This is a genomic window from Marinomonas sp. KMM3893, assembly GCF_004352855.1.
GTDB lineage: Bacteria > Pseudomonadota > Gammaproteobacteria > Pseudomonadales > Marinomonadaceae > Marinomonas > Marinomonas arenicola.
In genome coordinates this window covers 173,015-230,685 of record NZ_SJSC01000003.1, presented here as the reverse complement: position 1 = coordinate 230,685, position 57,671 = coordinate 173,015, and the positions used below count along the sequence as shown (strand labels likewise).

The 57,671-nt window shown below is 46.4% G+C and carries 50 protein-coding genes (2 of these 50 running past the window's edge); 24 read left to right on the top strand and 26 right to left on the bottom strand.

Annotated features, from left to right (window positions below):
* The 4 genes in view from E0D71_RS08980 to pdxH are tightly spaced (at most 43 nt apart) and all read left to right on the top strand, a layout consistent with a single transcriptional unit that may run on beyond the window.
* A protein-coding gene (locus E0D71_RS08980) for a 7TM diverse intracellular signaling domain-containing protein (RefSeq protein ID WP_133002971.1) crosses the window boundary here: on the top strand, nucleotides 1-1,326 show its 3' portion. The gene continues 981 nt to the left of window position 1, outside the view; only the last 1,326 of its 2,307 coding nucleotides appear in the window; its start codon lies beyond the left edge, outside the window; it ends in the stop codon at nucleotides 1,324-1,326.
* Between the two features lie 43 nt (nucleotides 1,327-1,369).
* Nucleotides 1,370-1,711 carry a histidine triad nucleotide-binding protein gene (locus tag E0D71_RS08975; RefSeq protein ID WP_133002970.1) on the top strand — a complete coding sequence of 114 codons (342 nt, stop codon included), beginning with the start codon at nucleotides 1,370-1,372 and terminating at the stop codon, nucleotides 1,709-1,711.
* Nucleotides 1,712-1,725: 14 nt separating this feature from the next.
* The gene (gene coq7, locus E0D71_RS08970) at nucleotides 1,726-2,358 is read left to right on the top strand and encodes a 2-polyprenyl-3-methyl-6-methoxy-1,4-benzoquinone monooxygenase (RefSeq protein ID WP_133002969.1); all 633 of its coding nucleotides are present in this window, start codon (nucleotides 1,726-1,728) and stop codon (nucleotides 2,356-2,358) included.
* A 2-nt stretch (nucleotides 2,359-2,360) separates the two neighbouring features.
* Nucleotides 2,361-3,002, top strand: coding sequence for a pyridoxamine 5'-phosphate oxidase (pdxH, locus tag E0D71_RS08965; RefSeq protein ID WP_133002968.1), 642 nt, complete (start codon nucleotides 2,361-2,363; stop codon nucleotides 3,000-3,002).
* A 15-nt stretch (nucleotides 3,003-3,017) separates the two neighbouring features.
* On the opposite strand, the gene E0D71_RS08960 is transcribed toward pdxH, so the two are convergent.
* Entirely contained in the window at nucleotides 3,018-3,584 is a 567-nt protein-coding gene (locus E0D71_RS08960) for an alpha-ketoglutarate-dependent dioxygenase AlkB (protein ID WP_133002967.1), read from the bottom strand.
* On the opposite strand from E0D71_RS08960, the gene E0D71_RS08955 reads away from it, so the two are divergent.
* The 4 genes from E0D71_RS08955 (at nucleotide 3,536) to yfaE (ending at nucleotide 8,485) form a co-directional block, all read left to right on the top strand.
* Complete coding sequence (locus E0D71_RS08955; RefSeq protein WP_243712001.1) at nucleotides 3,536-4,321, top strand: heparan-alpha-glucosaminide N-acetyltransferase; 786 nt, start codon at nucleotides 3,536-3,538, stop codon at nucleotides 4,319-4,321. The two genes, E0D71_RS08960 and E0D71_RS08955, sit on opposite strands and share 49 nt — an antisense overlap.
* A gap of 309 nt (nucleotides 4,322-4,630) precedes the next feature.
* On the top strand, nucleotides 4,631-6,895 hold the full coding sequence (nrdA, locus tag E0D71_RS08950; RefSeq protein WP_133002965.1) for a class 1a ribonucleoside-diphosphate reductase subunit alpha: 2,265 nt from the start codon (nucleotides 4,631-4,633) through the stop codon (nucleotides 6,893-6,895).
* Nucleotides 6,896-7,071: 176 nt separating this feature from the next.
* The gene (gene nrdB / locus E0D71_RS08945; RefSeq protein ID WP_133002964.1) at nucleotides 7,072-8,205 is read left to right on the top strand and encodes a class Ia ribonucleoside-diphosphate reductase subunit beta; all 1,134 of its coding nucleotides are present in this window, start codon (nucleotides 7,072-7,074) and stop codon (nucleotides 8,203-8,205) included.
* On the top strand, nucleotides 8,189-8,485 hold the full coding sequence (gene yfaE, locus E0D71_RS08940) for a class I ribonucleotide reductase maintenance protein YfaE (RefSeq protein ID WP_133002963.1): 297 nt from the start codon (nucleotides 8,189-8,191) through the stop codon (nucleotides 8,483-8,485). Before nrdB ends, yfaE begins: the two co-directional genes overlap by 17 nt.
* An 88-nt stretch (nucleotides 8,486-8,573) precedes the next feature.
* Here the strand turns inward: yfaE and E0D71_RS08935 are convergent, their stop codons facing one another.
* On the bottom strand, nucleotides 8,574-9,179 hold the full coding sequence (locus E0D71_RS08935) for a CDP-alcohol phosphatidyltransferase family protein (RefSeq protein WP_133002962.1): 606 nt from the start codon (nucleotides 9,177-9,179) through the stop codon (nucleotides 8,574-8,576).
* Between the two features lie 66 nt (nucleotides 9,180-9,245).
* Here E0D71_RS08935 and E0D71_RS08930 point away from each other — a divergent pair, with 66 nt between their 5' ends.
* Nucleotides 9,246-10,031, top strand: coding sequence for an alpha/beta fold hydrolase (locus tag E0D71_RS08930; protein WP_243712000.1), 786 nt, complete (start codon nucleotides 9,246-9,248; stop codon nucleotides 10,029-10,031).
* Nucleotides 10,032-10,091: 60 nt separating this feature from the next.
* On the opposite strand, the gene E0D71_RS08925 is transcribed toward E0D71_RS08930, so the two are convergent.
* Entirely contained in the window at nucleotides 10,092-10,895 is an 804-nt protein-coding gene (locus E0D71_RS08925) for a glycosyltransferase (RefSeq protein ID WP_133002961.1), read from the bottom strand.
* Between the two features lie 202 nt (nucleotides 10,896-11,097).
* Complete coding sequence (locus E0D71_RS08920; protein WP_133002960.1) at nucleotides 11,098-11,970, bottom strand: prephenate dehydratase; 873 nt, start codon at nucleotides 11,968-11,970, stop codon at nucleotides 11,098-11,100.
* Nucleotides 11,971-12,036: 66 nt separating this feature from the next.
* Between E0D71_RS08920 and yidD the strand changes: the two genes are divergently transcribed.
* Nucleotides 12,037-12,285 (top strand): membrane protein insertion efficiency factor YidD, encoded by a 249-nt coding sequence (gene yidD, locus E0D71_RS08915; protein WP_133002959.1) that lies wholly within the window; start codon nucleotides 12,037-12,039, stop codon nucleotides 12,283-12,285.
* Nucleotides 12,286-12,287: 2 nt separating this feature from the next.
* Here yidD and E0D71_RS08910 read toward each other — a convergent pair whose 3' ends face one another.
* The 4 genes from E0D71_RS08910 to E0D71_RS08895 form a co-directional block, all read right to left on the bottom strand.
* Nucleotides 12,288-12,935 carry a response regulator transcription factor gene (locus tag E0D71_RS08910; RefSeq protein WP_133002958.1) on the bottom strand — a complete coding sequence of 216 codons (648 nt, stop codon included), beginning with the start codon at nucleotides 12,933-12,935 and terminating at the stop codon, nucleotides 12,288-12,290.
* Between the two features lie 24 nt (nucleotides 12,936-12,959).
* Complete coding sequence (gene acs / locus E0D71_RS08905) at nucleotides 12,960-14,924, bottom strand: acetate--CoA ligase (RefSeq protein ID WP_133002957.1); 1,965 nt, start codon at nucleotides 14,922-14,924, stop codon at nucleotides 12,960-12,962.
* Nucleotides 14,925-15,017: 93 nt separating this feature from the next.
* Nucleotides 15,018-15,758, bottom strand: coding sequence for a class I SAM-dependent methyltransferase (locus tag E0D71_RS08900; protein ID WP_133002956.1), 741 nt, complete (start codon nucleotides 15,756-15,758; stop codon nucleotides 15,018-15,020).
* A gap of 96 nt (nucleotides 15,759-15,854) precedes the next feature.
* Nucleotides 15,855-16,472, bottom strand: coding sequence for an HAD family phosphatase (locus tag E0D71_RS08895; protein ID WP_133002955.1), 618 nt, complete (start codon nucleotides 16,470-16,472; stop codon nucleotides 15,855-15,857).
* Between the two features lie 237 nt (nucleotides 16,473-16,709).
* Here E0D71_RS08895 and E0D71_RS08890 point away from each other — a divergent pair, with 237 nt between their 5' ends.
* The 4 genes from E0D71_RS08890 (at nucleotide 16,710) to E0D71_RS08875 (ending at nucleotide 22,712) form a co-directional block, all read left to right on the top strand.
* Nucleotides 16,710-17,741 (top strand): TAXI family TRAP transporter solute-binding subunit, encoded by a 1,032-nt coding sequence (locus E0D71_RS08890; protein WP_133002954.1) that lies wholly within the window; start codon nucleotides 16,710-16,712, stop codon nucleotides 17,739-17,741.
* An 84-nt stretch (nucleotides 17,742-17,825) separates the two neighbouring features.
* A complete protein-coding gene (locus E0D71_RS08885) occupies nucleotides 17,826-19,964 on the top strand; it encodes a TRAP transporter permease (RefSeq protein ID WP_133002953.1) in 2,139 nt (712 codons plus the stop codon).
* 222 nt (nucleotides 19,965-20,186) lie between these two features.
* Nucleotides 20,187-20,879 carry a 2'-5' RNA ligase family protein gene (locus E0D71_RS08880; protein WP_133002952.1) on the top strand — a complete coding sequence of 231 codons (693 nt, stop codon included), beginning with the start codon at nucleotides 20,187-20,189 and terminating at the stop codon, nucleotides 20,877-20,879.
* Nucleotides 20,880-21,197: 318 nt separating this feature from the next.
* The gene (locus E0D71_RS08875) at nucleotides 21,198-22,712 is read left to right on the top strand and encodes an alanine/glycine:cation symporter family protein (protein WP_133002951.1); all 1,515 of its coding nucleotides are present in this window, start codon (nucleotides 21,198-21,200) and stop codon (nucleotides 22,710-22,712) included.
* A gap of 117 nt (nucleotides 22,713-22,829) precedes the next feature.
* On the opposite strand, the gene hemB is transcribed toward E0D71_RS08875, so the two are convergent.
* Both hemB and E0D71_RS08865 read right to left on the bottom strand, forming a co-directional pair.
* Nucleotides 22,830-23,828, bottom strand: coding sequence for a porphobilinogen synthase (gene hemB / locus E0D71_RS08870; RefSeq protein ID WP_133002950.1), 999 nt, complete (start codon nucleotides 23,826-23,828; stop codon nucleotides 22,830-22,832).
* Between the two features lie 278 nt (nucleotides 23,829-24,106).
* On the bottom strand, nucleotides 24,107-24,388 hold the full coding sequence (locus E0D71_RS08865) for a hypothetical protein (RefSeq protein WP_133002949.1): 282 nt from the start codon (nucleotides 24,386-24,388) through the stop codon (nucleotides 24,107-24,109).
* 208 nt (nucleotides 24,389-24,596) lie between these two features.
* Here E0D71_RS08865 and E0D71_RS08860 point away from each other — a divergent pair, with 208 nt between their 5' ends.
* On the top strand, nucleotides 24,597-25,382 hold the full coding sequence (locus tag E0D71_RS08860; RefSeq protein WP_133002948.1) for a M90 family metallopeptidase: 786 nt from the start codon (nucleotides 24,597-24,599) through the stop codon (nucleotides 25,380-25,382).
* Between the two features lie 111 nt (nucleotides 25,383-25,493).
* Here the strand turns inward: E0D71_RS08860 and E0D71_RS08855 are convergent, their stop codons facing one another.
* Entirely contained in the window at nucleotides 25,494-25,964 is a 471-nt protein-coding gene (locus tag E0D71_RS08855) for a Dps family protein (protein ID WP_133002947.1), read from the bottom strand.
* A gap of 504 nt (nucleotides 25,965-26,468) precedes the next feature.
* On the bottom strand, nucleotides 26,469-26,999 hold the full coding sequence (locus tag E0D71_RS08850; protein WP_133002946.1) for a chorismate mutase: 531 nt from the start codon (nucleotides 26,997-26,999) through the stop codon (nucleotides 26,469-26,471).
* A 313-nt stretch (nucleotides 27,000-27,312) separates the two neighbouring features.
* On the opposite strand from E0D71_RS08850, the gene E0D71_RS08845 reads away from it, so the two are divergent.
* On the top strand, nucleotides 27,313-27,684 hold the full coding sequence (locus E0D71_RS08845; RefSeq protein WP_133002945.1) for a glutathione S-transferase N-terminal domain-containing protein: 372 nt from the start codon (nucleotides 27,313-27,315) through the stop codon (nucleotides 27,682-27,684).
* A 108-nt stretch (nucleotides 27,685-27,792) separates the two neighbouring features.
* On the opposite strand, the gene E0D71_RS08840 is transcribed toward E0D71_RS08845, so the two are convergent.
* Nucleotides 27,793-28,188 (bottom strand): ACT domain-containing protein, encoded by a 396-nt coding sequence (locus E0D71_RS08840; RefSeq protein WP_133002944.1) that lies wholly within the window; start codon nucleotides 28,186-28,188, stop codon nucleotides 27,793-27,795.
* A 258-nt stretch (nucleotides 28,189-28,446) separates the two neighbouring features.
* Between E0D71_RS08840 and E0D71_RS08835 the strand changes: the two genes are divergently transcribed.
* The 3 genes from E0D71_RS08835 (at nucleotide 28,447) to E0D71_RS08825 (ending at nucleotide 32,163) form a co-directional block, all read left to right on the top strand.
* Complete coding sequence (locus E0D71_RS08835) at nucleotides 28,447-29,745, top strand: DEAD/DEAH box helicase (RefSeq protein ID WP_133002943.1); 1,299 nt, start codon at nucleotides 28,447-28,449, stop codon at nucleotides 29,743-29,745.
* 126 nt (nucleotides 29,746-29,871) lie between these two features.
* Nucleotides 29,872-31,326, top strand: a complete 1,455-nt coding sequence (gene cls, locus E0D71_RS08830) for a cardiolipin synthase (protein ID WP_133002942.1) — start codon at nucleotides 29,872-29,874, stop codon at nucleotides 31,324-31,326.
* Between the two features lie 63 nt (nucleotides 31,327-31,389).
* Nucleotides 31,390-32,163: an endonuclease/exonuclease/phosphatase family protein gene (locus tag E0D71_RS08825; RefSeq protein WP_133002941.1), complete on the top strand. Its 774-nt coding sequence runs from the start codon at nucleotides 31,390-31,392 to the stop codon at nucleotides 32,161-32,163.
* Nucleotides 32,164-32,243: 80 nt separating this feature from the next.
* Here E0D71_RS08825 and glgP read toward each other — a convergent pair whose 3' ends face one another.
* The 10 genes from glgP to E0D71_RS08775 form a co-directional block, all read right to left on the bottom strand.
* Entirely contained in the window at nucleotides 32,244-34,790 is a 2,547-nt protein-coding gene (gene glgP, locus E0D71_RS08820; RefSeq protein ID WP_133002940.1) for an alpha-glucan family phosphorylase, read from the bottom strand.
* Between the two features lie 401 nt (nucleotides 34,791-35,191).
* Nucleotides 35,192-36,139: a transcription termination factor Rho gene (gene rho / locus E0D71_RS08815; protein ID WP_133002939.1), complete on the bottom strand. Its 948-nt coding sequence runs from the start codon at nucleotides 36,137-36,139 to the stop codon at nucleotides 35,192-35,194.
* Nucleotides 36,140-36,201: 62 nt separating this feature from the next.
* Nucleotides 36,202-36,906 carry a pseudouridine synthase gene (locus E0D71_RS08810; RefSeq protein WP_133002938.1) on the bottom strand — a complete coding sequence of 235 codons (705 nt, stop codon included), beginning with the start codon at nucleotides 36,904-36,906 and terminating at the stop codon, nucleotides 36,202-36,204.
* A gap of 5 nt (nucleotides 36,907-36,911) precedes the next feature.
* Nucleotides 36,912-37,265 carry a YkgJ family cysteine cluster protein gene (locus E0D71_RS08805; protein WP_133002937.1) on the bottom strand — a complete coding sequence of 118 codons (354 nt, stop codon included), beginning with the start codon at nucleotides 37,263-37,265 and terminating at the stop codon, nucleotides 36,912-36,914.
* Between the two features lie 114 nt (nucleotides 37,266-37,379).
* Nucleotides 37,380-38,537, bottom strand: a complete 1,158-nt coding sequence (gene egtB, locus E0D71_RS08800; RefSeq protein ID WP_133002936.1) for an ergothioneine biosynthesis protein EgtB — start codon at nucleotides 38,535-38,537, stop codon at nucleotides 37,380-37,382.
* Nucleotides 38,538-38,713: 176 nt separating this feature from the next.
* Nucleotides 38,714-39,406 carry a haloacid dehalogenase type II gene (locus tag E0D71_RS08795; protein WP_133002935.1) on the bottom strand — a complete coding sequence of 231 codons (693 nt, stop codon included), beginning with the start codon at nucleotides 39,404-39,406 and terminating at the stop codon, nucleotides 38,714-38,716.
* 267 nt (nucleotides 39,407-39,673) lie between these two features.
* A complete protein-coding gene (serC, locus tag E0D71_RS08790) occupies nucleotides 39,674-40,858 on the bottom strand; it encodes a 3-phosphoserine/phosphohydroxythreonine transaminase (protein ID WP_133002934.1) in 1,185 nt (394 codons plus the stop codon).
* Between the two features lie 272 nt (nucleotides 40,859-41,130).
* Nucleotides 41,131-42,198, bottom strand: a complete 1,068-nt coding sequence (locus E0D71_RS08785; protein ID WP_133002933.1) for an N-acetylmuramoyl-L-alanine amidase-like domain-containing protein — start codon at nucleotides 42,196-42,198, stop codon at nucleotides 41,131-41,133.
* A gap of 238 nt (nucleotides 42,199-42,436) precedes the next feature.
* Nucleotides 42,437-43,264 (bottom strand): 5'-nucleotidase, lipoprotein e(P4) family, encoded by an 828-nt coding sequence (locus E0D71_RS08780; RefSeq protein WP_133002932.1) that lies wholly within the window; start codon nucleotides 43,262-43,264, stop codon nucleotides 42,437-42,439.
* Between the two features lie 232 nt (nucleotides 43,265-43,496).
* Entirely contained in the window at nucleotides 43,497-43,853 is a 357-nt protein-coding gene (locus E0D71_RS08775; protein WP_133002931.1) for a Fis family transcriptional regulator, read from the bottom strand.
* A gap of 333 nt (nucleotides 43,854-44,186) precedes the next feature.
* Here E0D71_RS08775 and E0D71_RS08770 point away from each other — a divergent pair, with 333 nt between their 5' ends.
* Complete coding sequence (locus E0D71_RS08770; protein ID WP_133002930.1) at nucleotides 44,187-45,794, top strand: NAD(P)/FAD-dependent oxidoreductase; 1,608 nt, start codon at nucleotides 44,187-44,189, stop codon at nucleotides 45,792-45,794.
* Nucleotides 45,795-45,998: 204 nt separating this feature from the next.
* On the opposite strand, the gene E0D71_RS08765 is transcribed toward E0D71_RS08770, so the two are convergent.
* Nucleotides 45,999-46,682, bottom strand: a complete 684-nt coding sequence (locus E0D71_RS08765; protein ID WP_133002929.1) for an SPOR domain-containing protein — start codon at nucleotides 46,680-46,682, stop codon at nucleotides 45,999-46,001.
* Nucleotides 46,683-46,722: 40 nt separating this feature from the next.
* Nucleotides 46,723-47,154: a YqaA family protein gene (locus E0D71_RS08760; RefSeq protein WP_243711998.1), complete on the bottom strand. Its 432-nt coding sequence runs from the start codon at nucleotides 47,152-47,154 to the stop codon at nucleotides 46,723-46,725.
* A 249-nt stretch (nucleotides 47,155-47,403) separates the two neighbouring features.
* On the opposite strand from E0D71_RS08760, the gene E0D71_RS08755 reads away from it, so the two are divergent.
* The 4 genes from E0D71_RS08755 (at nucleotide 47,404) to glgX (ending at nucleotide 56,838) form a co-directional block, all read left to right on the top strand.
* A complete protein-coding gene (locus E0D71_RS08755) occupies nucleotides 47,404-49,023 on the top strand; it encodes a methyl-accepting chemotaxis protein (protein WP_133002927.1) in 1,620 nt (539 codons plus the stop codon).
* A gap of 327 nt (nucleotides 49,024-49,350) precedes the next feature.
* Entirely contained in the window at nucleotides 49,351-52,488 is a 3,138-nt protein-coding gene (locus E0D71_RS08750; protein WP_133002926.1) for a glycoside hydrolase family 15 protein, read from the top strand.
* Nucleotides 52,489-52,507: 19 nt separating this feature from the next.
* Nucleotides 52,508-54,715: a 1,4-alpha-glucan branching protein GlgB gene (glgB, locus tag E0D71_RS08745; protein ID WP_133002925.1), complete on the top strand. Its 2,208-nt coding sequence runs from the start codon at nucleotides 52,508-52,510 to the stop codon at nucleotides 54,713-54,715.
* 98 nt (nucleotides 54,716-54,813) lie between these two features.
* A complete protein-coding gene (gene glgX / locus E0D71_RS08740) occupies nucleotides 54,814-56,838 on the top strand; it encodes a glycogen debranching protein GlgX (protein ID WP_133002924.1) in 2,025 nt (674 codons plus the stop codon).
* Between the two features lie 36 nt (nucleotides 56,839-56,874).
* Here glgX and E0D71_RS08735 read toward each other — a convergent pair whose 3' ends face one another.
* Nucleotides 56,875-57,671, bottom strand: the 3' portion of a protein-coding gene (locus E0D71_RS08735; protein WP_133002923.1) for a methyl-accepting chemotaxis protein. Its footprint extends 763 nt past the window's final position; only the last 797 of its 1,560 coding nucleotides appear in the window; the start codon falls outside the window, past its right edge; its stop codon occupies nucleotides 56,875-56,877.

The following is a 57,671-nucleotide window of genomic DNA, read 5'->3' as shown; positions in this document are numbered from 1 at the left end:
AAAGACACGCCGTTTTCTGGCTATTATTTGATTGCCCGCCTCGTTCTCTTCATTGGTTATTTTATTTGGACCATGTCAGCTTATGGCATTCTTCCAAGCCCGACCGTGTATGAATGGGGATTGACCATTGCCATTATTATCGAGGCCATGATTCATTTTACCGGCATGATTGCGCAGCTAAACCCATTGCTCAGAAATCACGCCAGATTGACTCGTCACTCACAAGCCAAGCTCTTTGACCTGCTCTCGGACCTCTCTAGCCGCTTACGTCGCCAATTGAATGTAATCGATGGCAGTTTTACACAAATAGAAAAAGCCATTAAAAACGAGCGCAACAAACCCTTGGTACATAACGGCCAAGTTGCCAATAACAACCTACAAAAACTGGCGGAGCGCCTTGATTACTACATCAGTGCGGAGCAAAACCACAGTCACGTATTGGCTGAGCAATCGTTGCCTCTGTTTCTAACAACGATTATCGACGAAGCCTACAACACCTTCCAACAGCTAGACCAAGACAACGCCAGCATCGAATTCGTCGTGAAAAACATTCATCACGTTGAACTCCTGCACGACGCCGAGCTTATTCAGCACCTTATTGAAACCATGCTTTTGGAGCTCAAATACTTCACCGATCAAACACTAACCTTAGAAATCACTCGCCATGAGCTAAACCGTGAAGGCATTACTACTCTTGAGATACGCTGCTCCCCACTACCAACTCGTGTCTCCACCCATGATAGCTCAGTGGATTTAGGCATGAGTTACATCATGCTGTTAATCGAGCAACTCAATGGCAGCATAAAAACCATCCAGCAGGGACAATTTCGCGCCTTAAGCATCTACATCCCAATCCACTCCCATGTCAGACACATGAATTTGGAGCATGAAGAAGAGGTGTACTACGACCTAGTGCTTTTCGGGCAACATGATAAAGACCTGCAGCAAGCCTTTAATATTCTGCAAGCAAAACCCTATAGCATTGAACATTTCTCCCAGCTCGATGAGCTGCTAGCGTCCTTGGAAAAACCCGACACCCGACGCAACGGCAGTGTTATTTTAGTGTTTGATAATGGCGGTCATATTCCACACATCACCTACCAAAAACTCCGTCCGCTGATGAGACCAGAAGACCAATGCCTACTGATTACAAATAATGTTAAAATGTCGCGCGATTACGCAAAGACCATTGGCTTTGATGAGTTATTAACCTGCAGCGAACTAGAACCAGAGCTGCTACAGCAATTGTTACGCCTAACTCGCAAAGGTGAGAGGTTAAGAACCACTTTATTGCCTCGAATCAAACCTTTGCTCAATGAGCCTTGAGAAACCCACAAACGCCTTAAATAATAGAAACAAAGGGAATAATATGGACTGTCTATTTTGTAAATTAGTCAAAGGCGAGATACCTGCCACTATTTTGTACCAAGACGATGATGTCATTGCCTTTGAAGACATAATGCCTCAAGCACCGACGCACTTTTTGGTGATTCCTAAGCGCCATATTAGTACGTTAAACGACTTGACCGATGCCGATGCTCCCATCGTAGGAAAGCTCCCCATCGTGGCCACAAAAGTCGCCAAAGAAAAAGGCATCAGCGATGCAGGCTATCGCGTAACAATGAACTGCAATGAGATGGGTGGCCAAACGGTTTACCACATTCATATGCACGTCCTAGGTGGCCGCGCCATGACCTGGCCACCAGGTTAACGACAGGAGGTTAGATGTTTTCTTTTCTAGATAGAACGGTGTTGCAATTTGATCGCGCCCTACAAACATTGGTCCCCCATGCTGCCCGTGCCATGCGAGTATCACCGGCCGACAACGAGGAAGAAGCACCACTAAGCGCAGCCGAACGCAAACATTCGATTGGCTTAATGCGCATTAATCACACTGGCGAAGTCTGTGCACAAGCGCTGTACGCAGGCCAAGCCAGCACAGCAAAATTGGATGCCGTCAGAGAAGAAATGGAACACGCGGCAGAAGAGGAAGTGGATCATTTGGTTTGGTGTGAAAAACGACTCTATAGCCTAGGCAGCCGCCCAAGTATTTTAAACCCGCTGTTTTATGGTGCGTCTTTTAGCATTGGGGCCGGTGCCGGCCTGATCAGCGACCGCTTAAGCTTAGGCTTTGTGGCCGCCACAGAAGACCAGGTGTGCCTGCATTTGGACAAACACATGGAGGCGTTACCGGCTCAAGACGCCAAGAGCAAAGCCATTTTGACACAAATGCGCATTGACGAAGCCAAACACAAGCAGGCGGCATTAGCGTCAGGTGGTTATGTTTTTCCTAAACCGATTATGGCCATCATGACCCAGGTTTCAAAAGTCATGACAACCTCTACTTACAGGATTTGATTATGAACCGTGACCTTCACTCCATTAGACGCGATTATCAATTTGAAGACCTACTCGAAGACAGCGCGGGCGACAACCCTTTCGCTTTCTTCGACCAGTGGCTTGCTTTCGCCATTGATGAAGGCGTCGATGATCCAACCGCCATGATGATCAGCACAGTCGATGCCCAAGGCCAGCCCCACGCCCGCATCGTATTGCTAAAAGATCGAAATGAGTCAGGTTTTACCTTTTTCACCAACTACGACAGCGACAAGGGTCAACAGCTTGCACACAACAACAAAGCTTGTTTGACCTTCTTCTGGCCGACACTATCGAGACAAATTCGCATTGAAGGCGAAGTAGAAAAAGTCGCTCGTGAAGTGTCTGAGACCTATTTCTCTAGCCGCCCTCGAGGCAGTCAACTGGCCGCTCGCACGTCAAAACAAAGCGCCATTATTAAAAATAGAGAAGCCTTGCAAAAAGCCTTTAAAGCAGAAGACGATGCTTTCTTAAACCAAAAAGTAGCTTGCCCAGAAAACTGGGGCGGATACACATTGAAACCGACTTTCATTGAGTTTTGGCAAGGCCGCCCTAGCCGACTCCACGATCGACTCTGCTTCAATAAAACTGGCGACCAGTGGACACTTGTGCGCAAAGCGCCATAGTTCAGTACAAAGTGATTAAAATAAGAGGAGTCGAAAGGTTAAACTTATGCGCTCCTCTTTTACTTTTCTTCTTTTCGGCAAACTATGCTGCCACAGCACCTGAGTAGATGGCGCCATCACCAACCAACTTTCGTTCGCCAACCACCGCTCATGCTTCACCTTGTGATTGCCTTTTAATCGAAACAAAAACGTCCTTTCTGCCCCTAGACTTAGCATAGTCACCACTGGCGCTGGCCCAAGCGTTGCTTCGCTGTCGGAATGCCAGCCCATATAATCATCGCCATCCTGATACCAATTGAGCAACACAGAGTTAAACCCTTGACCTGACAAACGCTCCGCTTCTTGTTTCGTACTCAACAACCAGTCAGGCCACCCTTGCCCATAGTGGTCTTTGCCTGAATAACGATAACAAAGGCCATGATCCCCCAAGAAAGCGACTTTTCGAGGCACACTGACCTCACGGCCAAACAGAACGAGCCGTTCTTGCTCCCACGCTAAACGCGTTTTAAGGCAAGGCAGCAGATCAGGAAATCTTGAGCTCGAATTTGAGTATCGGTATGATGGCCGACGTCTCTTTGTCATATTTCCTTTGGACCCCAATGTCAGCTGATCCTGGTACGTTAAAGATTTCACGTAGTACATTCCTTGATGCGTATCGAGGTTTTGCGGTTTTGCTTATGATGATCTTTCATCTTTGCTGGGATTTAGGCAATTTTGGCTTTATCTCATTCTCTTTTGCAGACCCGTTTTGGATCGACTTTAGACGTGTCATAGTCACGTTATTTCTGACCGCCGTTGGCTGGTCTGCGTACCTATCTAATCGCCAACGACTCAGGTTGATTATTTGGCCACGTGACGCCAAAGTACTGCTGGCCGCGGTGCTGATTTCCCTTGGAACCTATCTGGCACTACCGAATAACTGGGTGTTCTTTGGCATTTTACACTTTATTTTTCTAGCCACTTTTTTGGTACGGCCGTTAAGTCGCCGCCCTATTCTATCAGCCTTAATCGGCAGTGCTATCCTTGTCATCTACAGTGAAACCTCTTGGTTGCATTTCCCTAATGCGCTTCCTACCATCGTACATTACTTAAATTTGCCCCACCAAACACTGGACATTCTTTTTCCATTGCCGTGGATTGGGGTGGTTCTCATTGGTCCCTTGCTTGGTTATCTAAATTGGCACAAGTGCACCATTCCAAACCACTTTTTGGTTCGCGCATTGAGTGCCATGGGACGCTTTGCCTTACCTATCTATCTGTTGCATCAGTTAATTTTATTTGCTTTGGTGGCCCTCGCCAAAATAGTGCTAAGCCATTAACCCTGTTCGATGTTTGGGCAAGAAAAAAGGCTATTTTTTTTTCGTAAAAATAGTTAAAAAAAGGCAAAAAGCATATTGCCTCCCACCAAGTTTCCGCTTCCTAAGGCGAACCTAGTTAGTAGACACTTACAGCAAGCAACAGCCCTCAAGTTGGAGCAATTATCAAGTCTTGATTTTAAAAAAAAAGAGCACTATTGTTCGCACAGTCAGGTGATAAAAACACTATATGTAGTGTTCTAACAAGCAAGCTAACACTAGATACAGTAAACACCTCTTAAATCACAGAATGCACTAATGGGAAGTTAAGGCATGAGCACTCTCACAGTTACTAAGCGTAACGGGCAGACCGAAAACATCAATCTTGAGAAGATTCATAAAGTCATTACATGGGCCGCTGATGGCTTAGACAATGTCTCCGTTTCCCAAGTCGAATTAAAAGCCCAAATTCAGTTCTTTGAAGGGATTCGAACCACTGATATTCACGAAACTTTGATCAAATCGGCGGCGGATCTAATCTCGGAAAACACCCCAGATTACCAATATCTTGCAGCGCGTCTTGCTATCTTCCATTTGCGTAAAAAAGCATTCGGCGATTTTGAGCCACCGCATCTTTATGATCATGTACAAAACCTTGTTGAGCAAAAACGTTACGATGAGAATCTGTTAAAAGATTATTCTAAAGAAGATTTTGAGCAACTAAACAGCTTCATTGATCACTCTCGTGACATGGACTTCTCTTACGCTGCCGTTAAGCAACTAGAAGGGAAATACCTCGTTCAAAACCGTGTAACTGGTCAAATCTTCGAAAGCCCACAGTTTATTTATATTCTGGTCGCTGCGTGTTTGTTTGCAGGCTACGATAAGAGTGAGCGTTTGTTATTGATCAAACGTTTTTACGACGCGGTTTCTAAGTTCAAAATCTCGCTACCAACACCGATCATGTCTGGCATCCGTACGCCAACACGTCAGTTTAGTAGCTGTGTCTTGATCGAATGTGGCGACTCGCTGGATTCTATCAACGCAACCTCTAGCGCCATCGTTAAGTACGTCAGTCAACGTGCTGGTATTGGTGTGAACGCTGGTGCCATTCGCGCTTTGGGTAGCCCAATCCGTGGTGGTGAAGCTTTCCATACAGGCTGTATCCCATTCTACAAACACTTCCAGACAGCGGTAAAAAGCTGTTCACAAGGTGGTGTACGTGGTGGTGCTGCGACTGTTTTCTACCCTATCTGGCATCTAGAAGTAGAAAGCCTGTTGGTATTGAAAAACAACCGTGGTGTGGAAGAAAACCGTGTTCGTCACCTAGATTACGGCGTTCAGTTTAACCGTTTGATGTACCAACGCTTGATCAAAGGCGGCAACATCACCTTGTTCAGCCCATCCGATGTGCCTGGTCTATACGATGCCTTCTTTGCTGACCAAGAAGAGTTTGACCGTCTATACGTTCAATACGAACAAGATGAGTCCATTCGCAAGCAAACCATTAAAGCGTCTGAACTCTTTACCTTGTTTGCTTCTGAGCGTGCAAGCACTGGTCGTATCTATCTACAAAACGTGGACCACTGTAATACGCACAGCCCGTTTGACCCAGCCGTTGCGCCGGTTAAACAAAGTAACTTGTGCCTAGAAATCGCGCTACCGACAAAACCATTAAATCGCATCGACGATCCAGAAGGCGAAATCGCCCTTTGTACTCTGTCTGCCTTTAACCTTGGCGCGTTGGACAACCTTGATGAACTAGAAGAGCTGTCTGAACTGATCGTTCGCGCATTAGACGCTTTGCTTGATTACCAAAACTACCCAATCCCAGCCGCACAACGTGCGACTGAACTGCGCCGTACTTTGGGTGTGGGTGTGATCAACTACGCATACTACCTTGCGAAAAATGGTGTGCGTTACTCGGATGGCAGTGCCAACGAATTGACTCACAAAACCTTCGAAGCGATTCAGTATTACCTACTAAAAGCTTCGAATAAGTTGGCGAAAGAATTCGGCCCTTGCTTGGCGTTCAACGAAACGACCTACGCAAAAGGCATTTTGCCAATCGATTCTTACAAAAAAGAAATCGATAACATCGTTTCTCCTGAGCTTTACTACGATTGGGAAACATTGCGTAGCGACATAGTGACGCACGGTTTGCGTAACTCAACACTCACGGCGCTGATGCCTTCTGAAACCTCGTCTCAGATCAGCAACGCAACCAATGGCATTGAGCCACCACGTGGTTTTGTCTCTGTGAAAGCCAGCAAAGACGGTATCCTGAAACAAGTGGTACCTGAGTTTGATCGCCTAAAAGAGCAATATGAGCTACTATGGACCATCCCTTCAAACGATGGTTACTTGCAGCTTGTGGGTATTATGCAGAAGTTTGTCGACCAAGCGATTTCAGCAAACACAAACTACGATCCACAGAAATTTGAGTCTCAAAAAGTGCCAATGAAGGTAATCCTGAAAGACCTTCTAACCGCTTACAAACTGGGTGTTAAAACGCTTTATTACCATAACACCCGTGACGGCGCGGACGATCAGCAAGACGATATTGATGACTGTGCTGGTGGTGCTTGTAAAATTTAGGTCTGATATTTGTCTTACAGACCCTGCGTTATTGGTAAACTAATACCGTTGAAATAGCGCAGACACGAGCCCCATCCTAGATGGGGCTTAGTTGTGTAAAGCGAAACAGAAAATTAATCACTCTCTAAGGCCTTCCTCTCTAGAATGCCTGACGAATTTAAGGAATCCCCTGAGCAATGAGTTACTCGACTTTTAACCGCAAGCAATTCGATAGTATGAAAGAACCTATGTTCTTTGGTGAAAATGTCAATGTTGCTCGCTACGACCAGCAAAAACACCCTATTTTTGAAAAGCTGATTGAAAAACAATTGTCTTTCTTTTGGCGCCCAGAAGAAGTGGATCTTTCTAGCGATCGCAAAGATTTCCAACGATTGGCAGAGCATGAACAACACATCTTTTTGAGCAACCTGAAATACCAAACCTTGCTAGACAGTGTGCAAGGCCGCTCACCGAATGTCGCGTTATTACCGATTGTTTCTCTACCTGAATTAGAAACTTGGATTGAAACATGGTCTTTCAGTGAGACCATCCACAGCCGTTCTTACACTCATATTATTCGTAATATCGTCAATGATCCGACCGTCATTTTTGACGACATTACCGTCAACACGGAAATCACCAAACGCGCAGACAGCGTCTCTGTCTACTACGACCGTTTAATTGAAATGGTGAGTTTGTACAACACGCTAGGCATGGGCACGCACCATATTCCAGGCAAAGGCAATGTTGAGATCTCAATGCCGACGCTTAAAAAAGCCCTCTATCTAACCATTGCGTCGGTAAACGTTTTAGAAGCCATTCGTTTCTACGTGAGCTTCGCGTGTAGCTTTGCGTTTGCCGAACGCACACTCATGGAAGGCAACGCTAAGATCATCAAACTGATCGCTCGCGATGAAGCCCTTCACCTAACGGGCACTCAGCACATGCTGAACCTAATGGCATCAGGCAAAGATGACCCAGAAATGGCTGTTATTGCAGCAGAATGCCAAGAAGAAGTTCGCAACATCTTCATAGAAGCCGCCGAGCAAGAAAAAGAATGGGCAAGCTACCTCTTTAAAGATGGTTCAATGATTGGTTTGAATGCACAAATTCTTGGTCAATATGTTGAATACATTACCAATGTGCGCATGCAGGCAGTGGGTCTAGACGCTTGCTTCGGTACTAAGCACAACCCAATTCCTTGGATCAATGCTTGGTTAGTCAGTGACAACGTACAAGTGGCGCCACAAGAAGCGGAAATCAGCTCTTACTTGGTAGGTCAAACAGACAATAACTTAGACGATTCAGACTTCGATGACTTCGACCTCTAAACAAGGTACGCCGTCTAAAGACCAAGTCCATCGAGTGTTATTGGGCAAGCAGCAGTTTCTCGTCACTGAAGACGAGCCTTTGCTCCCTCAGCTTGAAAGAGCCGGTATTCACATAGAATATCAATGCCGCGAAGGTTACTGCTCATCTTGCTCAATCAAACTCTTATGGGGTCAGGTGGAATACCCATTTGAGCCCCTCGCTTGGGTTCACAGTGGCTACATGCTTGCCTGCTGTGCAATCGTAAAAAGCGACATTGAAATCGCGTTTTTCCACGAATAACCCCCCATAAATAAAGATATTCTGGCCATTGCATTGTCAATGGCCAGCCCTTCATCGCACTCCCCCTAGAGCAAGGCACACATAGCGCCTAAGACAAAGTCCGGTAACCTGCGTAGAGACGAGTTGCTGTCGTTACCCAACACGCTGCCCCAAATACATAAGCCAACACTGAAAAGTAACTAGGTAGCAGACAAATAAGCACCAAGAACAAGATTGTCTCTGTGCCTTCTGTTAAGCCTCCTAAAAAATAAAGCGACTTGCGACCATAGTCTAAACGCTCGATATTGCGTTTTTCCGCCATGATAGCAAAGGCTAAAAAGCTGCTTCCCGTGCCCATAAACGCAAAAATCAAAAAGCTGGCGGCCAAGGCATTTTCAGCAGGGTTCATCAACGCGAAACCAAACACCACCGCGGAATAAAAAATAAAATCCAACGTAATGTCTAAATAACCACCCAAATCGGTTGGTCCTTGAATACGCGCCACCGCGCCATCCAATCCATCCATCGCGCGATTGAACACAATCAACAACAGCGCCACAAAGGTCATCTCAAAATAGAGGGCTGGCAAGACTAAAATGCCAAACAGAAAACCGACCACGGTAATGCCATTGGCCGTGACGCCGAGTGCATCCAAGCCTTGCGCTAAGCGGGCTAATGGTTGTTTTAAATTTCGAATAAAAAAGGTATCTAACATGAAAAAAAGTGCCTTGTTTGAATGGAAGCGAACAGTCTAAAGACTTGTTACAATAGGTTAAATTCGATGTTGAACAATAAGGTTATTATGATACACGCAAAACAATACGGTGAATCTGGCCCTGCCCTTGTCATCATTCATGGCCTTTTTGGCAACGCAGACAACTGGCACTCTATCGCGCAATCTCTTGCTGAACACTTTACTGTGTATTGCTTAGATTTGCCCAATCATGGTAAGTCCTCTGCGTTAGAAGAAGCCAGCTACCCTAAAATGGCCAGCGCTATTCTAGCGTGGGCCAATTCAACTCAGCTGTCCTCCTTCTCTCTTCTCGGACACTCAATGGGCGGAAAAGTTGCCATGCAGATGGCCGCCATGGCCAAGCCAAACCAAGTGACAAAGCTGATTATCGCAGACATTTCCCCTGTGGATTATCAGCCAGGCCACACCGACATATTCAAAGGCCTAAAAGCCATTGACCAAGCAGACCTTCAATCGCGCAAACAAGCCGACACCTTATTGAGCCAATTCGAACCAAGCCTGCCTATTAGACAGTTCTTACTGAAAAATCTTACAAAAACAGACAAAGGTTTAAGTTTGGTACTCTCTCTCGATAACATCGCCAACAGTTACGCCACGATTCTACAAAAACCAGAGATTACTACGCCCATCGATACGCCAACGCTGTTTATCAAAGGGGAAAAGTCGAACTACATAGTGGCCGATTACCAAAGCGCCATCATGGCACTCTTTCCTAACGCAGAATTCAAAATGATCCCAGACACAGGCCATTGGTTGCACGCCGAAAAACCCGCCGTATTTACGGGTTTGGTAAAACGTTTTTTAAGCAAATAACCGCCCATAAAACGCCCTGTTCTCAGGGCGTTTTAATAAGCGCAATAAAGGTGGTTTGTGTTAGCGACTAGGAGCGGCCTTAATCAGGTCATCGTCATGAAGATGTGTCCATTTGCCTTTCGGCTTATCGAGATATTGAAAGTGCTCATTGGTAAAAGCCCCTTGAATACAAACATAACCTCTTGGCAAACTCGCGACGACTTCTCCCTTTAACACGTCATTCCATACAGTCGGCCCAGTGGTGTTATAAACGCCTTTCTTTTTCAATATTCGATAACGATTAATGTTGGAGACAATTTTATCGATAGCACATTGGTAGTGATGATTGTTCGGTGTGGCCGCTAAAAAGAAATTGGTGAACTCTGTATTGTTCTTCTTAAACTTAATATACAAGGCATCGTGATCTTCTTTTAGCGTTTGGCTAAGCGGCCACACAAGTGATGCGTCTATGTCCATGTACACACCACCATTGACGTATAAGTTCACGGCTCGCCACAGATCCGCCTGCGCAGCGCCGTCATTGAGTTTTAAATAGGCTCGGTACACTTCAACAGGAGCCTGCTCTTTCATAAACCTCTCCCGCGCCTCTGTACTGACATAACGGTAATCGTAATCCAGCGACATCATACGATTAAAAAGGTAGTTCACATAGACGGGTAAGGTACAGCGATTGGAATAATTAGTCTGCCAAATAACCTTAGGAATAGCGGATCGGTTATGAGTGGTAATCTTGGCTTTAGAGTAGTCAGGGAGGGTAAAACGCAGGTTAGGAAAAATAAAATGGAACGGATAAGAGAATATTTTCACCAGATTACCGCACAAACGAATACTGCGATTAGCGACCATTTTGAAGGAATTATTCATTAGATGATGTACCTATGTCAGTCGTGCTAAACATGGGCATTCTGTGTCAACCCACACTTTATATGGTCGATTAACACAGAGTATCAATACCCGCTTAACAACATAGGTAACACGGTTTTCTTACAGATTAATGAAAAGTCCATAAGCGAGAATCTAGATAAAATCGCTTAAGACTGTCGCAGCCTTGCAGCTCTTCGCACATTCACTTACTTTTGGCGCGATATTCATCCGCGTAATACGTGCCTAACAGTCGAATTTCTTCTGAGAAAAAACGCAATTCCTCCAACGCACTTTGCATCGCAGGGTCTTGAAAATGCGCTTCCACATCGACGTAAAACTGAGTCGCCGTAAAATGCCCATTCACCATGTAACTTTCCAATTTCAACATGTTAATGCCGTTCGTCGCAAAGCCACCCATGGCTTTATACAGTGCCGCCGGAATATTTCGCACACGAAACATAAAAGAAGTGATGTAAGTCTGTTGCGCTTCAAAAACCGGCATTTTCTGCTGCTTCGCAAACACCAAAAAACGCGTCGTGTTGCCTTGAGTGTCATTAAAGTAGGTTTTTAGTATATTTAGCCCGTACAACTCAGCGGCCAGCTCTGAGGAAATAACCGCTAAGTCTGCTTCCTCTTGTTCGGCAATGTGCTTTGCCGCACCGGCGGTGTCGTACATGGCAAGATTTTTCGCCCCCAATGCTTTGATATTGCTATCACATTGCGCCAGTGCTTGCGGGTGGCTACCAATCCGTTTTACCTGCTCCAACGTCATCCCATGACGTGCCATTAAACAATGATTGACCGGTTCAAAGTGCTCTTTCACCACATACAACTGAGTGCGCCTCAGCTCACGATAAATTTCTTCTACTCGGCCTGCGGTGGAATTCTCGACGGGGATCATGGCGTAATACGCACTGCCCTGCTCGACCATTTGCAAGGCGTCTGCAAAGGTGGCACAGTTAACGCTCTTCCAGTTCGGGAATGTTTGTTTACAGGCTAGATGAGAGTAAGCGCCCGGCTCGCCTTGATAGGCCACAACCTGAGTCGCATCAAAATGAGTAATCTGTTCTGACATGGTATATTCGTTTTTATGTGAGTAGGAACCACCACTAGACCGCGTTTTAAAAGACAAAGCAACCTTATGATAAAAACCCTATTTATTAAGTTGATAAGAGGCTATCAGTTCATTATCAGCCCCCTGCTTGGCAATAATTGCCGATTCTACCCAAGTTGCTCTCGTTATATGATCGAAGCCATTGAACGCTTCGGCATCATAAAAGGCGTTTACCTAGGAGTAAGAAGATTGGCCAAATGCCACCCGTGGCATGAAGGTGGTATGGACCCTGTGCCTCCTTGTGCTCACTGCCAAGAAGAGCAAGACAAAAAGTAGTGTTACGGGTGACCGATCTGTAATTTCAAATCACTGGCCACCAGCACCGCTTGCGTACGATTATTAATCTCAAGCTTACGGAAGATCGCTGTTATGTGCGCTTTCACCGTCGCTTCAGAAATCGACAATTCATAGGCGATTTGTTTATTCAACAACCCTTCATGAAGATAACAAAGCACCTTGTATTGCTGCGGCGTTAACTCCGCCACTCGATGCTGCATGCTCAAATCAGGTTTTGGTTGATCTTGTAATTCAGATTCTAGATAGTCAGGAAGCCAAATGTCTCCCGCTAAAATGGCGTTAATGGCATTGCTATAAAGAACCGGTTCACTGGTCTTAGGAATAAAGCCCAGCGCCCCCGCTTCGATGACTTTTGCCACCATGCTCACATCATCACTGCCAGAAATCACAGCAACAGGAATATCAGGAAAGTCGGTGCGAATTCGAATAAGCCCGAATAAATCACCACTGCCGGGCATGTTTAAGTCCAAAAGAAGCAGATCCACATCCTCCATTTGCCGTAAACAGCGCAATGTCGAATCCAGATCATAAGCTTCTTCAATGGAAATACCTTTCATTTCTGCCCGCAATGCGCTGCTTAGTGCACTGCGAAACAGAGGATGATCATCTGCAATAATAAGTGAAATCACTAACGACTCTTTTTTTAAGTGTTATTAAGATTTCATATTTAAACGGTTATCGATCAAATCATCAACCACACTTGGATCCGCCAAGGTACTTGTGTCACCTAATTGGTCCTGTTCATTGGCCGCAATCTTACGCAAAATACGACGCATGATCTTACCTGAGCGGGTTTTTGGCAGCCCTTTGGTCGCCCATTGAATGAGGTCTGGTGTCGCAATTGGACCAATTTCTTTGCGTACAAACTGTTTTAATTCTTTCATCAGCTCATCGCTTGGCTCAATCCCATCCACCAAAGCCACATACACATAAATGCCTTGGCCTTTAATATCGTGTGGGTAACCAACGATGGCCGCTTCTGCGACAGAAGGGTGTGCAACTAACGCGCTTTCAATTTCGGCCGTACCCAAACGGTGTCCAGACACGTTTAATACATCGTCCATTCGACCGGTTATCCAGTAATGACCGTCTTCGTCTCGAGACGCCCCATCACCGGTAAAATACATGCCATCAAACGTACTAAAATAGGTTTGCTCAAAACGTTCATGGTCACCATAAACGGTGCGCGCTTGGCCAGGCCAAGAATCGGTAATGACCAAACCACCATCGACTCTGACACCTTGAGCGTCTAACAGAACACCTTGTGCGTCCACTAATGCAGGCTGCACCCCAAATAAAGGCCCAGTACAAGAACCAGGTTTGATGTCGGTTTGAACGATACGTGGCGTCATCATCATGCCACCGGTTTCGGTTTGCCACCAAGTATCCACCACAGGGCAAGATGAACGACCAATTTCTGTGTAGTACCAAGACCAAGCTTCTGGGTTAATCGGCTCACCCACACTCCCCAGAATACGCAGAGAGTCTCGTTTACTAGAACGGGTGGCTTCATCGCCTTTTGACATTAACGCTCGGATCGCTGTCGGTGCCGTATAGAGAATAGACACATTGAATTTATCAACCACACGGCCAATACGGCCAGAATCTGGGTAAGTCGGTACGCCTTCAAACAAAATGCTTGTCGCCGCGTTGGCCAAAGGTCCGTACACAATGTAGCTGTGTCCAGTGATCCAGCCGACATCCGCTGCACACCAATAAACATCATCGGGTTTAAGGTCAAACACCAATTCGTGGGTCATTGAGGCATACACCAAATAACCACCGGTTGTATGAACGACCCCTTTCGGTTTGCCTGTTGACCCTGAGGTATAAAGAATAAACAAAGGGTCTTCTGCGTTCATCGGCTCAACAGGGCATTCGGTGCTTTCGTTTGCCACTTCCACCGCCCAATCCAGATCTCGGCCTTCAAACCAAGGCACATCTTTATTGGTGTGACGATAGGCGATGACTTTTTCTACTGATGGGCAGGCGTTGTTTTCTAGCGCCATGTCGACGTTGTGTTTTAAAGGAATAGTATTGCCCGCGCGGCGACCTTCATCCGCTGTAATGACCACTTTTACTTCACAATCATTTAAACGGTCGGCAATGGCGTGGGCAGAAAAGCCACCAAAAATAACGGAGTGAATCGCACCAATACGAGCACACGCTAGCATGCTGTATACGGCTTGTGGGATCATCGGCATATAGATAGCGACACGATCGCCTTTCTCTACACCTTGACGTTTTAACACATTGGCTAAACGGCCGACTTCATCGTGTAGCGTTTGGTAGGTAATGGCCGTTTTTTCTGAATTTTCTTCATCGCTTTCAAGGTAATACGCAACTTTATCAGCGTGCTTTGCTAAATGGCGATCAATACAGTTGTGGGCAACATTTAGCGTGCCATCCTCAAACCATTTTATGCTGACATTACCACGTTCGAACGAGGTGTTTTTCACCTTACTGTAAGGGGCGATCCAATCTAAACGCTGTCCTTCTTTCGCCCAAAAAGCCTCTGGGTTGTCGATGGATTCTTGGTAACGCTTTTCGAATTCTGCCTGGCTGACAGTGGCATTGTTGGCCACTTCTTTAGCAGTATCACTGTATAATGACGTCATAACTCGCTCCATTTTTAAAGTTGTTTTAAGGATGCTTAAGCTACTATAGCTTGCTGAATTCTATGATCTATTCCACTTTAGTCTTAGCAATGCTTATTTCATTCGCCCAGCTCTGACAAAAAAAGGCAAGCTCACTTGCTTCTTATGGGAAGGGTCCGTCCATACGGAGCGCAGCATTTGATTCGCTTCCACCAAGAAGTCATCGCCTTGATCTTGAATACGCAATTGGGCCGCGGTCCAAGAACGAATAAAGTCCATGGTTTGAGAAACAGACCAATTACAATATAAATCAAATTGAGGCACTTCAATCGCCTCAAAGGGGAAATGGATGTCTTTGTATTGATTCCACAGTAAGCGACTTTTGACAGGCCAGTAAGAAGATAACAAGGGCAATACATGCTCAGAAATCACCAAATCTTCTGGCTCCCCCAAGGTAAACCAGTTGTACCCCCAACACACAAACAAACCGCCAGGTTTGAGAACCCGTTGCACTTCTTGCCAAAACAAATCCAAATCAAACCAATGCAAGGCATGCCCAATGCAAACCGCATCGAAATAGTTATCAGGGTATTCGGTCTTTTCAGAAGGAAAAACGCGGTAGTTTACTTTTCTGTGGGGGGTGGCCTCAGCGATTTGCGACTCACTAATGTCTGATGCTTCTACTTTGTCAAAATACGCAGCCAAATCAATAGAGGCTTGGCCGGTTCCGCAAGCGGCATCCCATACTACCCCTGCGCTGCTGACTTGCTGAGAAAGCCAATAATACAGCTCGGCAGGGTAGGTCGGTCGTGCTCGCGAATAAATGCTTGAAGATTGCCCATCAAAAGAACGCATAAGAAATACCCTATTCAAATTATTTTGCTATCTCGACGACAATGACTTCCTGTCAAGGGAGCGCAATACCTTGTTATTTTAATCAGCAAATAACGTCTATTCCTGCAATACATTATAGGAATTTAATACGCTTTTTGCTTCCTCAACACCCTTAACGCGATACGCCTGAATACCCATTGATTGTGCCATATCAATGTTTATTTGATTGTCATCAATAAACAAAATTTCGTCTGGTGCAACCTGTAATGCATCAAGCACGTAATCGTAAATAGCGCGATCCGGCTTTACCGACCCTATCAAATGAGAAGCAAAATAACTGTGAAAATTTCCAGCAAGCCCCATTTCATTCATCAAGCGGGACCAGTGGGCAGCATTGGTGTTCGATAACACCGCTCTGTGGTAGTGTGGCTTTATCGATTGCACTAACTCTAATGCCCCCGCAAACAACCCTTTTGGCCACGCTTGAAACGCCTGTTTAAAAACAGCGGATGCCACGGAACTGCCCACTTCGTCTGGTAATCGCTCAGCAAATTCATCAAAACTAATCCGACCAGAATCAAACGCAGCCACTGTGGGAGAACGTAACCATTTGAGCCAAACCGCGGCCTCTTCTCCTTCAGTATTCAGCATTTCGTGCATTTGACTCACATCGCCGAGGTCGACTAATACCCCTCCTAAATCAAACAACACCACACTGATATCTGCATTTTTCATAGACAATCCTCTTACTCTTGGTTATAAAAACGGAATAAATGTGCAAGAATGAGCCTAGACTCGCGCAATATTACGATTTATCTTTGAATTATTTTTACAAAACACGGTCAACTTAAGCCGTTAGTCACTACCCTATCATGATTAAGCATTCTGATTTATTCAGGATTAACCATGATAGTAATAACAAAATCACCAACAATAATAAGCTATGACACTCTCTCCAAGGAGAAAAATAAAATGAAACCGGGATTCTTAACAAAAACAATTTTCGCCACTGCGACAGCCGCTACCATTGCCTTAACAGCAACCAGTAGTTTGGCCGCCGACAACAGAAACTACATTCTTGCTACTGCCTCAACGGGCGGTACCTACTACCCTGTTGGTGTTGCGATCGCGACACTGAGTAAAGTAAAACTAGAACCTAAATTTGGTATGTCTTTGTCTGCTATCAGCTCTGCTGGATCAGGTGAAAACATCAAGCTGCTAAGAGAAAGCCAAGCACAATTTGCCATTTTACAAGGTCTCTATGGCGCTTGGGCATGGAATGGCGAAGGCCCACTAACACAATCTGGTAAGCAAACGGAATTACGTTCTGTTTCTATGTTGTGGCAAAACGTTGAGCACTTCTCAATCAAATCCAATCTGGTCAAAACCGGTACGATTGAAGACTTAAAAGGCATCGAAGGCACTAATAATAAGTTTTCCATTGGTCCAAAAAACTCTGGTACAGAAGGCTCCGGTCGTCAGATCTTTAAAGGCCTAGGCATTCAACCAGACAACTTTAGTTTGGCTTACATGGGCTACGGTGCCAGCGCTGACGCCATGCAAAACGGCAACATCGAAGGCATGAACACGCCAGCGGGTGTTCCTGTTAGTGCGGTAACCCGTTTGTACGCGTCTCTTGGTGGCGATAACGTCACTGTGTTGGATTTCACCGATGAGCAAATGAAAAAAGCCAACGGTAACTACAACCTTTGGACGCGCTATGTAGTTCCTGCGAACACTTACCCAGGCCAAAGCAAGCCAATTAACACCATCGCTCAGCCTAACTTCCTGGCCACTCGTGCCGATGTTTCAGACGAAGACGTTTACCAGCTAACAAAAGCCTTGTATGAAAACTTGGGTTACCTAAGTGCGATTCACAAAGCGACAGCGGTTATGTCCCTTGAAAAAGCCATTGCAGGGTTACCTGTACCGCTTCACCCAGGCGCCGCACGTTATTACCGTGAGCAAGGAATCAAGATTCCTGCTGATTTAATCGCTGAATAATCGAATCGTTCGTAAGTATCGCTCCCTAGTAGGGGGCGATACTGCTTTCTGCTTTCCTCCTGTTTGTACAAAGGTAGCTGTTTTATGACCGCTTCAAATGACTCGATAGACTCCTCCGAGACTGATATTGATTTAGAAGAATTCGAGACCAAACATCGTTCTGGTCAATGGCTAACACGTTTTGTTTTTGCCTTATCTATTTTTCTTGCCGTTGCCCATATCTACATCAACACAATAGGCACCTTGCCTGAATTAAGAATATCTGCTTTTCACTTTGCTGGATTTGGTGCCTTGTGTGCGCTCTTGGTCCCAGCCAACCCGAAATGGCGTGATAGCAAGATCGCCCTCTTTTTCGACATCCTGATTGTGCTCGCGCTGGTCGGGATGGTGCTTTACATCGTCTTTTTCGAAGACGCGTTATACGCCCGTGGTGTCACCTTCGACACCGGTGATTGGATTGTTTCCAGTATTGCTGTTTTGCTGTCACTGGAACTCATTCGACGCACCAGCGGTTGGTTCATTCCGTTTTTAATTCTGGTCGCACTGACGTACGTTGTGTTGTGGGGCAAATGGATCGGCGGTCCTTTCTCCTTCCCTGGTTTGAGCCTTGAAACATTGCTTTATCGCAGCTTCTTCAGTACCGATGGCATGTTTGGTTCTATCTCCCGAATATCGTGGAGCTTTGTCTTCATGTTCATCTTATTTGGCGCGTTTCTTGTCAAATCAGGTGCCGGTGACTTTATCATTGCGCTTGCCCGCTCATTGGCAAGTAAAATGATTGGTGGCCCGGGGTTTGTGGCGGTTTTAGGTTCTGGTCTAATGGGCTCGGTATCCGGCTCTTCTGTGGCCAACACCGTATCCACTGGGGTTATTACGATTCCATTGATGCGCAAAGCAGGCTTCCCAGCTCGCTTTGCGGCAGGTATTGAAGCCGCTGCCTCCACGGGTGGACAATTAATGCCTCCCATCATGGGGGCAGGCGCGTTCATCATGGCGTCGTACACGCAAGTGTCTTACGTCACCATCATTGGTGTGGCGACCATTCCGGCCATCTTGTACTTCCTATCGGTTGGCTTTTTCGTTCGCGTTGAAGCAAAACGACAAAATGTCACCTCAGTGGAAGAAAATGGTCCGCCGATTTCACAAGTACTAAAAGAAGGCTGGCACAATATCTTGCCATTGGCGGTATTGGTAACGCTATTGGTACAAGGCTTTACTCCAACCTATGCCGCTGGTCTTGGCATCATCGCCGTGATTGTCTCTTCATGGCTTTCTAAGAGTCACAAAATGGGCCCTGTTGCCATCCTAGATGCGATGGCTCAAGGCGCTCGAAATATGTCGACAACCGCCGTATTGCTTATCGGCATCGGTTTGGTGGTTAATGTCATCAGTACCACAGGCGTGGGCAACACTTTCTCAATCATGATTTCAGATTGGGCGGGCGGCAGCTTATTCCTTACCTTGGTACTGGTTGCTATTGCGTCGCTGGTCTTAGGCATGGGGCTTCCTGTCACCGCGTCTTATATCGTTTTGGGCACCCTGTCGGCACCGGCCATTTTTAACCTCATCGCAGAAAGCCAATTATTGGAAATGATGAGCAGTGGTAACTTGCCACAAGCCGCGACCGCTGTCTTTATGCTAGTGGACCCAGGTGCAATCGCACAACTTGCTCAAGGCATGCCAATGGATCAAGCGGCTGCGCTGTTAGCGCAAGTGCCTGCTGACTTTAAGAGCATGTTGATGGATCAAGCGCTGGGCGCTAATAACGTCGCCATGATTTTGGTGACCGCTCACATGATCATCTTTTGGTTGTCTCAAGACAGTAACGTGACGCCTCCGGTGTGTTTGACGGCATTTGCCGCTGCGGCAATAGCCAAAACACCTCCGATGCGTACCGGTATGATGGCTTGGAAACTGGCCAAAGGCCTCTATATCGTGCCTTTATTAATGGCCTATACACCATTGATTGGCGGCGACACAGAAACGCTCATTCGTCTCACCTTGTTCGCGATCTTTGGTCTGTATGCGTTAGTGGCCGCCATGGAAGGTTACTTAGAAGACAAACTCTCTATCCCGTCCAGACTATTGGCCTTGGTCGCGTCTGTCTTGATGTTGTGGCCAAACTTAGACATCTGGCTACAAATAGTCGGTTTGGTCATTTTCTTAGCCTTGTTTGTCATTGGCAACAGAACATACGCAAAAGGCAGTGTGTTAGCTAAGTAATAGAAAAATACTGTAAAAGCCGATTTTTGCTGTTTATCCAATCCTTTGGAAAGCGTGAAAATCGGCTTTTTTATTGGCTACTAGCGCCGCCCCTCTTCGGATAATCCAGCCTCTTATTCTGACTTGTCATTTGAATTTCATAAAATACCTATTTACTGATTATCATGGCACCCCTTACTATGCCTTTCATAGGCTTATTAACTCTGCAAAAGGACCGCAAGTATGATCAGGGCACACTGCTTTACTAGGCTAAAACTCACGCTGACATTTATTCTCAGCCTCATTGCATTCTCCGCCAACGCGGCGACAAAAAGCATTAGCTTGAATGTTTTTGCCATTCCTTCTCAACCCATTATAGATTTAGTTCAAACCACCAGTGATTCACTCAAAAAAGAGGGAATTACGACGTTTTACGAAAAAGGCTTTCCTGTTCACGCCACTTTATATCTCACTGACTTTCCAGAAGGTTCTGAAGGCGCCATTTTAGAAGAAGTGAAAAAAGTGGTCGCTCGTTTTCAGCCATTCCCCATTCAAGCAAAAGGCTTAACCGTTACCCAAAGCCATTGGGCCTTTCTCGATTTGGTCCCCTCAACTAGGCTACAAAGACTGGCGGACGAAATCACCTTAGCCATAGAGCCACTGCGTGATAAACAGGCCACGCTGCCAACTTGGGTGAAACACTTTCCAAATAAATTGGCCGCCTTCAAACGTTATGGCAGCCCAAACGTCTTCCAAAATTTTCAACCGCATTTAACCTTACTTGCCAATGAAAAAAGCCCTAAGCTAGCGCCATTTAATATTAAGATGAAAGCGAATCCTCCCCAAGCAAAAGGCCAAATCATAGGCGTTGGCATAGGTATATCTGACCAATGGGGACAACAGAAAGACGTCATTGCTCATTACTATTTCAACTAACGCTGCGCGGTTAAAAACGAGAAAACGGCCGTTTTGATGTTTCTCGTTTTAGCGCCTCAAGCTGTCTAAAAAACAACCACAGCTTGTTGTTTTATCAGAAAAAACGTTATTTTTATCAAGAAACTCCGATTTGCTTTTTCATTTCCATTTTTCATGCTAGATTGCTACCGCTTTTCTCGTTTGCAAGCCAACCCATTAACGCGTTTTTCCTCAACGTTGTCGGCTTGCTAATAGAAGGACTTAGGATTATTAGCACCTAATAAGACTTTGCGAAAATTATAACAATGCTTACCAAGCAATCACTTTGGAGAACATCATATGCAAGCATTCATTGATTTCTTAAATGGAGTCATTTGGAGCCCAGTATTAATCTATCTGTGCCTTGGCGCTGGATTATTCTATTCCATACTTACTCGCTTCGCCCAAGTTAGACATTTCAAAGAAATGTGTAGCCTACTGCTTAACTCAAATCAATCTGACAAAGGCATTTCATCATTTCAAGCTCTAGCGGTTTCTTTATCTGGCCGTGTGGGTGTGGGTAATATTGCAGGTGTTGCTGCTGCCATTGGTTTTGGTGGCCCTGGCGCCGTATTTTGGATGTGGGTTGTTGCTTTCTTAGGCGCTAGCACGGCGTACGCGGAATCTACATTAGGTCAACTTTACAAAGTCAGTGAAGACGGTCAATACCGTGGTGGTCCAGCGTATTATTTTGATCGCTGCCTTGGCTGGCGCTGGTTGGGCATTTTATTCGCCCTGTCTTCTATTATTGCATGTGGTATTTTCTTACCAGGCATCCAAGCCAATGCTGTAGGCAACGCCGTAGTAGAAATTTTCGGGCCAGGTAACATAGTATCAAGCTCATTCGGTGACGTTAGCTCAACCAAATTGGTGGCTTTGGCGGTGATTTTGTTGGTCTTGGCCTTCATCATCTTTGGCGGCATCAAGCGAATTGCCAACTTCACACAAATCATCGTTCCTTTCATGGCATTGGGTTACATTGTCATGGCGTTGATCGTTGTCTTTCTAAACATTCACCAAGTGCCAGATATCTTCAAACTGATCTTCTCTGACGCCTTTACTGCTCAAGCAGGCTTTGGTGCGGCGATCGGTTGGGGTGTAAAACGTGGTGTTTATTCCAACGAAGCAGGTCAAGGTACAGGCCCTCACGCCGCCGCCGCTGCAGAAGTAGAACACCCTGCACAACAAGGTCTTGTTCAAGCCTTCTCTGTGTATGTGGATACGCTGTTTATCTGTACGGCAACCGCATTGATGATCTTGATTACCCAGCAATATAATATTCAGGGTAGCCTACCTGATGGTCAGTTCATCGTTCAACACGTTGACCCATCAACAATCATTTCTTCTCCTGCCTTCACACAAATGGCTTTAGCCAGTGTATTTGGTGGTGTTGGTCCAGTGTTTGTTGGCGTCGCGCTCTTCTTCTTCGCCTTCACCACTATCTTGGCTTACTACTATATTGCCGAAACCAACGTAGCCTACCTACGCCGTGCATTAAAATTCAACATTCCACTAACCTTAGTGAAACTCTTGATCATGTTCATGGTGGCATACGGTACCGTTAACACAGCAGGTTACATTTGGAACCTGGGTGATGTTGGCGTTGGCTTAATGGCTTGGATAAACATTGTTGGTATTTTGGTTATCTTCTTCCTCGCGAAGCCAACGATGAAAACCCTTCGTGACTATGAACGTCAAAAAGCCGAAGGCGTTGAAAAATACACGTTTAACCCGAAAGCCCTTGGCATTAAAGGCGCTGATTTCTGGGAAGAGCGTTATGAAAAGCAACAAGCAGAAGATGCGAAAAACAAATAACGTCTATTGCTAATACGCTTTCTTGATAAGAAAAACGGCCAATCGTTTCCGATTGGCCGTTTTTTTTATCCCTCGCCTTACTGGCTGATGGCTTGCCGTAAAAGCCAGCGCATCGTGTTAACTCATGGCGTCTTCTGCTAACCACTCTGCCACTTGTTTTGCATAATACGTCACAATCAACGAAGCCCCTGCCCGTTTAAAACCAACCAGAGTTTCAAACACCGCTTGTTGCTCATCCAGTGCGCCCGCCAGCGCAGCAAACTTGATGCCTGCGTACTCACCGCCAACTTGGTAAGACGCCAGTGGAAGATGTGTCTCTTTGCGTAAATTGGCCAACACATCCAAATAGGGTGTACCTGGCTTAACCATCAAGATATCAGCGCCCTCTTGTTCATCCAATAACGCTTCTTGCATAGCTTGACGGCCGTTAGCGCAATCGAGTTGATACGATTTTCTATCGCCATCCAGTTCGCTTTCGACCGCTTCGCGAAAAGGTCCATAAAAAGAGGAAGCAAATTTCGCCGAATGGGCCAAAATGCCCACATTTTTATAGCCTGCGTTGTCCAATCCTTGACGAATAGCCAGCACTTGTCCATCCATCATCGCCGATGGTGCCAGCATATCCGCGCCAGCCTTAGCCGCGGTAATACACTGTTTTACTAGGTTGTGAACGCTTGAGTCATTTTCCACATCGCCGTTGTGCACTACGCCACAATGACCGTGATCTGTATATTCACAAAAACAAATATCAGGAATCACCACCATCTCTGGGCACGCTTCTTTGATGGTTAAAATCATCCGTGCTAACAAACCGTCGTCTTGCCAAGTGTCGCTGCCTAGTGCGTCTTTGTGATGACTAATACCAAATGGCATAACATAGCGAATCCCCAAGGCAAACAAGTCCTTTGCCTCTTGTGCTAAATCCTGTTCCGGTAAACGCAAAATACCCGGCAACTTCGTCAGAGGTATCGCCTTATTAATGTCTTCTTCGATGAACAAGGGGTAAATTAAATCGCTCAAAGAAAAGTCATGCTCGCGCACTAAATCCCGCATGGCAGGCGTGCCCCGAAGACGACGTAAACGTTTTAATGGACCAACAGAAACAGCAGATGACATGAACATTCCTTACTAATAAGCGCGTTAAAACACGCATTCAAAAATCGGTTGGAATAAAGGGTACACCCCAAAGAAGGGCACAGGCTACGGCAAGCAAAAGAGATTCATGGAATAAACACATTTCTATGGCTTGCATCAGAAAACATGGAAAAGACACAGAATGTCATGACCCTAGGGAGAGCCCAAGAGCCACTTCTCAACATAAAAAAACGGGGCGTCATCACAATGACGCCCCGTTTTTTTATAGGACAAGGGGTTCTAACGCGCGTTCTAGCGCTTTATAGCAGGGTCACACCCGCTACTTCGGTCACACTTTTAGCGTCAGCTCGTTCAATAATTTTAACCAATACGGACTGGATCGTTTCGTCTTCGCGCACATCTGTTTCGCATGAGAAACGTTGCTCTTGTGGCGCGTCGCCCTCTTCCATCACAAAGCTAATCGCCACTTCTGTTGCCAACTCTTTTGTCTTACCAAAATATTCTAATGAAATAGCGGGGTACCCTTTGAAACCTTTTTTTACTTGTTTCGCGATACGTTTTTGCGCTTTATCCACGTGCATGTTGAACCCTTTTTATGGCTGTATTTAGTTTCATCAATGATGGTTTATAATGCTGATTATAACGGCAGAGTCGCCTGTTTATGCCCAAAAACTTTTCACACGACAATCAGAAGATAATAATCTCTGATTCATGCCTGTGTTAGCAACTTTATTTGCGCCTAAAATAACGTTTTTCTGACTGTCATTGGCCACTTATCAAGGTATTCTCATGTTCAATAAACTCAGTCACTGGTGGGAAGCGCGTCACATCGATCAGCTTGAGATCACGCCAGAGCAATGGGAAGCCGCTGTCGCTAGCTGGCCTGTAATGACACGCTATCAAGGTGAAGAGCGCGACGCTTTACGCCAACTGACCCTGCGCTTTCTTGTCCATAAAACCATTTCTCCTGGCGGCGGAGCAGAGCTAACCAATGACATGTGCTTGCGCCTTGCGACCATGGCATGCGTGCCCATCTTGCATCTAGGGCTGCACTGGTACGACCATTGGAGCACGATCATCCTCTATCAAGGGGACTTTATTCCAAATCGCCCTTATCAAAGTGACGATGGCGTCGTTCATAGTCAGGCCCCTGGTTTGAGTGGCGAAGCTTGGCTCCGTGGGCCTTTAATACTGTCATGGGAATCGATTTGTGAGACTGGCGCCCATGCCAGACACGGCCATGCAAGCAACGTCGTGATTCATGAGTTTGCCCATAAACTGGACATGCTACGCGATGGCGCCAATGGGGCTCCACCGATGCACCCAGACATGCGACCAGGTGAATGGCATCACACCTTTAGCGCCGCTTGGGATCGTTTATCCAGCGACTGGGAACATCATCGCCCACTGCCTCTTGATGAATATGCGCTGACCAATCCTGCTGAATTTTTTGCGGTGTGCAGTGAAACCTTTTTCGAAGCGCCTCACAAAATGAAAAAACACATGCCTGAGGTGTATCGCCTGCTGTGTCAGTTTTATCGACAAGACCCTAACGCGAATAACGCAGCCCAATAGACTGAGTCCGTAAGCGGTTTGGTATTGAGTTATCTAGGGCGATGGTGTTCGTAGGGGAAAAAGCCAGCGACATGATGTCACTGGCCTGACACGGGTTAGGCCTGATACGGGTTAGGCTTGAGTCGCTCTCAACATCCAAGCGGTTTTTTCATGGGTTCGCATACGATCAGAGACCAAAGAAGCTGAAGATTCATCGCCCGCTTCTTGAGCCACTTTTAACACCTTGCGAGCGGTTCTGATGACTTGTTCGTGGCCTTTGGTTAATAGTTTAACCATCTGCGCAGAGCTAGGAACACCCTCTACTTCTTCAATAGAAGTCAGTTTGGCAAATTCTTTATAGGTAGCAGGCGCGGGCACATCAAGAGTACGAATACGCTCTGCAATGTCATCTACCGCGGTTGCCAACTCTTGGTATTGCTCTTCAAACATTAGGTGCAGTTCGCGGAACTGAAGGCCGGTCACGTTCCAATGGAAATTATGAGTTTGTAAATACAAGGTATAGGAATCGGCTAAAAGACGCTTTAATCCCTCTGAAATTTCAGATCGATTTTCTTTATTAATACCAATATTAATGTCTGTCATGTTATTACCTCATTACTAACATCGTGATACGGCATTGATTAAACGCGCTAACAAAACCCAATCAGCCGTTTTTAAAAACAGCGTATTCCACGATAAAATTCATTCGTTAACATGAAGCCTGAACCCTTCTCTCTCTTTTGATTCATTGGCGATTACAAGGCCAAAAGCCTGCTCTATTTTCGCTCAGTCTGTGGGTAAAAAACCAAACACAATTTAAACCGCCCTAAGGCTTCATTCTCAATACGACACAGTTAATCCGTGTGGCATAACTATATTATTACAGAAAAGAAGAGGTCTTCGAAATGGGTTAACTTGTAGCAAATGAGGAGATAACAGCAAGAAAGCTGACAGCATGACTTAAGACAATTTCCAAGCATGAATAATACATCATGCTATTAAAGAGCGGTGCCAGCCCGAAAACCCTTCCAACTGGCAGCGACTTATTTTACGTTGAGTATTGGCGGTTAAAAAAGCCAATATTCTTTAACATGCCATGAGCGTCATTTAACGTTTTATCTTTTCTAATGCGGTAAATAACATACGTTTATCGGACTCACTTATGTAGTGGTTGTCCAAGGTGTCTTTAAATTCTGGCCAATCATTCTGAGTAATTTTATGACCTGATGCCAAATAAGTGGATAAGTTTTTATTCAGCTCATTATTTAATTGAATTAGGGCTGGTCGAATAACGCTTGTTAAATCTCGAGGTTTAGAGTCTGTCGGCTTGCTCAGCAAGTCGGCACGGTAGCGATATTGAATCGCTTTGGCGACACTAATTTGAGCGGCGGTAAAATTTTCTATACTGGCTTTATTAAGCTGATACTTTTGGGCCGATTCGCCCGCCTTGCTAATCACAACCGCTTCACGAGATAAGTCTTCAATGGCTTTATGATGTTGAGCCTTGTACAAAGCAACATCTTCCATGTAACTCAATCTTTCGTTAACGGTTTGAAAAAGGCTAAGTGAGGTAGGCGTGGCCGCAAAACACGAAAACGATGCCATTGACATACACACCAGAAGAGACTTTTTTAACATAACAAACATCCTATTTTTATTGGTTTAAATAACGCCATCAGACTTAAAGAACAAGACCTTAACAAAAAACGTGTCCTTGTTAACGAGTGCTCAAAAAACACAGTAAAAATCTCATAATGGCGGCCTCAAAACAACCAAAGCCATCTCAAAAAACGGGGCGAACCGAACGCTCCGAACGGTCTGTAAAAGACACCGCCAGTCATAGCCTCAAAAAACATTCGCTGCTAGCACTTATACAATTGGCGCATTACCGCTAGAATGAGCACAATTTGATACCATTCCTATTTATTAAGAAGGCAAACAAGCTACTCGCATGAAAATACTTATTAATCTAATCCGTAACCTGCTAGGCGCTATCATCGCAACCATTGATCTTGTCACCCGAGGATCAAAAGTAAAGCGTACGCCAGAAAAGCAACAAGCCGTCAATATGGCTGCAAAAGACCTAACGCTTTACCAATTCTTCGCCTGCCCTTTCTGCATCAAAACTCGCCGCGCAATATACAAGCTGAACCTGCCAATTGAAAAGCGCAGCGCATCTGAAGGGTCTCCACATCGCAAGGCGTTACTAGAAGGCGGTGGTCGAGTCAAAGTGCCTTGTTTGCGCATTGAGCAAGATGGCAAAGTAGAATGGATGTACGAATCTTCAGATATCATTCGCTATCTAGAGAAACGCTTCGCCTAACCTTAGAGTAAAGGGCGAAACGAAAAAGACACTGGGCAATGCCCAAATAAAAATGGCCGCTGTAGACAGCGGCCATTTTTTTATCTGTATTTCCTAAGAGACAAGGCGCTAGCCGATTAATTCTTGTAACGCCGACATAGCCGCTTCAGCTTTGTCTTTCTGGACAAAAATATGGTCATGATAATACGCAGCAACAACATTTGCGCTGATGCCTTTCTCGGTAAGTTTTGCAGCAATGGCGGCGGTTAAACCAACGGCTTCTAAGCTTGAATGAACCGTTAACGTAATTTGTTTGTAGACACCATCGCAATCAAAACCCGCTTGCTTAGCCGACGCCAACGGTAGGATCAGCGTTAGCCCTTCTGCTTCGCGAAATGTCGCCACTGGCAACAAATCTTTATAATCAAAGTCAGCGTCTTTGCTTGTACAAAATACAAATTCTTCTGCTTGTAGCTTAGGTGACATGCTGCTTAACAGCCCATTAAGGTCCATCATACCGGACATAAAAAAACTCCTTAAAGGGGAAAGGATTGTAAATTCTAGACTTTAACACAACCCACGTTTGATGGCAGACCCCAAATCATGCCGCTCTCCTTTAAACCCCATAAACAAAGGGTCAACAACAGCGCTTACATTGACTTACCAAGGGTGCCTTTTTGATTCTCAATATCATGTCTTATTTTGCAAGAATCAGGCAACGATAAGAGGCGTTTTACGTTATACTGCGCGCTACTCTCCTTATGACAATCTGTCCGAGCCTCTATGCCATTTTCAAAACTAGGGTTATCCAGCCCTCTTGTAAAAGCCACCAAAGCACTGGGTTACCGCACCCCTACCGAAATTCAGCGACAAGCCATTCCGGTTATCCTTGCTGGTAAAGATCTAGTCGCAACTTCGCAAACCGGTACCGGTAAAACGGCGGCGTTTGTTCTACCGATTCTAGAAAAGCTGAATAAAGAACGCACCCTACGCGGCAAACGCGTACACGCCCTTATCCTGACACCAACACGTGAATTATCCGTGCAGGTAGAAGCCAATATTGCTCTGTACAGCAAAAATTTAAAGCTCACGTCTATGGCCGTTTACGGTGGTGTGGATATAGAGCCACAAAAGCAACGCCTAATTGAAGGTGTTGATATTCTGGTCGCGACGCCTGGTCGATTGCTTGATTTGGCGCATCAACGTGCGATTCACTTTGATGAGCTTGAAGTATTAGTGTTGGACGAAGCCGATCGAATGATCGACATGGGCTTCTCAGACGATCTGTATAAAATATTAGATCGCCTACCTCAGCACCGTCAAAATCTCTTTTTCTCAGCAACCATAACAGACAGTGTACGCTCACTTTCTTACGATTTTGCTGACAGCAAGGTCAGTGAAGCCGCAACAGAAATCAAAATTTCACCGCGTACCAAAACAGCACCAACCATCAAACAGTGGTTAATCACGGTTGATAAAGACACTAAATCAGCATTGCTTAGCCATTTGATCAAGGAACACCAATGGGATCAGGCGCTGATTTTCATTGAGAAAAAACACGGTGCTGCCAAGCTTGTTGCTCAACTTGCCAAGCGCGGCATAGTAGCAGACTCGATTCATGGTGATAGAAGCCAAGCCATGCGTGAAAAGATTCTGGCTGATTTCAAATCCGGTAAATTAAAATACTTAGTCGCAACCGGCGTTGCCGCACGCGGTATCGACATTGGCGATCTAAGCCGTGTTGTTAACTACGATTTGCCATTCAAGCCAGAAGAATACGTTCACCGTATCGGTCGAACTGGCCGTGCTGGTGCAGACGGTGAAGCCATTTCTTTTGTTGCTATGGGTGACTTTAAAAACCTATGCGCGATTGAAAGCCGTTTGAAACATGTTATCGAACGTGAAGAAATCGATGAATTCCCGGTTCGAAAAACAGTACCCGTTTCTGTGTTGAATTTTGTTCGTAAGAGCAAAGCGCCAGAGCGAAAAGGCCCATCGAAACCAAGAACAGGCACAAAACCTAAACATCCGATTAAGTCAAAAAGCGACGCGCCACAAAAAAAACGCAGAGCGCAGTCATAAGAGTAAGTAACTCAGCCGCAAACACTGGCAGACAGATTTCGTAAAGATCGTTTCTCGGAGTAGAATGTAAAGAGGCCTCATGGCCTCTTTTTTATTGCGTATCGACGGCTGGCTAGGATGGAGTTTATGCAAATAGCGGAATCATTGATTGATTGGGTTTATGTCCATTGGGTTACCAATGTACTGATCTTACACATCAGCTTATCTTTGCTCACTTCGCTGCATGTCTTACTGTTTAAAGAAAATGATCGCACTTCATTGGCTTGGATTGGTTTAGTCATCTTTTCCCCCTTTATCGGCAGTATGTTCTATTGGCTCTTTGGTATAAACCGCATTAAGCGACTGGCTCAAAAAGAGCACCCTCAGACACTCAAAGAGGACTTTCGTAACCAAGCTTCCGCCCTTGATTTTCACTCTTTGCCTGACACTTGGCACTCCTCCATTACGGCAGGGTACGCCATTCACCCAGTTAGTTTTGTCGCACACAACGCCATTACACCGCTAATTAATGGCGATACCGCTTACCCGGAAATGATCCGCTCCATTAAGAATGCCCAGCACTATGTGGTGCTCTCAAGCTATATTTTTGACTACGATTCATTAGGTCGACAATTTGTTAAGGCGCTGGCCGAAGCCCACCAAAGAGGCGTTACTGTCAACGTTCTATTGGACGGCATTGGGGTCGGCTACAGTTGGCGTAAATCGGATCGGGCCTTGAAAAAAAGAGGGGTAAACACCGCCCGTTTTCTACCCGCGGTTTCTCTAACGGGCATTCGTTTTATTAATCTAAGAAACCACCGGAAAATACTCTGTGTGGACGGCGAAGTTGCCTATATTGGCGGCATGAATGTCAGTAAAAACAATCTGGTAAAGGCCTCAAAACACCCCATTGATGACGTTCATTTTAAAGTAACGGGTCCTGTCATCGACCAAATAAGCAAAGTCTTTGTGGAAGATTGGTTCTTTGCCACAGGTAAGCGCATCCAATTTCCTTTGTTTGATCTGCATAAACCTCGGCCAGAAAAAAGCCACCCTATCGTGGCTCGCGTAGTACAAGACGGACCAGATGAATACCATAATAGAATACGCTGGACACTGATTAACGCCTTAGTTTGCGCGCAAAAAAGCGTCAAAATCATCACCCCCTATTTTATCCCAGATCAAACCCTGATGACGTCGCTTCACGCTGCCGCTTTACGTGGTGTGGCGGTCGATATTATCGTTCCTGCCCACAGTAACATCCCTTTTGTAGACTGGGTCATGGAGGCCAACTTTTCGCGAATACTCGAACACGGCATTCGCATCTACAAAAACAAACGCCCCTTTGATCACAGCAAAATTGTCATCATCGATGATGTTTGGTCTTTTATCGGCTCCACCAATTGGGACGCAAGAAGCTTAGAGTTTAACTTCGAGATTAATTTAGAATGCTTTGACAGCACGCTCAATGCACAATTAACCCAGCTGTTTAATGAAAAGCAAAAAAATGCAGAGCTGGTTATAGAAGAAGAAATGAGCCAATTGCCTATTTACAAAAAAATCCGCAATAACTTGTTTCGTTTGTTTTCCCCCTATTTATAAAATCATGTAGGACAGAACAGAGTAGCAACAAACCGCTAGCGTATTTATTTGAGGTTTTATTCCATGATTACACATCGTTATCACACAGTTGAATCACTTACCTTAATGGGAAATGCGCCTGAGCAAACACTGGGACCGAACATCGAACTGCTGCTTTGGAATGTGTTTAAATGCAAGAAAAAAGGCTGGCAAAAAGATTTTTCCAGCCTGATTCACAACAAAGATTTGGTGCTTTTACAGGAAGCGGTTTTAAACTCCCCATTCGATAACCTGTTTCATAAATCATCTCAGCATCAATGGATTATGGCGAGCAGCTTTCGGAACGTAAAAACCAACATAGAAACTGGGGTAAAAACAGGCTCCTCTGTTACCGCCAAATCTCAGTATTTTTCTGCATCTGACCATGGAGAGCCGCTCACTCAAACCAAAAAAATGCTGTTGGCCATCGAATACCCACTGACTCAGCGTGAATCGGCTCACAATGAATCATCCCTCTTGGTGGTCAATGCGCACCTGATCAATTTTGTTTCCATCGAAAAATTCAGAGCCCATCTCGAACAAATATCACACACGCTACAAGACCATAAAGGGCCCATTATATTGGCTGGGGATTTTAATACTTGGAACAAAAAAAGGCTGTCGGACTTTAATAAGCTCGCCGCCGCTTTTGCATTGGGAAAAGTAGACATGATTCGTCAACCTAGGTTGAATCACCTGTTCCGACATCTCGATCATGTCTACTGCCGAGGCCTAGACGTAACTCATGTGCAGGTCCACACCGACATTCATTCATCCGACCACTACCCCATCAGTCTGTCACTGCACCTGCCTAACTAGCAGACGTTAAAACACACGACTGAAGGGGCAATTGCTCAGGGCCATAACGCCATGATAAGAGCACTTTTATCTCAGAGCACTCAATGCTCCCATACGATATGATTGACCTCCAGCGGCGTGGATATACCTTCTCGACACGGTATGATTCGCAACGTGTAATTCGTTAAGGCGCGCGACGCAGGCACGGTTAAACGATACAAATGAGCGCCTTTGCTGTCATCCGGTAGGCATTCACACACCATCGTCTGTCGTAGCGCTTCCTTGCCGTCCACACCGTCGGCATAGAGTTCAACACTCACGTCCTGTGGCGCTAAACCATTAAGCAAGACGCTGGCAGAAAAGAAGTACTGCTGATTTTCTTGTCTAGCCATCACCCCGTCAATGCGCAACCCAGCCCACTGCTGATCAAGCGTTTGCTGCCAATCTGCGATTTGTTTGGCGAGTGCGCCATTGTCGGCAGCACGCTCACGAAAAGCCTTCGCAGCCGGAAGATAACGCAGCTCTGTGTATTCACGAACCACTCGATTAGTCGAAAAATGAGGCGTTAAATGCGCCATGCTTTCACGCATTCGTGTTGTCCATTCGATCGGGATGCCTTGTTCATCCCGTTGGTAAAACTCAGGAATCACTTCCTGTTCGAGCAGGTCATAAAGCGCCTCGGCTTCAATCGCATCCCAATCAGGATCATCACCGTGCTCTTTACCATCCCCCAGTGCCCAGCCAATATCAGGGCGATACGCTTCAGCCCACCAGCCATCCAGCTCAGAGAGGTTAATGGCCCCGTTTACCAACACCTTCATTCCACTGGTGCCACTCGCTTCCCAGGGCCGCTGCGGGGTGTTTAACCACACATCAACACCCGCCACCAGATGACCACTTAGCAACATATCGTAATCGCTCAGAAAGATGACGTGTTGGCGCACCTGTGGCTGGCGAATAAAATCTATCCACTGCTTAATCAATGCCTGACCAGCCTGATCCGCTGGGTGTGCTTTCCCCGCCATAACAAGCTGCACAGGCCGCTCTGGGTTGGTTAATATGCGCAGTAAGCGAGCGGGGTCATGCAGCAATAGATTCGGTCGTTTATAGGTCGCAAAACGTCGAGCAAAACCAAGCGTCAGTACTTTAGGGTCAAACAAATGCTGCGCTTCTTCCATGTCCGCTTGAGGCGTTCCCGACGCCGCCATCTGACGCACTAGATGCTCGCGCACGTAACTGACAAACGTCTGGCTTGCCGCCGTTCTAAAACGCCACAACTCAGCATTCGACACGGCTCGAATGGATTGACCTAGCTCGTCTGTGGCGCCAAGCCAACGGTCCTTGCCACAGGCTTTCGTCCACAGTTCATCTGCGCTCGCCGAGTCCCAACTTGGGGTGTGCACACCATTGGTAATATGCCCTATGGGAATCTCGTTCAAGGGCCAACGAGGGAACAAGGAGGCAAACAGTCGCCTGCTCACGTCACCATGCAACGCACTCACGCCATTGACGGCACCACTGCCACGAATGGCCAAATACGCCATATTGAAGTCAGCGCTAGAATGGTTCGCATCCACCTGCCCTAACGCCAATAAATCAGGGGTTGAAATGCCTAACTCAAGGTTGGCGTAGTCGCCGAGCCACTGCTCAATCAAAGCGGGCGCGAAATGGTCAAAGCCCGCGGCGACCGCAGTGTGAGTGGTAAAAACATTGCCTGCTCGCGTGGCGGCCAAAGCCACCGCAAAAGACTGCCCACTCTTTTTCATAAAGCAACGCGCACGTTCTAAGATGGCAAAAGCGGCATGCCCTTCATTTAAATGACAAACCTCCGGCTCTATTCCCAATGCATTCAACAAGCGCCAACCGCCAATGCCCAACACCAACTCTTGCATCAAACGCAGATCCGCACTGCCACCATAAAGCTCACTAGTGATTGCACGAAACGGGGCATAATTTGCGGTGTCGTTGCTGTCTAGTAAATAGAGCTTTGTTCTACCAACCTGAACTTGCCAAGCACGTAACCAAATAGGATGACCCGGTAGATCCAGCTTTATGCGTAACCATTCTCCATTCGCATGACGCAAAGGTGAGATTGGTAATTGCCCTGGATCGTTATAGGGATACACGGCTTGTTGTAGACCATTTTGATCGATTATCTGACGGAAATACCCTTGCTGATAAAGCAACCCCACGCCGATGACAGGCACCCCCAAATCATTAGCGGCTTTTAGTTGATCCCCAGCAACATTGCCCAGACCACCTGAATAAATAGGCAGCGCGTCGCTCAACATAAACTCCATACTGAAGTAAGCCACCGCATTAAGCGCCGATTTAGGGTGATTTTGTTGAAACCAGGCAGGCGTTTGTTCCGCCTCACGTTTCTTTTTCACCAGCTTATCAAGCTGCGCTCGATACCCTGGATCGGCCAACAATGTGCGAATTTTCTCCCGCGATACGGTTTGCAATAACCCCCAGGGATTGTGTGTGAGTGCCCATAACTCAGGGTCAAGCTGTCGCCATATGTCGTCGGTGGCATGATTCCATGAGCAACGTAAATCGAGAGCTAACTCGGCTAACTGATCAAACCCTTCCAATTCGGTTGGAAAAAGAGCGGTCAGTGGTGAGCTACAAGGTGTTTGTGTGTCCATATCGCTTCCTGCTTGAATCTATTGGGGCATTGTTTAGCGCAATGTCATCGAGGGATGGGCCGAATTTGACGCTTACTTGCTAACCAAGTGAGGACATCATTAACCGGCCAACCAGCCTAAAACTACCAGCTGGATAAATCATTGAAAAGGCATTATGAAGGGAACATTGACTTGCATTACATCGACAAAGGTAAAGTGCTACAAGGGGGATGATAAATCATGAAAAATGCGGAAACTGTGCCAAAGTGGCGATAAAAAAAGGGTAAACGAGCGTTAACCCTCTTTCGAGCAGCATACAGATCATATGCCAATATTGTGCGCTTAGTTAAAGACAGCAACGTCTCAATACAACAGCGTCTCAGCCAAAAAGCCCACCACCATAAAGGTGGCTCAACTGGCGCTTAAAACACCTTAAGCAGCTCGGCGTTGGTTGGGTATTCTTTTAGCAAGGTAACGAGTTTTTGCGTGCCATCAAGCGGTTTTAGGTTGGTAAAAGCACGGCGCAGCGTTCTGACTTGTTCAAGGTTGTTAGGGTCAATTAATAATTCTTCGCGTCGGGTGCCGCTTTTGGCGATGTCCAACGCGGGGAAAATTCGATGACTTGCCACTTCTCGCGACAGCACAACTTCCATATTACCGGTGCCTTTGAACTCCTCAAAAATCACCTGATCCATGCGGCTTCCCGTGTCTACCAACACAGTCGCAAGAATCGTCAATGAGCCACCGTTTTCAATTTTTCTGGCCGCCCCGAACAGTTTACGAGGAATCTCTAACGCGCGCGCATCAACACCGCCCGACATGGTTCGACCACTGCTGCGTTGGCCTGCATTATGGACTCGTGACAGGCGCGTCAAGGAATCGATCACTATCATCACATTCTGACCTTCACCGGCTTGCGCACAGGCCATGTCCAATAAATCGTCAGCGATACGCACATGCTGAGCATGGCTATTATCGGACGAAGAGGCATGCACTTCAGCGGACACACTGCGTTTAAAATCGGTGACTTCTTCTGGACGTTCGTCGATCAGCAAGGCATACAATTTAATCTCTGGGTACGCGGTACTCACAGCCTGACAAATATGCTTTAACAGGGTCGTTTTTCCTGATCCAGGAGGTGCAACAATTAAGCCTCGTTGCCCCATGCCTATCGGTGAAATCAAATCCATTGCGCGGACCGACAATTCAGCAGAGCCTAACTCCAAACGAATACAAGGAGAAGGATGAACCGCTACGCCATTAAGAAAGCGTTTTTGCGGATCATTCGGATACAGATCCTCAAGGCTTTCTTCTGCTGGGTTAAGGTCTTTGGCTCGCTTACCCTTCAAACTTAATATTTTTCTGGTCATAATCGGATTAATTGCTCTAAATAATAAAATAGTGAAGCGACTTTTGATTGTCTGATTATCGTTTAAGCAGACACAAAAGACTGAACTTCATGAGGCGTTAAATAGCGCCATTGACCAAGCTCAACATCCAAGCGAACTGTGCCAATTTGCTCTCGATGCAAGGCCATTACACGATTGCCTACGGCGGCAAACATGCGCTTTACTTGGTGAAACTTACCTTCTGTTAGCGTCAGCAGCACGTCTTTTGGCGCGATCACTTGTAAGGTGGCTGGTAAGGTAAGCTGGCGCTCTCCTTGCAGCTGAATACCCTGTGCAAATTGCGCGCTAATTTCCTTTGCCCGCTCATCTGATAAGGCTTGCGATAAGGTCACTCGATAGACTTTGCAACAGGCGTTCGTAGGTCGAGTTATATTAAAAGACCAGCGACCGTCGTCGGTCATTAACACCAACCCTGTGGTGTCTGCATCCAATCGCCCGACGATGTGCAGCTCGGAGCGTTTCTCAATCTCCAAGCCATTAAACAAAGAAGGGTAAGCTTCATCAATGTTCGAGCAAATCGTGCCGGCGGGTTTATGCATCAGCAAATAACGAAACGGCCGTGGCTGTAGTCTAACACCCTTTAAGAGAATCTGATTATTCTCATGCACTTGCTGGGCTTCTTTTGTTACGACCACGCCATTGACGCTCACCTCACCCTGATGAATGCTGTGCAACACATCCTGCTTACTAAGCTCGGTACTTTTAGCAATAAACTTATCAAGGCGCATAAGACTCAGACCAATACTTGTCGCGTGCTCGCAATGTACTCATGCACTTGCTCTTCAATCTCAGGCGCGACCATTTCTTTGGGTCGGCAACTATTAGGGCAAGCCAGATTCGGCGTAGTGCCGAACAATCGGCAAATCAAAGGTCGCTCATCGTATACTTCACAGCCATTTGGCCCTAAGTGTACACAGGAAAAATTTTCTAAGGCGGCGTCATGCTCTGCGTCTGTTTTCACTGGCAGGCGTGACATTTCTTCTGACGAGGTGGTCACAGGGCCGCAACAATCATGACAGCCTGGAGTGCATTCAAAAGAGGGAATATTACTGCGTAAACGCGCGATGATATCTCGGTTAGTATTCATTTACTGTCACCTTTTATGTGGCTCACTGCACTGTTATTTTGTGTTCATCGCGATGCATTGAGCCAATGCTTGGCTAAGCCTACCCAGATGTTTCTTTAGGGTAGGCTTGCGCTATTATTTTACTAATCGAATGCCTGAATATTGCCATTGGAAATGTGGGTGGAAAAAGTTTCGATAGGTCGCCCTTGAATGCCCTTCAGACGTGGCAACAGACGCCCCTCGCAACACCATTTGATTGACCATAAACTTGCCATTGTATTCTCCCACTGCCCCGTCACTGACGCTAAATTTCGGATAGGGTTGATAGGCAGAAGAAGTCCACTCCCAACGCTGCCCCCAAGCAAACTGCGACGACGCCACTTCCCATTCGAATTCCGTGGCCAATCGCATTTTTTTCCAGCTGGCAAACGCACTCGCTTCATAATAGGAAACATGGGATAGCAGCGCATCTCTATCCAACGGTTTTAACCCTGCTAAGGTGTAATAATGCCATTGGCCTTCTATTTTGGTCCAATACAAGGGGCTGTTGATTTGATGCTTACAACGCCATGCCCAACCTTCATCAAACCAATAGCTAAAGGTGTCGTATCCCCCAGCTTCAATAAACTCAATGTATTCACCATTGGTCACTAAAGAGGCTGAAATCTCAAAATCTTGCACATACACCTTATGCCGTCCTTGCTCATTATCAAAGCAAAAATCGTCACCAGCATAGCCGACTTCGTAAACCCCTTCTTGGATCGCTATCCAGGACTCACTTGCCGCTTGGCTGTCGTTATGACCGGCCACCAGATTGCTGTCCTTTTGGTATACCGGGTACATAGGGTTTAATGACAAGGTGTATTTTAAATCGGTCAACAACAACTCTTGATGTTGCTGTTCATGGTGAATGCCCAGTTTGACCAGCTCTTTTACTTCTTCTGATGCCTCGCCCTTGAGCAAACCTTGAATATTCTCATCCACGTAATGGCGATATTGGTACACTTGATCCACCGTGGGGCGCGTCATTAATCCACGCTGAGCACGTACCGCCCGTTCTCCCACACTGTGGTAATAACTATTAAATAGAAAGCCAAAATGCGCATCAAACACCACATAATCCGCCATATATTTGGTCAGGATCATTTCTTCAAAGAACCACGTTGTATGCGCTAAATGCCATTTTGGAGGGCTCGTAAAATCCGCCGCTTGTGGAATATAGTCTTCAGTGTTCAACGGTGCGCAAAGAGATTCAGTCCGCTCTCGTGTGGTTTGATAGTGGGCTAATAACATGGTCTATACCTTGGAGATTATGGGTCGCTTCAGGGAGGAGATGCCTGAGGCATTCAGCGCCTAAAATAAAAGGCGCCTATTATGCCTAACATTCAATTTAAGAGCGACCTTAGCCAGATCCAGTATTGACCCATTGACTGGCCAGAAAGTCTCTCTTACAGGCAAGAAAAATGAGGCTAAACGGACGCTTTTAGCGGACCATCGAGCTCAATAATTTGTTTTACAATATCGCCCATGGTGGCAGCGACTATGTCTGCTTGACGATATAATGGGTGGTAAATCGCTGGCGTACGTGCGATATACGCCGCCTTCATGCCCACCGACAAAGCGCCGTGGGTATCCCAATCATGAGTCGCCACCAAACGCAAAGACGACAGTGGTTGATCTAACTGCTCAGCAGCAAACTGGTAAGCTTTTGGATCAGGTTTAAAGCGGCCGGTACTTTCAACAGAAATAACCTCATCAAAGCATTCTGATAATCCCGCATTGTTGATCTGCATAGCAATTAAATCACGCGATGAGTTTGAAAAGGCCACGGTGCGAAAACCGGCGTCTTGTAATTGGCGCAAGGCAGGTTGAATGTCTTCGTGAGCTGGCAGATTAGCAAAGCCCGTTAGAATCTCGTCGCGCATCTGGGCGGATAAGGTAATGCCTTTGCGGGTCGCAATGCTGTCCAACATAACACGAGCCAAGGAGGCAAAGTCGGTCTTAACATCGGTAACAACACAGACGGTTGACGAATGCAGCAGCATTGAAAACCATGTTGCCATCACACTGTCATCGCCAAAAGCCGCCACAAATTTAGGCTTTAACGCCGTTAGGTTGAGCACAGTTTCATTGATATCGAACAATATTGTCTTTTGTTTCATAGCAGTGTCTCGTTTTTCATTGTGATAAAAACAGCCAATTCAGAATGTAACACCACCTTAACGTGGATGGCTTAGCCGTCCGTTTAAAGTACGAAACATACCATTTATCAAGACTGAATATGTGCTAACACAGTGCTAAAAAACGTCAAACATTGCCACAATGAATGCCAGTCAACACTGACGACAAAAAAGCCCCTTTTCTAACATTAGAAAAGGGGCTGCGCGCAATTAATGGTTCAACGCTAGTCAAGCCATGGCGGCCGGTGATCAAGCGCCCTGTTTGGCCGCAAATTTACGCATAAAGTCAGCCAGTTTTTGGGCCTCTTCTACGGTCACGCCGTTGTATAAGCTGGCTCTTAGGTAGTCGCCCACCCCAAACGGCGTTAAGGTGCGTAATCCAACCATGCCCTTTTCCCAACTGGCGATCAGAAAAGCATTGGTTGCCTCTTCATCACCGCCTTTAATATTAAAAGGCACATTCATTCGACTGCGTAACGCTTTGTTTTCTATCGGTGTGCCATAGAAGCCGTTTGAACTGTCAATCACATCATAAATCGCTGCCGCTTTGGCGATAGAGCGTAATTCTATTTCATACACACCACCTTGGGCTTCGATCCAATCCATAACAAAGCCGACCACTTCAATGTTAAAGGTCGCTGGGGTATTCCATAAGTTTCCAGCCTCGCTGTTGGTGGTGTAATTAAACACGCCAGGACAAAGTGGCGAGGCTTTACCCTCCCCTAGCAAGTCTTTGCGAATCACCGTCATGGTTAACCCTGGATGACCTATGTTCTTAGAAGCACAGGCAAACAACACGCCCACACCGCAACCATGCCAATCAATTGGCTTGGTAGAAAAATCTGAGCTGGCGTCCACCACCAAAGGAATGTGTTTGCGTGAAGCTGGCAGGGTCGGCAAACGATGCAACTCAATACCGTTAACCGTTTCATTGGAGCACAGGTAAACATATTTACTGTTAGGGTCGATGTTTTCCTCAGTCAATTCAGGAAAGCCAATATAGGCACCCGTTTTAGGGTCTCGCCCATCAATGGACTGAACATGGCAATAGCGCTTGGCCTCTTCAGCACCCCGTGCAGACCAAGTACCGTTCACCACATAAGTCGCCACATCGGTTGGCTGATAACAAAGGTTTAATGGCAGGGCTGCAAACTGCCCATGGCCACCACCATGAGTAAAAAGCACTTCATAATCATCCGGTATTTCCATCACTTCTCTGGCTTTCGTCACCGCGTGATCCAGTATCTCTAAAAACTCAGGAGCACGGTGCGACAAGGCCAGCGAGGTCAATCCAGGTTGATTAAATAAACCGGCAATCCTCTCTTCCACAGCCTTTGGCAAAGACGTAGGACCTGGACTAAAGTTAATCACTTCGCTGTGAGGCGCCGTCGAGTTAAGCGAACCAAGAAGCGCTGGATGGCTATCTGTATTCATGCAATTTCACCTTTCACAAACAAGTCATAATCGACGTCTTAGCAAGGCGTCAATCCTAGATATGGCAGCATCGCCGAAATAAAAGCAGCAGGCTTTCAGAAAAGAAGCAAGGAAACAGTGACGCTTCACTTCCCTCTATCGGCAATCAGAGTACGACCATGCCTATTGATTGCTTAGTACCAACATCAACTTTCGTTGGCACCAAAAAGAAGAAGATTTAGAGCGCCGTTAACAGGCTAAAAGAAGGCAAAAAAGAACACATAAAGAAGCGACTAAAACGTCGGGAACTGGACGTTAAAGCCTTTTAGGGAAGAGCTTTCTAAGTAGCGAGAGAAGTAATCGACAAAATCCTGATCAACCACTTCTTTCTTTATTAAGCTGGCGTTTCGAATGTACAAGCGGCCATTTTTTTGGATGGCGATGGCCTGATGAGTGATGTTCATATTGGTGCCGATCCACTGTTTTACCGAATAGTCAGGTCGCACCATGCTAATGACACTGCCAGTGGGGATACGATTTAATAAATCGTAATTGATCGTTGAATTAGCCAAATGTTGCTGGATCATCAACTCACGCAAGGCGGATTTTTTGGCTTTCGCGCTAAGCGCTGTGTTTGCTTGTAATTGCTCCCGTTGATGCGCTTGCTGGGCTAACTCATCACTCGACAATTGTTTTTTCTGAAACACCGCCGTCAGAGGAACATAAGGGGTCGTTACTGCTTCAGGCGCAAACTTTTCACCCTCTTTTCGTAACGCCGAAAGACGCTTTTGTTTCGCCTCGGGGGACAATTCAAGCCCTTGGATTCGGCTTATCGACATGCGCTGATACCAGGCTTTCTTATCAATAACCGTGTGCGCAAACTTAGTCGTCGCGCCGCCAATTTCCTGTGTCAGATCGGTTAACATCCAGCGGTTATTAGGCAGCCAATCGGCGCTTGGGAAATGATTACGAGTAACAAATGAGACTTGCCCATTTTTATAGCGGATTTTTTCTAGATTGGGCAAAAACTCATCCACAGATTGAGACAGTGCGCCAGCCAATACCGCTTCTACATAGGTTGTGCAATCAAACACATCAAAACGGCTTAACGGGTCTTGATCGTAACGCCCTTGCGCACCTTCCCCTAAATTGCCATCCACATAGGGCGCACCAAGCAGCACCTGACTGAGGCGCGCAATTTTTTGTGCCGTCGGTATGGCCGCTGCCGCATTACTTTCTATGACATGGTTAAACTCAGTCTGACGGTTTTGAGGCGTCAAACCAGCATGACTTTGCGCGCTCACCGAGGCCGCTACCAAAAGTAGCCAGCCACAACCGATGTTAATACTTCGCTTTTTCAACAAACTCTCACCAACATAGAATGGAATCCATTAAGCCTATCGTAAAACGCAGCCGATGAAAGCAGGCTTTACATTTTTCTGGCAATCGGAAGCCTCAATTGACGCCCCCTATCTTGACCATAAAACTCGCCCACAAGAGGGGGCATTTGTCATGGTTTAGGCAATAAAAAAGCCGATCAAATGATCCGCTTTTTGGTGTTCTTCTCTTTTGGCTTCTGATTACAAAACGCCTAGTGGTTTATTGCTTTGGCTGCCAAGGATCAAGATGTGCTTTGCGCATTTTGTCTTTCTCGGCGGCCGATGCCCCCCAGTTGCCATCGTAAACCTTTCCTTCCCAGTCACCATAGGTCGGGTTAGGAAGCATAATAAATTTCGTACCAAACAAGGCTTTATTTTTTTCTACTGCCGCGTAACTTTCCGTTAAGCTTTTGGTTTTAAAGGCGCTAGAAAAATCATTAAGATTATCGCCCATAAACAAAGCAATGTCGTATTTCTCTGCCACTTTAAGACGACGTGCTTCTTTATCACTGGTGGTGGTTCTAAGCATCAAATGGGCATCGTCCACATCCGGAAAACCCAATTCCGCGAGGTTTTTACGCGTGCCTTCCAAACCCACCATTTTACGGTTGGTAATATAGAAAACCTCCGCGCCCTTGTTCGCCGCATAGTTCAAAAACTCAACCGCACCAGGTAGCGCCTTGGCTTCAGCGGCGTTCATCCATTCGCCCCATGTTTTGCCTGAATAACCTTCATTTCTGCCCACCAACCAAGCTTCATACGGGCTGTTATCTATAATGGTTTCGTCGGCATCCACCACAATGGCGATTTTTTTATCGCCTTTGTGGGTACTCGCGAAATGATCAAAACGCATTTGCGCTAAATTAAAAGCCTGATAAGACAAGGCCTTAAATTCAGCAGAGGCCTGCATCCATAAGTTGGCCATGACCAACTGCTCATTTAAATTCTGGGTAGTATAAGGCGTCTCATCGGCCCAAGCCGGTAAGGACACACTCCCCGCCAACAAAGCCGTCGACACCACCAATGTACGTAATTTAGCAGAAAACATCTTCTCACTCCCTTAAGTGAATAGCCTAAAAAAGATTTATACAGTAAACCAACAGAGCCTTTCTAACGCGTCATTAGCCGTTATCATTACAAGATTTTAACCAGAAGGTCAAAAAAAACATCTCCCGCTATTGGCCTTGCCCAAACATGCGTCGCATCCGCAGACGAAGCACGATTAAGTGCCTGATGGTTAACATCAACAGAGGCCCCTTGTGGTGAAATACAGCAAGGAATTAATGAAGTTCAATCCCTTTCAAACGTAGGTTCCAGCGCCCTTTATGGCTTCTTTCACAAGCCTCTTCCGAGTCAAAACTCACAGACTGACGGCTGTTTTTAATGACGAGATTCGCCCCTTTTAATTCATCTTCAATACACTGATAAAAGAGCACGTCACCCTGTGTCGATAATAACTCAGCCACGTCGGCTTCTTTCTCAAACACACAAACAATCTTAAGCGACTGTGGGTAGCGATTAAAATCCACCACATGCGTCAGCCACACAAAGCCCTCTACCTCACCGAGTAGATGATCACAAACCTTGGTGAGCGCTTCTCTTAGTGCCTTGTCTAGTTTCTTATCCGACTTTTTCATTTACCACCCAATCAAGGCATTTGCCGACTTGAAAATATGCATTTAAATCAACTAATTACTTTTATATCTTAGCCACTATTCTATTACTCACCTCTCCGAAAGAACAGTTACGCTCGCGAGTAAAACCCTCTTTATGCGCCTGTTTGGTGCCTCTTTCAGTCAATGCTTAAGCGGCGACACAGCCATCAATGAAAGACAAAGAGGTGTGTTTTGTTGATCGACGTTATAATGACATTCTATTGCGTTATTCAGACCAGATTTTTCTCTTAAAATGGCTTATTATTCGCACTCCGGCTCACCATGGCCTCACTCATTCAAGACCTATTTTTTTCTATGATTAGACTTTCGAATATCCAGCTACCTTTGGATCATAATGACACCGCTATAGAACAAGCCATCTTGTCCACATTGGGCATCACAGCAGATCAACTTGTTCGCTTCTCTATTTTTCGCCGCGGCTATGACGCCAGAAAGAAAGCTTCTATTCTTTTGATCTATACCCTAGATGTGGAAACTCGGATTGATCAAGCCTTGCTGACTCAATTTGCAGACCATCAACAAATCAAAGAGACACCAGACCTTAATTACCATCCTGTTGCTCAAGCGCCTGCCACCCTCACTGAACGCCCTATCGTGATTGGCTTTGGTCCTTGTGGATTACTAGCAGGCTTAGTGCTCGCTCAAATGGGTTATAAACCTATTATCTTAGAGCGCGGTAAAGAAGTTCGCGAACGCACCAAAGACACCTTTGGTTTTTGGCGCAAAAAAATCCTTAACACCGAATCCAACGTGCAATTTGGTGAAGGCGGCGCAGGTACCTTTTCAGACGGTAAGCTTTATAGCCAAGTAAAAGACCCAAAACAGTACAGCCGAAAAGTACTCAATGAATTTGTCGCCGCTGGCGCCCCAGACGAGATCCTTTATGTCAGTAAACCGCATATTGGTACCTTTAAACTGGTCGCCATGGTTGAGAAAATGCGCGCTCAAATTATTGAGTTAGGCGGCGAAATTCGCTTCAGCGCTCGAGTCGATGACATTCATATCGAAGACAACCAAATCACTGGTGTCACACTCGCCGATGGCGAACGCCTCAATGCCAAACACATTGCGCTGGCAATTGGTCACAGTGCTCGTGACACCTTTGAAATGCTTCATGAAAAAGGCGTTTACATTGAAGCCAAACCTTTCTCTGTTGGGTTTCGAATCGAGCATGAACAAAGTGCCATCGATAAAGCCCGTTTTGGCCCTAATGCGGGCAACGAAATTCTGGGTGCGGCGGATTACAAGTTGGTTCATCACTGTAAAAATGGCCGTTCTGTTTACAGTTTTTGTATGTGTCCAGGCGGCACTGTCGTTGCGGCCACGTCAGAAGAGAACCGCGTTGTTACCAATGGTATGAGTCAGTACTCGCGTAATGAACGTAACGCCAACAGCGCTGTGGTTGTGGGTATTGACCCATCTGATTACCCAGGTGGGCCACTGGCTGGCATAGAGTTCCAACGCAAATTAGAAAGCCATGCGTTTGTCATGGGCGGCAGCAACTACGATGCCCCCGCTCAAACCGTCGGAGCGTTTTTGAAAAACCAAACACCAGAGGAACTGGGCACTGTCGAGCCTTCGTTTAAACCTGGCATCAAGCTTACCAACCTAGCCGACGCCTTGCCTGATTTTTGCATCGAAGCCATTCGCGAAGCGATTCCAGCCTTCAATAAAAAAATCAACGGCTTTGCCTTTGAAGATGCTTTATTAACCGGGGTAGAAACCCGTACTTCTGCACCGATCAACATCAAGCGAGATGACAGTTTCCAAAGCATCAGTACCAAAGGTCTGTATCCAGCCGGAGAAGGCGCAGGGTACGCCGGTGGCATTATGTCTGCCGCCATTGATGGCATTAAAATCGCCGAAGCGATGGCGTTGAGCATCAATCAAGCGGAAAAATAATCGCGTTTCACGTCACTCCAGAAGCGCCCGCTTCTGGAGATCGTTTTGCTGCTATCCATCTGTATCCAACACATAAGCCTAATTGATAGACATAAAAAAACGCGCTTTAGAAACCATCCAAGAAAGTTGGATTTATTTCTAAACAGCGCGTTTTTTTATACGACAACGATTATTTCAACAGGTTATCGATACTGTACTAAGTCATTACAAAGGCTGCCCATCGTATTTACTAACCAAACAATCTTGGCCTTTTTGCTTCAGCATATTACAAAAATCGACACTATAAGCACGGTCCAAGAATGGCCCTACTTTTAGCTGATACATGGTGCGTCCATTGATGGATTTCTCATTCACATGAGGCACTAAATTAACATAAGTATCAGGAGATCCGTTGCTCAATACCTGCCAACCACGTGCGGCTTCACCACGACTGCCATAAGCGGCCAACTGAACACCGTAGCTTTTATCTTGGGAATGAGAGGCAGATTGAACCGCAACCGGTGTCACGACATTTTGTTGCGTGTTGTTGTAGTTTGGCTGAACCGGAGCTGGCGCCGTGTTCACCGCAGGTGCGGCCGTTACAGCAGGTGCAACGTTGGCAACCGCCATTGGCGCGCCATCCGCAGTATCCATATCATTTGATGCCGCTGGCGAAACAATAGACTGACCAGTATTGCCAGCGTTAGATTTCTTAAGTTCGGCAATTTCCGCTTCTAATTGATCAACACGATCAAGCTTCGTTTGCATGTCTTGCAACTCAGTATCGTGTGTCTTCACTTTGTCTTGAAGGTCTTGATAAGTCATAAAGGTATTTTTACCTTCAAACACAGAACAAGCACTGAGCGACAAAGCCACAGACACCAACAAGAGTTTTTTTATTATACCCATTTATCCAATCCTCCGTGTACAGCAATAAAATAGAGCTCAGCTAACCGTTAAGTAACCAGCTTTGTCCCCATAACAGTAATGCGTATCTTGACGCCTTACCAACAAAAACGAAAGGTAAAAAATACCTTATTGGCGTATGAAATACACCTGCAATCAAGGAAATAGCATCACCAATGATGGGTAACCACGTAAATAACAGGGTCCAGCTTCCATATCGATTAAAAAAACGCTCTGCTCTTACGCGATTTTTAACGCTCACCGGAAACCACTTGCTGCCCTCATAACGAACAAGGTAACGCCCTAAATACCAATTTGTCAGTGCCCCTAATGTATTTCCCGTACTGGCCCAAAACCATAACCAAACCACCGCTAAGCTAGCGTCACTGGCGTAATAGAGCAACAGCCCTTCGGAGCCTAGAGGCAACACAGTCGCGGATAAGAATGACACTGTAAAAACAATAAGATAATTCAACAAAGACTCTAAATGCCATCATCAAGGAAAGTCGTTAAGTCTACCTTGTTTCTCGCTAAAAAAGAGCCTTCTTAAAATGCGGTATTACAAAACCAGCAAAGCGGTTTTCTAAATCTCTGTTTTGAAAAGCTCAAAAAGATGCGCAAAGCCCGACTGATTCCTTTTTCTGTGATCTAGATCAATGTTTTAGATTCGAGTTATGCGCATCGCGACCGTAGAATAAGGAAGATATTTTCTAGGGAAAAGCCTATGTTAAACCGGATTAATAACATCAAAATACGTTATAAGCTATGGGCAATTATCGGTCTTATGTCGATCGGCACAACGGCCTTGATTCTCGTGTCATTAGGCACTCTTTTCCAAAGTAGCATTCACGATAGAGAAAGCCATACACAAGATGTACTGAGTATTGCGCACTCTATTATTTTGCCGATTTATCAGGCTCAACAAGCCGAAAAAATAACCGCACAGCAAGCCAGAGAACAGGCAATGCTCGCCCTATCTCACATTCGCTACGGGGATCAACAAGGCCTCTGGGTTCTCGACAGCAACCATGCACAGCTGATCGCCGCCGATAATTATGCCGGTAAATCTGCGCCTAGCTCCCTTATCTCTGCCTTTTCGAATGCTCAGCCGACCCTAAGCAAAGACAAGCGTTCTGTGCGAACTTTTCGCTTTGACTATCAAGGAAGTGATAAGCAAACCCACCGAGTGATCGCCAGCGCCTATGTTTATGCCCCATGGCAACTCACCTTGGTGGCGACTGAGTCAATGGACACCGTATGGGAAATGTTCCTCAACGCCATTATCAATTACGCCATTTTAGTGGGCGTGCTTACCGTGGTCGTCGGCGGCACAGCGCTCTACATCATTCACTTAGTGACGGCGCGCATCACCAGCCTGTGTAACACCATGAGCGCGGTGAAAAAATCGGGCGATTTAACACGCCGTGTGGAATTTAATGGTCATGATGAAATGGGCGAAATGGCCGCCGCCTTCAACAGCATGATGGGCGACTTTCAATCCATTGTCGGCAAGGTCAGCAACTCCAGTGAAACCCTAGATAACATTGTCGGCCAAACCAATCATTCCACACAAAAAACCGTTTCCAGCGTAACGGTACAGCTCAATGATACCGAGCAAGCAGCGTCACTTATGCAAGACGTTCTCATGGCGGTAGAAGCCACCTTAGCCATGGCAGAACAAGCCAGCCAAACAGCCCAACAACTAGGCCAGCACTCAAAACAAGGCTTAGGGGTCATGGACAAAGCACAGCAAGAGATCCAACAGCTTTCTTCAGAAGTGGGCAATGCGACTAAGCAAGTGCATCAACTAAGAGCCGATGTGACCAACATCAATGAGCGCTTAAGTATTATTTCGGAAGTCGCCGATCAAACCAATTTATTGGCGCTCAATGCGGCGATAGAAGCGGCAAGAGCGGGCGAGCAAGGTCGTGGCTTTGCCGTGGTCGCAGACGAAGTGCGACAATTGGCACAGCGCTCTCAATTGGCCGCCACCGAAATCGGCACACTCATCGACGAGCTGACCCAGCAAACGCTGGTTTCAGTGCGGGTCATGGAAACAGCGCAAAATACCGCCAATGAAGGGGCCGAAAAAACCGCAGAAGCGAGTCAGGCATTTACCGACATCGCCAACGGCGTATTATCCATCTCTGATCTCAACAGCCAGATAACAGAAGCCGCCAACCGTCAGCACCATTCGTCTAACACGGTGAACGCCACGTTAGAAAAAATTGCGCAAGTGTGCGAAACCACCACCGTAAATTCTCACGACATTCAAACGTCTGTGGAAAATTTACAAGAATGCGCGACACAATTACGTGGTCTGGTGAAACAGTTTCGTATCTAGGTCGCAAAGCGCTCTGTTTGCTTGTTATTAGAGCCACAGAGCGCTTTGCCAAGCCAAATTGGGCACTAATCTTGCTTTGTTTTTATCAACCTAAGCAACTGAACTGAGAGCAAAACCCTGATTAATTCACGGCCATCCTCAATCAGGGTAACAACATAGAAGAATAGAGAAGAAGTTATTTTACTACTTTATCTTCATCGCCAGTCACCATATGCTTAGAGAAGAGAAAGGACGGTCCTGTTTCTTTCAGACCTCCATTATTGTTTCACGCCATGCATTACACACCATGGCAGTTTTAAAGCGTTTTCGCTTCCGAGGCATCGACATATGGCGTTTGATACACAAGAAAAGCTGGATTCTCTTTACCAACACATTCAAGCGGTCATCCTTACTCGACAACACCCAGTGACTGGCTTATTTCCGGCCAGCACCAGCATTAACAATCACGGCAACTACACGGATGCGTGGGTACGAGATAATGTCTACAGTATTCAAGCAGTGTGGGCATTACACCTCGCCTATAAGCGGGCTTCAAACCCCGATAAACGCGCCCATGAATTAGAACACGCCTGCATTAAAATGATGCGCGGTTTGCTGTTCGCAATGATGCGCCAATCCCACAAAGTAGAAGCCTTTAAACACAGCCTTGACCCCAAGGACGCATTACACGCCAAGTACGATACCAAGACAGGGTTAGAAGCCGTCGCGGACGACGCTTGGGGACACTTGCAAATTGATGCCACCAGCTTTTATCTACTGATGTTGGCACAAATGACCAAAGCGGGCAGCAAGATCATCTTCTCTCGCGATGAAGCCAATTTTATTCAAAACCTTATTTACTACATCTCTCGCACTTATCGCACACCAGATTATGGCATTTGGGAGCGAGGCAATAAGGTCAACAATGGCAAAGCCGAAATTAACGCCAGCTCCGTTGGCATGGCAAAAGCCGCGATGGAAGCCCTAGACGGTTTAAACCTCTTTGGCGAAGACGGACCAGAATGGTCAGTTATCCATTCGTTTGCCGACGCGGTCGCGCGTGCTGGGTCTGTTTTACAATCGTTGCTGCCAAAAGAGTCTCGCTCTAAAGAAGTCGATAGCGCACTGCTCAGCATCATCAGTTTCCCCGCGTTTGCCGTCAACGATGAAAAACTGGCAAGGCGCACACGACAAGAGATCCTCGATAAACTTGGCGGTGAATACGGCTGCAAACGTTTTCTATTGGACGGTCACCAGTCTGTTCTAGAAGACCAAAGCCGCATTTATTACGAGTACAATGAGTTGATCAATTTCGAGCACATTGAATCGGAATGGCCGCTTTTCTTTACCTATTTATACATTGACCGATTGTTTGCTCGTGACTGGGAAAGCGCTAACTTTTACCGCTATAAACTCGAAGGATTGATGATCGAAAAAGACGGGCAAATGCTGCTTCCTGAGCTGTATTATGTGCCAGAAGAAAACATCCTAGCGGAAAAAGAAAACCCAGGTTCCCAAGCGCGCGTACCGAATGACAACCTTCCTCTCGTGTGGGCTCAGAGCTTGTATTTGGTTGGAAAAATGCTCGATGACGAGCTTATTAAAACCGATGATCTCGACCCCTTAGGGCTGCATAAAATCCAGTACCGCCCAAATAAAGTCACAACCTCTATGGTGATTTTGGCACAGAACAACGCCGTCAAAGAAAAACTACTCGCGGCTGGCTGTTTATGCCAAACGGTAGAAGAAATCGCGCCATTAAAAGCCATTAGTGCCAAACAATTGGTCGAGACCTATCAACACCTTGGCGTGTCATCAAGCTTAGGGTTAACTGGCCGCCCTGATCGCGCATTAAACAGCTTAGCGACGTCTCAGCCTTTCCATATTAATGAGGATAATTACCTTTGTTTGTCGTGGATTCAGAACGAAGACAAAGACTACCGAAAAATTGACCCAGCCTTATTCCAAACACACATTCGCAATGAACTCAGCATTATTGCACAACACTGGTATTACCCAGCGAATGCGGTTTTTACCATTCTCATTGATGATGCTCTGAGTGAAATGCTGGGCGCAGATGAATTATTTGAGTTTATTCGTCAGCTGCAAAAACGCGAACTAGAAGAGTTTCGAGTCATCCCACAATCGGCGAAAAACGCGTTCAAATCTGGGAGTCGTAGAACCATTACCATCACCTCCCCTGAACGCTACGAGCTTGGCACCACCTTGCCCGTTCATCAAGCGCCTTGGCAACTTGCGACACAACCGCAGGACTACGACAGCAGCAAGATGCACACCATAGACACAGAGCAATTATTGACTCGCTTAAACGAGCGCCCTTCTCTTGAGGAAGCCATTGATTGCTTGATTGAACTCGGTGCTAGGCGCGCGCTGATGAATACCGTACCTGACTCAACCCCTGCGGTCACCGCTTACAAAGTGCTGAAATCTGTGTACACCCAAGCGCTCTTAAGTGGCAACTGGAAAGCGTCTCGCTTGTTATTTTCTTTGATGCTGAAACCTTCTACGGATCTGGCAACCTATATCGCAGACATTACGGTGCGTCAGCGACTATTGGTGCTTGGCGAAAACCCAGAAGACGAAACCAACATCTCCTTACCGTTGCATCAAGATGACATTTTGGCTTTACTAAAATCCACCTCATCTTCTTCTCTTAGCATGGTGCTTAGCTATGAGCTGATCGCCATTGCCGGTACGCTGATTAAAGTGCATCCAGACTATTTCGCCGGCGTAAGAACCCTACGAATCCACAGTTTGGCGATGCTTTGTGCGCGCCACTTTGACCCAGAAGAGAGTGCACCTGTCTTTGAAACCCTGTCCCATGTGTCGCCGAACGAACTCTATAATGTGCTCACCGACGTTCTGCAACAAAAACACATTGAATTCACTCAGGTTGCTAATAATGTCCGCTACCACCACAATGTGGATGCCAATGATATGAAAATGAAGGATGTGGATTGGTTTGACTGGCGAGAAGAGCAAGGAATGATCACTAAACTGCCCGAGTCGATGCTACAGCAATTATGGGAAAGTCTGCATCATGTGGACTCCATTGTGTTTGGCGATGTTCAGAGCAACACCACGCTCGATTGCAAACAAACACTCAGTTCCATGACACCGGGTGAAGATACTTTTGCGGTGCTCATCGAGTCATTAACCTTCGACATTCACCCTAGCTGGTATAAGAGTTTAATTTTTGAAGGCCTGTACGCCTACATTCAATTTTGCCAGCAACATAAAAACTGTCGATTTGAACACGAAATCAATTTGCCTGTTTTGGTCTCTCATGCAGCGCTCGATCATGCCAAACAGTACCGAGTGGACCACCCTAAAGACAATTTAGCAGAAGCAGCCTTAGATGAATTCGCGCAATTGACACTCAGTAAGGTTAATCAATATTTACGCTGGGCGGTCAGCAAACTACACAGCCGTCAACACCAAATACAATCTGATAAAAAACACTAAACCCTGGTTGGAGAAGTGAATGGATCTGCTTAAAAATGTTCTTATTAATGATGTTTTGAACGCGCGTTGTGCCGACCCATTTGGTTGCTTAGGCTTACATCAAGAAGACAATAAAAAAGGACTTTCTCTCACTGTGTGGCGCCCAGGCGCCACCGCAATCAGTGTGTTAGAAATCAGTAATGATACGGTATTGGGTGAGATGTCCCTAGTAAGCCAAGAAGGCTTGTTTTATTTGCACCTACCAAAGCAGAAAACACACTTTCATTACCGACTCCAAGTGGCCTATGGCGATGATGTGTTCACCATCGTCGACCCATACCAATTTGCCAGTACCACGTTTTCAGACCCAGAACACCATCAAGCCTGTCTGTACAAAAACCAAGGGGCTATCCAGCTTGGCGCCGAGATAAACGCCACACTGACGATCAATGGCACCCGCTTTGCCGTCTATGCTCCAGCGGCTCGTTCGGTCTCTGTGGTGGGCGATTTTAATGGCTGGGATGGCAGCGCTCATCCGATGTCCAGCAGCGGCGATGGCATCTGGCGTTTGTTCGTGCCTGATGTCAATCATGGGGTACGTTACAAGTATGAGATTCGCGCCAACAATGGTGACTTATTGCCCCATCGTACAGACCCCTACGCACAACGCATTGAGCAATACCCGTCGTTCGCCAGTGTGACCTGCTTCGACCACAAACATCAGTGGCAAGACAGCGCATGGACCACTCGTCCGGTTGAAGACATCTATGAAAAACCAATGAGCATCTATGAGCTGCACCTGGGCTCATGGCGTCGTAAAGCAGACAATAAGCCACTTACCTACTTAGAACTGATTGATGAATTAGTGCCTTACGTCGAAACAATGGGCTACACCCATGTGGAGCTACTGCCCATTACCGAATACCCATTTGATGGGTCTTGGGGCTATCAACCGGTTGGCTTGTATGCGGTAACCTCTCGCTTTGGCACAGCGGAAGAATTCAAAGCCTTGGTGGATGCACTGCACCAAGCAAACATCAGCGTCATCATGGATTGGGTACCGGCGCATTTCCCTGACGATAGCCACGGGTTAGCCAACTTTGATGGATCAAAACAGTACGAATACCCAGACCCGAAAAAAGGCTGGCACCCTGAGTGGAATTCTCTGATTTACGATTTTGGGAAAGAACATGTGGTGAACTACTTAATCAGTAACGCTGTGTACTGGTTAGAAGAGTTCCACATCGATGGCTTACGTGTCGATGCCGTCGCCTCCATGCTCTATCTGGATTACTCCCGTGAAGAGGGCGAATGGATACCGAATAAAGATGGTGGCAATCACAACTATGAAGCGATTGCGTTTTTGCGCCGCTTAAACGAAACCGTCTACCTCAATCACCCTCGCTGCTTTACTGTGGCAGAAGAATCCACCGCCTTCCCTGGCGTCTCTAAACCCACCTATATGGACGGCCTTGGCTTTGGCTTTAAATGGAATATGGGGTGGATGAATGACTCACTTGAGTACATCAAAAAAGACTCAGTACACCGCAAGTATCATCAAGGTGAGCTGACCTTTAGCATGGTATACGCCTACGATGAGCAATTTGTATTGCCGCTTTCTCACGATGAAGTGGTGCATGGTAAAGGCTCTATGATAGAGAAAATGCCCGGCGATCCATGGCAGAAATTCGCTAACTTGCGAGTGTTTACCGCCTATATGTATTTCCACCCGGGTAAGAAACTGAACTTTATGGGCAATGAGTTTGCACAAGGTCGAGAATGGAGTCATGAACGTTCATTGGATTGGCATCTTCTTGATATTAATTACCATCAAGGGCAGCAGGCGCTTAGCCAAGATCTCAACCACTTGTATAAAAATGAGTCTGCGTTGCACCTGGATCATTCAGGCCTTGGCTTTGAGTGGATCAGCTATGACGACAGTGCCAACAGTATTTTGGTCTTTGTTCGCAAAGCGAAAAACAACGCCGAACACGGTGTTGTGATCACCAACTTTACGCCAGTTCCACAAGGCAGTTACCGCATTGGTGTGCCTGAGTCTGGCCGCTATCAAGTGGCGTTTAACACCGACGAAAGCAAATACCAAGGCAGTGATTACCTGCATTATGAAGGCTTAACCAGCGATCATATATACACAACAGAAGCGGTTTCTAGTCATGGTAAGGCACACAGTATCGTGGTGAAAGTACCGCCACTTTCTGCGGTCTTTCTAAAATGGCTCGCCTCTTAATTGATCGGGCTTTTGCAATTCAAAGTGCGCACTATCTAATGAACACAGCGTAGTGACTCGCCCGTTTATAACGGGCGTTTCTTCATCAAGGAGACGTTATGGACACCTATACCGTTAACCACGGTCAGCCTTTTCCATTAGGGGCAAGTGTGACAGACAAAGGCGTTAATTTTGCCGTTACTTCAGAAGACGCCACAGAACTATTGCTTTGCCTTTTTGATGAGCAAGATAATGAGATTGAGCGCCTGCCCTTTATTGCCAAAGAACGGGGAATTTGGCATATGGAAGTGTTGGGGATAACCGAGAATCAGCGTTATGGACTGCGTGCCAAGGGACCTTTCGACCCAAGCCAGCAGCAACTCTTTAATGAGCACAAATTACTGATCGATCCCTACGCGAAAGCACTGAGTGAAAAACTTGTCTGGCATGCCGATCAAGCAGCGCTCACGGTAGAAGGCGACCCTCACCTTACAGATTCCGCCTACTGTGTGCCTAAGTCGATAGTCAAAACCGTTGCGCCAACTTCGCAACGCCCAGCGCGCGTTAACGTAGAGCCTCCACACCGAGCCATTTATGAATTGCATGTGAAAGGTTTTAGTCAGCAACTGCCTATCGATGAAGCATTAAAAGGCACCTATTTAGGCGTCATTTCAGACCCAGGCATCGCCCACCTTCGCGCCTTAGGCATTACCACGATTCAAGTCATGCCCTGCTTTAGTTTTGCCAATGAAAGACACTTACAAGAACTCAATCTGAAAAATTACTGGGGCTATAATCCCATTAGCTTTTTCGCAGTAGAAACCTCTTATGCGCACCAAGACGCCATCGCAGAATTCCAAGCCATGGTAGACGGCTTACGTCATGCGGGTTTTGAGGTCATCCTCGATGTGGTGTATAACCACACCGCCGAAAGTGAGTTAAACCAATCCAGTGTTTGCTATCGCGGCCTGGATAACGCCCATTACTACCGTCATGCAGACGGTGAGTATTTGAATTACACAGGTTGCGGCAACTGCTTTGATACGTATCACTCCGCCTCCATTCGCCTCATCTGTGACAGCATGCGTTATTGGGTAGAGGTCATGGGAGTGGACGGTTTCCGCTTTGATCTTGGGGTCGACATGGGTCGAACAGACCACGACTTTTCCCCTAAAGCGCCCTTGTTACAGGCCATTTTACAAGACCCTATTTTAAGCAACAGCTGCTTAGTCATGGAGCCTTGGGACATAGGACCAGACGGCTATCAGGTCGGACAATTTCCGCGCGGCTTTTTAGAGTGCAACGATCAATACCGTGACACTATCCGACGCTTTTGGCGCGGTGACGAAGGGCTTACCCCTGTTTTCGCCACCCGCTTGATGGGGTCCCGGGATTACTTCCACAAAGGCCGACGCAGCGCCCTGCACTCGGTGAACTATATTACCTATCACGACGGTTACACACTGAATGATCTGGTGTCTTATCACCGCCGTCATAACCTGGCCAATATGGAAAACAACCGTGACGGTCATGGCGACAATATCAGTCAAAATTTCGGTCAGGAAGGCCCAACAGACAACGCCGACATACAAAGTAAACGCCTCAACCAGCAACTTTGTTTTATCGCCACCTTGCTGCTCAGCCAAGGAACGCCTCACTTTCTAGGGGGAGACGAACTGTCTCATAGTCAACAAGGCAACAATAACGCCTACTGTCAGGACAATGAGATAACCTGGTTATCATGGCAAGAAAGCAGCGCTCGAAACGCCTTGCAAGAGGCCATTTCTAGCCTAATGACGATTCGTAAAGCCTACCCTATATTAGCGGAGGTCTACCTTGAGGATGACCCGCTTTATCAGCACCTTGAACCCGATCACATAGAATGGCTCAATCAGTTCAGCCAACCCATGTCTGAACACGACTGGGCAGAAAGCGAACGGGATTATTTGGCTTTAACCCTGACCTCTGCTGATTTATCAAATCGACTTTGGTTGGTCTTCTATCGAGAAGACCATCCGCTCAATGTGCCGCTACCCAGCAATGCAAGCACGCTCGATGTGCTTTACCAAACCCCTGGAATGAGCATTGAGAAGGACACACTTGTTTGTGAGTATAGAGGCGTGCTGCTGGCCAAACTGGTTTAGCCACCTCGTCATCAAACAGCGACGGCAAGCGCCCGCTTATAAAGCGGGCGTAAAGCCGACTCGAAACCCTCCCCAATGCTGACCATTGACATAAATAGGCACCGACAAATCATGGAGAATCTCGCCCGTGTCGCGCTTATACGTTTGCAATAAAAAGCTTTCTTGGTGGGCACCACAACGACGACCTGTCGGATCATCAAAAATACGACGACTTCGGTTATTCGCCAAATCCGTATCATAGTCTCCGGTCAGCGGCTGATTGAACTTGTTATTGTGGGTCGGAAAATAACCGTTCACATCCACTGCCCCGGCGAAAATCACCTCACTGTGTTGTTCGATTACCTTTTCTTGATACTGAGGAAAAGTACGATCGGTAAAGTCGTTATAAGGGGTGCTGAACTTTTGTGGGCGCGTGTTTTCAATGGCTTGATATTGTTTAGAAAACACATCACTTTGTGACAATTCGCCCTCTGCAATCGCGGTTTCAAACAGCTGCCCTATGTGTTTAGCGGTGGCTTTCGCCGTGGCCACTAACTCAGAAAAGAACAACGATTGATCGACTTTATCCAACTCTCTGAACACCACTTCAGCACCTGAGCTCAACCCAGAAGCTTCGCCAGATAACTCTTCACTGCGTCCATTAATACTGTGCAGAGCCTCGCTGATACGAGAAATAGACTCATTAATCTGCAGACTTGTTGCGCCCAAACTTTCTCCAGTATTTTCTACCTCAGAAAGCACAAGTGACGCATTTTGCACCTCACTTGTTAGCGCCATAAAACGCTCTGTTTCCCCTAACAGCGTCTCAGCAAGCGATTCACTCAAGGTTTTCA

What these genes read in the sequence shown, in the direction of transcription:
- E0D71_RS08890 (WP_133002954.1), top strand. Translation starts at nt 16,710, where the DNA reads ATGAAACCGGGATTCTTAACAAAAACAATTTTCGCCACTGCGACAGCC.
- E0D71_RS08900 (WP_133002956.1), bottom strand. Translation starts at nt 15,758, where the DNA reads ATGCGTTCTTTTGATGGGCAATCTTCAAGCATTTATTCGCGAGCACGA.
- yfaE (WP_133002963.1), top strand. Translation starts at nt 8,189, where the DNA reads ATGACTTCGACCTCTAAACAAGGTACGCCGTCTAAAGACCAAGTCCAT.
- pdxH (WP_133002968.1), top strand. Translation starts at nt 2,361, where the DNA reads ATGAACCGTGACCTTCACTCCATTAGACGCGATTATCAATTTGAAGAC.
- yidD (WP_133002959.1), top strand. Translation starts at nt 12,037, where the DNA reads ATGATAAAAACCCTATTTATTAAGTTGATAAGAGGCTATCAGTTCATT.
- E0D71_RS08775 (WP_133002931.1), bottom strand. Translation starts at nt 43,853, where the DNA reads ATGAAAAAGTCGGATAAGAAACTAGACAAGGCACTAAGAGAAGCGCTC.
- glgX (WP_133002924.1), top strand. Translation starts at nt 54,814, where the DNA reads ATGGACACCTATACCGTTAACCACGGTCAGCCTTTTCCATTAGGGGCA.
- rho (WP_133002939.1), bottom strand. Translation starts at nt 36,139, where the DNA reads ATGACCAGAAAAATATTAAGTTTGAAGGGTAAGCGAGCCAAAGACCTT.
- E0D71_RS08835 (WP_133002943.1), top strand. Translation starts at nt 28,447, where the DNA reads ATGCCATTTTCAAAACTAGGGTTATCCAGCCCTCTTGTAAAAGCCACC.
- E0D71_RS08770 (WP_133002930.1), top strand. Translation starts at nt 44,187, where the DNA reads ATGATTAGACTTTCGAATATCCAGCTACCTTTGGATCATAATGACACC.
- E0D71_RS08765 (WP_133002929.1), bottom strand. Translation starts at nt 46,682, where the DNA reads ATGGGTATAATAAAAAAACTCTTGTTGGTGTCTGTGGCTTTGTCGCTC.
- E0D71_RS08850 (WP_133002946.1), bottom strand. Translation starts at nt 26,999, where the DNA reads ATGTTAAAAAAGTCTCTTCTGGTGTGTATGTCAATGGCATCGTTTTCG.
- E0D71_RS08960 (WP_133002967.1), bottom strand. Translation starts at nt 3,584, where the DNA reads ATGACAAAGAGACGTCGGCCATCATACCGATACTCAAATTCGAGCTCA.
- E0D71_RS08795 (WP_133002935.1), bottom strand. Translation starts at nt 39,406, where the DNA reads ATGAAACAAAAGACAATATTGTTCGATATCAATGAAACTGTGCTCAAC.
- E0D71_RS08840 (WP_133002944.1), bottom strand. Translation starts at nt 28,188, where the DNA reads ATGTCCGGTATGATGGACCTTAATGGGCTGTTAAGCAGCATGTCACCT.
- hemB (WP_133002950.1), bottom strand. Translation starts at nt 23,828, where the DNA reads ATGTCATCTGCTGTTTCTGTTGGTCCATTAAAACGTTTACGTCGTCTT.
- serC (WP_133002934.1), bottom strand. Translation starts at nt 40,858, where the DNA reads ATGAATACAGATAGCCATCCAGCGCTTCTTGGTTCGCTTAACTCGACG.
- E0D71_RS08865 (WP_133002949.1), bottom strand. Translation starts at nt 24,388, where the DNA reads ATGCACGTGGATAAAGCGCAAAAACGTATCGCGAAACAAGTAAAAAAA.
- E0D71_RS08925 (WP_133002961.1), bottom strand. Translation starts at nt 10,895, where the DNA reads ATGAATAATTCCTTCAAAATGGTCGCTAATCGCAGTATTCGTTTGTGC.
- cls (WP_133002942.1), top strand. Translation starts at nt 29,872, where the DNA reads ATGCAAATAGCGGAATCATTGATTGATTGGGTTTATGTCCATTGGGTT.
- E0D71_RS08930 (WP_243712000.1), top strand. Translation starts at nt 9,246, where the DNA reads ATGTTGAACAATAAGGTTATTATGATACACGCAAAACAATACGGTGAA.
- E0D71_RS08810 (WP_133002938.1), bottom strand. Translation starts at nt 36,906, where the DNA reads ATGCGCCTTGATAAGTTTATTGCTAAAAGTACCGAGCTTAGTAAGCAG.
- coq7 (WP_133002969.1), top strand. Translation starts at nt 1,726, where the DNA reads ATGTTTTCTTTTCTAGATAGAACGGTGTTGCAATTTGATCGCGCCCTA.
- nrdA (WP_133002965.1), top strand. Translation starts at nt 4,631, where the DNA reads ATGAGCACTCTCACAGTTACTAAGCGTAACGGGCAGACCGAAAACATC.
- E0D71_RS08860 (WP_133002948.1), top strand. Translation starts at nt 24,597, where the DNA reads ATGTTCAATAAACTCAGTCACTGGTGGGAAGCGCGTCACATCGATCAG.
- egtB (WP_133002936.1), bottom strand. Translation starts at nt 38,537, where the DNA reads ATGTTATTAGCCCACTATCAAACCACACGAGAGCGGACTGAATCTCTT.
- E0D71_RS08855 (WP_133002947.1), bottom strand. Translation starts at nt 25,964, where the DNA reads ATGACAGACATTAATATTGGTATTAATAAAGAAAATCGATCTGAAATT.
- E0D71_RS08885 (WP_133002953.1), top strand. Translation starts at nt 17,826, where the DNA reads ATGACCGCTTCAAATGACTCGATAGACTCCTCCGAGACTGATATTGAT.
- E0D71_RS08825 (WP_133002941.1), top strand. Translation starts at nt 31,390, where the DNA reads ATGATTACACATCGTTATCACACAGTTGAATCACTTACCTTAATGGGA.
- E0D71_RS08805 (WP_133002937.1), bottom strand. Translation starts at nt 37,265, where the DNA reads ATGAATACTAACCGAGATATCATCGCGCGTTTACGCAGTAATATTCCC.
- E0D71_RS08750 (WP_133002926.1), top strand. Translation starts at nt 49,351, where the DNA reads ATGGCGTTTGATACACAAGAAAAGCTGGATTCTCTTTACCAACACATT.
- E0D71_RS08880 (WP_133002952.1), top strand. Translation starts at nt 20,187, where the DNA reads ATGATCAGGGCACACTGCTTTACTAGGCTAAAACTCACGCTGACATTT.
- glgB (WP_133002925.1), top strand. Translation starts at nt 52,508, where the DNA reads ATGGATCTGCTTAAAAATGTTCTTATTAATGATGTTTTGAACGCGCGT.
- nrdB (WP_133002964.1), top strand. Translation starts at nt 7,072, where the DNA reads ATGAGTTACTCGACTTTTAACCGCAAGCAATTCGATAGTATGAAAGAA.
- E0D71_RS08895 (WP_133002955.1), bottom strand. Translation starts at nt 16,472, where the DNA reads ATGAAAAATGCAGATATCAGTGTGGTGTTGTTTGATTTAGGAGGGGTA.
- E0D71_RS08755 (WP_133002927.1), top strand. Translation starts at nt 47,404, where the DNA reads ATGTTAAACCGGATTAATAACATCAAAATACGTTATAAGCTATGGGCA.
- glgP (WP_133002940.1), bottom strand. Translation starts at nt 34,790, where the DNA reads ATGGACACACAAACACCTTGTAGCTCACCACTGACCGCTCTTTTTCCA.
- E0D71_RS08935 (WP_133002962.1), bottom strand. Translation starts at nt 9,179, where the DNA reads ATGTTAGATACCTTTTTTATTCGAAATTTAAAACAACCATTAGCCCGC.
- E0D71_RS08920 (WP_133002960.1), bottom strand. Translation starts at nt 11,970, where the DNA reads ATGTCAGAACAGATTACTCATTTTGATGCGACTCAGGTTGTGGCCTAT.
- acs (WP_133002957.1), bottom strand. Translation starts at nt 14,924, where the DNA reads ATGACGTCATTATACAGTGATACTGCTAAAGAAGTGGCCAACAATGCC.
- E0D71_RS08845 (WP_133002945.1), top strand. Translation starts at nt 27,313, where the DNA reads ATGAAAATACTTATTAATCTAATCCGTAACCTGCTAGGCGCTATCATC.
- E0D71_RS08780 (WP_133002932.1), bottom strand. Translation starts at nt 43,264, where the DNA reads ATGTTTTCTGCTAAATTACGTACATTGGTGGTGTCGACGGCTTTGTTG.
- E0D71_RS08875 (WP_133002951.1), top strand. Translation starts at nt 21,198, where the DNA reads ATGCAAGCATTCATTGATTTCTTAAATGGAGTCATTTGGAGCCCAGTA.
- E0D71_RS08975 (WP_133002970.1), top strand. Translation starts at nt 1,370, where the DNA reads ATGGACTGTCTATTTTGTAAATTAGTCAAAGGCGAGATACCTGCCACT.